This window comes from bacterium (assembly GCA_023230585.1).
GTDB lineage: Bacteria > Ratteibacteria > UBA8468 > B48-G9 > JAFGKM01 > JALNXB01.
Genome location: JALNXB010000010.1, coordinates 1 through 40,592, shown reverse-complemented (window position 1 = coordinate 40,592; position 40,592 = coordinate 1). Strand labels below are relative to the sequence as shown.

Sequence of the window (40,592 nt, the reverse complement as noted above, 5' to 3'; positions counted from 1 at the left end):
GTATGTGGTGTCTACTCACTCTGGTACTACGGCGCATACACCTTCTACTTAACAATCGGGCACTCTGAGAACTCACCCTTCTGCATAGCAAGCATCTCCGAAGGGTTTAACAGGCTCAGAGTAAGGGAACAAAAGGCTTGAACCTTTTGTTAACAGCCCCCCATTCCGTCTTTGCGAGCTGTTTTTTAGCGTGGCAATCTCGCCGAAGGCGAAAAGGAATACCTCTGCTTTTGCGCCTTACCTTTGGGATTATCCATCCTCACACTCATTGGGGGAGAGGATGTAAGGTGAGGGGGTCTTTTGCCTTTGCCTGTTCTCCCCTCCAATTATTGTTTTAAATATTTTTATGATGTAAAATATAAACATAAGGGGGAGTTTTTATGGATAGATATTTGTATCTGTCTTTGATAGAGGCGGTCATTGTTTCATCCGTCTTCTCTTCTTTATTCTTTTTCATCAGGTATGTGACTCCTAATACATTCATTGTTTTTATGATCTTCTCTCTTTTTACTCTCTTTCTCCATTTTTTCTGTAGTGTTAAGATATTTAGAAAAACGAAAACGTATCCTAAAAGATATCTACTTGTGGGAATACAAGGTTTGCTTGAAGGTATTCTGATAGGACTGATCTTGTTTCTTATTAGTTTTCTCTTCCTCTTTCCCGGTTTTACTTCTATGAAGTCAATAGAAATAATTCTGATTTCTCTTTTTTGTTTAGTATTCACCCCTACAGTTTTCATCTTTCTAACATTTCTTTCAACAGGTCTAAGATTTCTGTTAAAAAAAATATGTTATCCACCTTTTTGTAGTGAATTAATAATAGCAATAATATTATCCTTATTGTTTATACTTGCTTGGATAGTCAAGGGATACGAAGTGTTTTACAATAAAAGTATATAAGATAAGTTTTTGCCTTTTAACTTAGGGATAAGTGGCTGCAAAAAAGACGTCGCTTAGCCACGTTTGACAGAAGCAATCAAAAACACAGGAAAGGAATATGAAAAGAATTAAAGGATTGTTCAGTAGCACAGTTTTTATTTTCTTTTGTTTAGGGGCACATATTTTTTCTGAAGATTTGCTTTTGAAATATCAGCGGGAGACAGAAAAAATTACGACAGAAGAAAAAAGAATCTATGTGAAAAATTTAGGAGTGGAAAAGGCTCTTCTTTTGGCTAATCAAGTTTGGAGTATATGTTCAGAAAGCGCCTATTGGGTGGGATACTATGGAATAATTCCACGGTGGAGAGAAGACACTTATGAAATAGTAAAAAGTGTTCCCCTGATTTATTCAGAAGACAAGTTAAATCCGGGTTGGAGAGAAATGATGAAAAATTCCTTATGGGAATATATGAGAAAAAGCGAGTTTTCAATAGGCATTGATGTAATCAATAAATCACTTCAATTTGTCAGAAATCAAGATAATGCTTCAAAAGACAGGAGTTGTGTAGTGCTTTTTATTGAGGATAGTTGGTTTGATTATTTTGAAAACGCTAACAAATTTCCAAAAGAAAAGCGAACTGAAACATTTAATACATTAAATTTACAGGTGGAAAAGATTCTGAAAGGGATAGCAGAAATTCCTGCTACTTCTCCTGAAATAGAAGGAAGCAAAAACAACTTATTGAATAGGTTGCACGTTCTCTATAAGAAAAAATTATTGCCGTCTGAATTTACAGGAAACATAAACTTTGCAAGAATAAAAACTTTGGTTGAAAACACGCACCTTTCAGGGACAAAAACGAATTGAGAATATAATTTTTGCTGTTTTTTTATCTGTCTTGCTGGCTTATATTTTTGATAAAATTTTAAAATTTACCCAAGGGGAAGAATTCTCCCCATTCCGTCTTTGCGAGAAAAAATGAAGCAATCCCCCGAGATTTGCGGAGTAATCCGCGGAGGTTTGCAGAATGGTTAATGAGGATGTAGTTTACTCACAATAGTTTTAACGTTGGCGGAGGGGCTGTTAGCAGGCGACAAAAAGCGTCGGATTGCCGCCCTTGCATGTCATTCCGGACTTGTTCCGGAATCTCGCTTTTCACTACCCCCCATTCCGTCTTTGCGAGCCGTTTTTTGGCGTGGCAATCTCGCTGAAAGCGGAAAAGGAATGGTGGGGAAACCGTAAAACAAAAAGCCCCCCCCTCATCCTTAATCCTTCTCCCCCAAGGGTAGAAGGCAAAAAGCGGCAAGATAAAAGAGGAGATCCTGAAACAAGTTCAGGATGACAGATTGGGGGGGGCAGGATGGCAAAGTGGGCGGGCTTGTCCCTAGTACCCCCGAGGGATAGGAGGCAAAAAACTGTTACTACTCTTCTGGTACGGGGATAGCTCTTATTGTTACATCTTTTTCTTTTACCTTAACAATAAGGTAGTGGTAGAAGTTTCCCATAGGATAAAAATGGAAAGGGGCACCGCCTCCACCTGATGTTATAAGTTGTAGCCCGTCAAGATTTATGTTGTGGTATAAATGTTCGTGACCTGAAAAAACAGTTGTTACTTTATATTTTTTAAAGAGTTCTATAAGGTTATCTCTATCTTCTTTTGAGGCAAAATGGGTGTGGCGTCTATTAAAAAAGATAGCTGAGTAGAGGGGTCTATGCATAAAAACAAAAGTGTTTCTATAATCTTTTGATTTTTCAAGTTCTTCTTTCAACCATTCAAGTTGTTTGCCTTGTATGCTACCCTCTTCTTTAATTATTTCTGTATTTAAGATAATAAAAAAAGCGTTTTTTATTGAAAAAGAGTAGTATGTTTGCCCAAACAATTCAATATACAACTCTTCGTTATATTTTAATTTTTTTACATCGTGGTTTCCAACAGTATGATAAAGTTTCATTTTTAAAGGTTTTATTATATCTAAAAATTCAGCATACTGTTTTTTTACTATATCTTTGTTTCTATTACCTTGTATTTTATCTCCAAGATGTACCACAAATTGGGCGTCAGAGTTGTTAATCTCTGAGATTATTTTTTTGAATATTGGAGGTTGCCCAAAATTGCCTCGAGGTTGGTTATCACCAATAACAGCAAAAGTAAATGTTTCTTCTTGGGTGATGGTCTTTTTCTCTTCAATAACAGTTATAAGGTTTGGGGAAGAGTATAGAGTGTTTGTAATAAAAAAACAGAATATAGTTGATAATATAATCCTTTTAAAAGCTATTTTTGTATTCTTAATCATCTCTCTTATTGAGAACTTGTCTGCACAAATCTTTTGTGCAGGTGAAACCTTGTTTGTACTATACAAGCAAGGTTGGGGTTAACTCCCAATTTTTAGTAAGTATCAGTGAACCTTCTCCACACTTGCCTCTACCCGTGAGGAGAGGAATAAAAGGGGAGGGGTTTATCTTTACTATTGTTCTCCCATTCCTTTTCCGCCTTCGGCGAGATTGCCACGCCCAAAGACAGCTCGCAAAGACGGAATGGGGGTATAAGGCAAAAGTTACTCATTCCTGCAAAACCATAAAAGCAGGTCACACGTTCTGATCGGTGTTCACTGAAGACACACCAATTTCAAATAATTGAACTTCGTTTGCCCCAATATTTGTGGTTAATATATTTTCTTTAACTTTAATCTCGTTTTTATCAAAAACATTTAAACATTTTTTACAATCTTTTAGAGGGATTTCTAATAATATGCTCTCTGCACCAAAATTTACTATTTGAATATACTCTTTTTTGTTAGAACTTTCAACAATTATTGCTCTAACCTCTTCTTCTTTTAAATTAACCCTACTTGCTTTTCTTGTTTTTGAATAATCTGATGTTTTTTTTGAGTCAACTCCTGCAAGTATTATACAACAAATATCAAATAATATAGAGTTGGCATCAACAGAAAACGGTCCTTTTTTATAAGGAAAACAGATTTCGTCTATCCATAAACCAGTTGATATAGATTTCTTTTCGTATTGAGAAAGCAATAACCCTGCTTGTCTTTTCGATGGGCGGCAGATAGAGAAAGTGTCTGCCCCGTAAACCCCTACAAACCCAAGTGAATCATCAACATTAAGCCAAGAGGAATTGAGAGAAACAATCTCTTCTTTCCCTTTATCTCCTCCTTGTTTCTTTATTTCTCCTTGTCTAAATTTATAAGAACGTGTAGAGCCATTAAAAATATCGTTGGGCATATTATAAAAGAATCCTTTTAATTCATTAAGGTATATACGTCTTGGGGAAGATACACATTTTTGTATCACAATAGTTGTTGTATCGTCAGGTAGAGTAGTAAATACGATATGGTTGTAGCCAATAACTTCGTCTGATTGTCCTTCAAAAAAACCTAATGAAGATACCTCTGTCTTGCCTATGGTGGTAAACCCTCCTTCAAAAATATAATCTTTATTAAAAACTCTTGTCTGTCTGTTTATTCTTCCCTGTCCTATAAGTTGTCCTGAACAATTATATCTCCATTCTGCCATATCGCTTCTTTGAGTAGGTAGACATAGTCCTTGAGGAGGTTCTGCTGATACCCAACACCAAGAAGATATTCTGTTTTTGCCACGGGATAAACATACTCCGTGATAGTTGTTATACCAAGTTTTGGTGGTATAACTGTCAGCCAACTTGGACGGTTTATCATAAAAGGGGATTTTTAATAGTCTACGCCAATAAGTTGCCATAGCAAGAGTTGCCGCTCTGTCTGTTTCAAGTCTTGTAAAATAGAGGGGTGTTAGTTTTTCTAAATCGGAACACCGAGCGGATAAAAAAGAACCATCTTTATTGTAATCAACCTCTTTTTTGACAGTATCAAGCCATTTTTTCTCAAAACTTAAGCAGTCAGAATCCCCGTAAAAATCATACATCATAAGCCAGACAGGGAGAGCATAATCTTGGCAATATGAGTACCTAATCCTTGTATCTCCTCCTATCCTGCATATTCTGCCGTCTGGAAATGTACAAAGTTTTACCAATTCCCAGAGTTCTAAAATATGGCGCATAAGAACATCTGGCACAGGTAAGTTTCTTAGTCGGTATTCAAAGTATATTATTGCTATATTTGAAAGACAGATATACATATATCCTACATTTAGATATCCATGATGATTAAGTGCAAATGTATCAAAAAAATTATCTCCAACATACAAATCTGAGATATTTTTATTTCCAACTTTTTCTTTGCTTGTTGCATCAGATTCTATTGATATACCATTAACAAGAAATCTGGTTCCTTGTTCAATATACTGGTTGCATCTTTTAGCATTAGGAAACATCAGAGAAGTGCGATAAAGAAGGGAACCGTTCCAAATATTGCTTTCAGGCCTATTGTTGGTAGTTTTACCTGCTGTAATTTCTGTCTCAAGAAGGTTATCAGATTCAGCAATCATAACCTTTTGAATATTTGATATATCTTCTGCTTTTAAATTTTCCCATATTGCATTTATTCCGTGCATCATACGTTCTATACCAAGTGCGCTTATCCATGTTGTGCCCCATTTTGTTCCGTTGAGACAGTGGTAACTCCCTGTTTTATGGCTTTCAAGGTTAAAACGTAACAATTTTAGTGCGTAGTTTAAAAGTTCGTCGCTTGTTACGCCTGTATTTTTTTCTGATATGTTAGGGTCAGTTGCAAGAACTGCAAATGTCGAAAAAGCCTTCTGCTGTGTTTGAACGCCCCAACTGTCATACCCTGTGCCGTAGCATAATAGGTCTTTTCTGTCGGGAGGGGTATAAAGATATTTTTTTGATGGAGTTACCCATTTCTCAAGAATTTTTAGATAATCCTTAGAGGTTAGCATAAAAGTCCCTTTTTTAAATTTTTTCTGCTAAATGGTTCTATTTTATGAATATTCAGCAAACCCCGTCTCATTATTCGAGAACTTACCTGTATAAATCTTTTGTGCAGGTTAAAGCCTGTTTGCAATATATAAACAAGGTTGGGCTTCATTCCCAATTTTTAGCAAATCTCAGTGAATCATCCCCACGCTTGCCTCTCCCCGTGGGGGAGAGGAAGAAAAGGTGAGGGGGTCTTTTGCCTTTATCGTTACGTTTTCCGTTTTTCTTCGCCTGCTAACAGTCTCCCCACCTACGCTACAATGCAAGCTTCGGCGGACAAGCCTCATCCCATTAACCTCTCTGCAAACTCTTGGAGACTTATTGCCCCAAACATCCCTAAGGGTAGAAGGTAAAAAGAGAGAGTTGTATGCACCGTAGTCCCTGAGTAGTATATAACACCCCATACTTTTTTCCTCCTCGTTCCTGCAAACCTGGAGGCAGACTATCTGCTCTGAACGGTGTTTAGTGAGGACTCACCTATTTTATCTCATTAAAGGTGTTATCTCTATTATAACAAATTTGAGTTGGTTTGGTAAGTTTTGCAATATGAGTACTTGTAAGGTAAGTGGAAAAGTGGATTTCTTTCTCGCCTCATTCCTTTTTGCTTTTGGTGGGTCTTGTCCCGACAGTATTTCTGAGGGATAAAACTTGCAAGACTAACTACAAAAGACGGAATGGGAGGGGAAGCCGTTTTTTTGATTTATTTTGAAAATAGTTTATAATAAATAGATACTATTCAGTTTAATTCAATCGTTTTCTTATAACCAAATTACTGCAAAGGGGTCAAAATGTTAAATCAGTTTTTTAATCCATCAAGCGTGGCTTTAGTAGGAGCTTCAAGTAATACAAGCAAGTTAGGATATAGAATTTTAAAGAATCTTATAGACGGCGGATATAAAGGGGCAATATATCCTATCAACCCAAAAGGTGAGACCATACTCAACCTTAAAGGTTATAAAAGTATCAACGACCTACCTGAAGGTCCAGAACTGGTACTTATGGTTGTCCCAGCCAACATTGTTAATGATGTTGCAAAAAGATGCGGTGAGAGAGGAGTTAAAGGGCTTATTGTTATAAGTGCTGGATTTAAAGAGGCAGGCAAGGAAGGTAAAGAGAAGGAAGAAGAACTAAAAAAAATAGTTAAAGAGTATAATATGAGGTTGATAGGACCTAACTGTCTTGGGATTATAGATACTGTTCATAACCTAAACGCTTCTTTTGCTTTTGAGATGCCTCCTACTGGTACAATCTCTTTTATCACACAGTCAGGTGCTCTTGGCACATCAATTTTGGATTGGGCAGTAAAAGAGAATATTGGGTTGTCTAAATTTGTTAGTTTTGGGAATATGGCTGATGTATCTGAGACAGACCTAATAAGAGAGTTTGGGGATGATCCAAATACCAATGTAATACTTCTTTATTTAGAAGGACTTCAAGACGGGAAAAAATTTATAGAAGCAGCAAAAGAAGTATCTTTAAAGAAACCTATAGTTATGGTAAAGTCAGGACGTAGTGCTGCTGGAAGTAAAGCAGTTTCTTCTCATACAGGAAGTCTTGCTGGTTCTGATAAGGCGTATGATGCGGCTCTTCGACAGGGAGGCGTTATTAGAGCAAACTCTGTGCAAGAACTTTTTGATTGTGCTATTGCTTTTGCATATCAACCTCCAGTTAAAGGAAAAAATATAGCCATAGTAACAAATGCAGGAGGTCCGGGGGTAATGGCAGTAGATGCAATAGAAGATAACAAAATGTCTATATCTGAAATCTCCCCAGAAACAAAAAAAGAACTTCAATCTTTCTTATCTCTTGCTGCTAGCGTAAATAACCCTGTTGATGTGTTGGGTGATGCTCTTGCTGACACTTATGGTAAGGCGTTGGATATTGTTTTAAGAGAGAAAGACGTTGATTCTGTTTTAACTGTTCTAACTCCTCAGGTAGTAACCCAAATTTCTGAAACAGCCGAAGAGACGGTTAAAATATCTAAAAAATATCAGAAACCTGTTTTAGGGTGTTTTATGGGAGGTCATAGGATAGAGGAAGGAATACAGGTTCTTATGAAAAACGGTGTACCTAACTATCTTTTCCCTGAAAGGGCTATCTCCTCTCTAAAAAGTATGTATGACTATTACCGGTGGAAAGAGTCCGATAAAGGAAACACAGTAGATTTTAAGGTAGATAAACAAACTGTTTCACAGATTATAAATAAAGTGAAAGAAAAAGGTGAAACTACAATGGGAGATATAGAAGGTAGAGCAATTCTCGATGCCTACGGAATAAATACTGTAAAGTCGTTTGTGGTAAAAGATGTTGGCGAATGTAAGTCGGTTATTGCTAAAACTGGGTTACCTGTGGTTATGAAGTTGGTATCTCCTGATATTCTTCACAAGACAGAAGCGGGTGGAGTTAAGGTAGGCGTAAAAACAGAGGCAGAAGCTGAACAAGTGTTCCAGGAAATCATCACCTCGGCAAAGGCATATAAAAAAGACGCAAAGATAGAAGGGATTCAGATACAACCTATGATTACAGGTGGCGTTGAAGTTATTATTGGGGTTAACAAGGATGCTCAGTTTGGACATCTTTTAATGTTTGGGCTGGGTGGTATCTTTGTGGAACTATTAAAAGACGTATCTTTCAAGGTTGTCCCTGTAACTAATAACGATGTAAAAGATATGGTCAACGGTATAAAGACGTCCCAGATGTTAAAGGGTTTTAGAAATATGCCAGAAAGAGATATACAATCTATAGAAGATGTTCTTTTAAGAATTTCTCAGTTATGTATGGATTTTCCTGAAATATCAGAGATGGATATCAATCCACTAATGGTAATGGAAAAAGGTAAAGGGGCTGTTGCTGTTGATGCCCGGTTTGCTCTCTGATTATAAAGACAAGAAGGTATTAGATATTTGTTTAGGTGACTACTTGCTTTTATTCTGTGATTTTTAGAATCTCTACTTTGCTCTCTTTTACCATCGACTCAAAACTCTTGGCATCTTCAATAGTACCCACTACATCTCCAAAGTGGATAGGTATAACTACTTTCGGTTTGATAGTGTTTGTTGCTTCAGATGCCTGTTTTGGGTTCATTGTGTATGTTCCACCTACTGGAAGGATAGCTACATCTACCTTAATATCTTTCATTTCAGGGATAAAATCTGTATCTCCAGCTATATATATGGAAGATTCCTTGCATCTAAGAATAAAACCGAGCCAATCATTGTTTTTAGGATGAAACGCTTTATCTATATTATATGATGGAACACCTTCTATTGTTACCCAATTTAGGTTTATAGTTTGTCCCGGTAACAACACTTTCTTTTCTTTTTGAGCAATCTTTTCAATAACATCAGCCGGACCTATTATTATAGTATCTTTCTTGGTAAGTTTAGATATATCGTTAGGGCTAAAGTGGTCGTGATGGGAATGAGTGATAAGAATTAGGTCAGCTTTATTTGAATAGTTTTTAAGTTTCCAGGGGTCAATATAAACGTTTTTTCCTTCTGTTTCAACCTTTATACTGGCATGTCCAAGCCATTTTATATTTTTTACCATTTTGTTTCCTCCTCCGTGAAGAATAACTGAAAAGATTAAAGATATAGATGTTATATAGAAGAACCTTTTATAGAGCATTTCCCCCCCCTTGTTTATAATTACATTATACTTGACAATAGCATAAATTAAAAGTTTTACGGCTTACAAAAAATTACCATTTTATTAATGCTCACTATTTCGTTTGTGTGAACAAAATGGAATAATTATGGCTTTTTTGACTAAAATGCCTTATAGGTGTAAAATATATAAATTATGAAAGAAATAGAAAAACAGTTAAATATTATTAAAAGAAATACAGTTGAAGTCATAGAAGAGAATGAACTTAAGAACAAAATTGAAAAGTCTCTCCTTACCAATATTCCTCTACGTGTAAAATATGGTATTGACCCTACCTCTCCTGATATACATCTTGGGCATACAGTGCCTATAAAAAAATTAAGAGAACTACAAATATTAGGTCATAAAATCTTTTTTCTTATAGGGGATTTTACAGCAAAAATAGGCGACCCAACAGGACGAAACGAAACCAGACCTATCCTTTCGGATGAGGATATCAAACGAAACCTATTGAGATATAGGGAACAGGCAGGTAAAATACTTGATCTTGAGAAGACAGAGTTTGTATATAATTCCAGTTGGCTTGCATCTCTTACCCTTGAAAATATGATAAACCTAACCTCTATTTTTACAATAGCTCAGATTTTAGAAAGAGACGATTTTTCTAAGCGATATAAAGAGAATAAACCTATCTTTATGCAGGAATTTTTATATCCATTACTTCAGGGGTATGACTCTTTTGCTTTAAACGCAGATATAGAAGTTGGGGCGACTGAACAGAAGTTTAACCTTCTTGCTGGTAGAACCATACAGGAATCAATGGGGCAATCTAAACAGGTTGTTATAACTATGCCCATTCTTGTGGGAACAGATGGGAAGATGAAAATGAGTAAATCCTACTGTAACCATATACCTGTTGAAGCTGAGCCGAGTGAAATGTTTGGTAAAATAATGTCTATAACCGATGGTGTGATGGAAGAATATTATAGGCTTTTGACTAGTGTGAAAGAAGAAGAATTTAAGCCTATTATTTCTTGTGACCCAAGAAAGGCAAAAGCACAACTTGCCTGTGAGGTATTAAAAGAGTATTTCGGAGAAGAAAAAGCTAAGCAAGCTGAAAAAGAGTTTGATAGAATTTTTAAAGAAAAACAAGCGCCTTCAGTTATACCTGAATGTTGTGTTAAGAATGAAATTTGTGATGATGCTGGCACTATTTTGATTATAGACCTTATATGTTCTACTGGACTGGTATCTTCAAGGTCAGAAGCCAGAAGACTGGTTATACAGAAAGCTGTAAAGCTGGATGATGTTGTTATAAACGACCCGTTAGAAAGAGTAAAAGTAGAGGAAGGTCAGATTTTGAAGGTAGGCAAAAGAAAGTTTGCCAAAATTAAGTTAGGTTAATACTTGATACCAGAAGGATGTTATGGAAAAAAGTAGAAGAGAGTTGACTTTATACGGTAAAAAGATAGTTGAAAAAGGTCTTGTAGCTGGTCCAGGTGGCAATATTAGCGTAAGAGTGGGAGAGTATGTGCTTCTTTCACCGAGCGGATTTTTTCTTGACGAAGTAAAGGAAGACGAGTGGGTTAGAGTTCATCTTGAGTCTGGAGAGATTGATGGTACCCTTAGACCAACCTGCGAGATATCTATGCATTTGGGGGTATATATAACAAGAAAAGATGTTAATGCTATTGTTCATACCCATCCTTCTGTAACTGTTGGTTTAATATCTGCAGGTGTTGAGTTGAGACCACTTTTTCCAGATTATGTGGCTTTACTTGGTAAAGAAATTCCTATAATAGATTATGTTTTACCTGGGAGCGAAAAAATTAGAATAGAGGTATCAAAATCTTTAGAAACAAGTAATGTTGTGCTTTTAAAAAACCACGGAGCTGTCTGTGTTGGAGAAACTTTAAAAGAAGCGTTTACAAGAAGTTGGCTTGTTGAAGAAGTTGCAAAATCTGTGTTTGTTGGATGTTTAACTGGGAAACTCAGGTATCTAAATAAAGAAGAGATAGAAGAACTTGAAAATATGGAAGCAGAAGATTATAGAAAATCTCTATTGAAATTAAGAAAATAAATTATTATTAGGTTAATATATTTTTCCAAAACACCCAAATAAAGGGTGAAGGAGAAAAGGTACAATGAAGAGAATTAATGAAGTAGAATGGCAAGCTGCTCTTGATTCTTTAAAGCCAACTCAGAAAGAACTTGAGCACGGTTTAAAACTCCACTATGAATCTGTTGTTTTTGATTCGTACTCTCTGGGGGTATATGCAGAAGGTTCCGAAGAATGGAGATTGAAGCATAATGCAGCCGTACAGGCAAAAATAGATGAAGGAGCGTCTGCAGAAGAGATAGCCGATTTCAATGGAGATATGAGACAGATACAAAACATTGTTGACAAACAGGCATGGGAGGATTACCAAGCAATCTTTAATGCTTCAGGAGTTACTTGTATTTTTCAGAACGCTGCAGAAGAGAACCAGTTGCCACTTAGAACTCTTAGAAGAGTTACAAGACATACCCATATTACAGATTTTAGGAAAGATTTTGTTATAAAGGCTATCTCCCCGTCAGAAATAATAAAAGCTAAAAAAGAGAATAAACACGCTCTATATTTTTCTTCTAACGCAGTGCCTTTATTGCAAAGATGGAATTCAACTGAAGAAGAACTTGACCTAATACGTTTGTTTTTCCTGCTTGGTATAAGGATGATGCACCTAACCTATAACCGAAGAAATGAAATAGGTGATGGGTGTGCAGAGGCAGCAAACGGTGGATTGAGCGATTTTGGTAAGATTGTTGTGAAAGAACTAAATAGGACAGGGGTGATTGTGGATATAGCTCATTCAGGTTGGCAGACCAGCAAAGAGGCCGCATTAACATCAAGTAAACCTATGGTAGCAAGCCATTCAGGTTGTGTTGCGTTAAACAACCATTATAGATGTAAACCTGATGATGTAATAAAAGCGATTGCTGACACAGGGGGTTATATAGGTATATGTTGGGTAAGTTCGTTTCTTGGTGGAGACTGTGGTTTAAAAGCTGTTGTGGAACATATCGATTATGTTGCAAAAAAATTTGGACCTGAACATGTAGCCGTGGGCTCTGATGTAACAGGGACACTTAAAAGAGAACCGTCACCTAATTTTAAGTTACCTGAAATAAAAAATTATCCTAGAGGTAGACGAGGATGGCAATCTTTGTGGCCTCCTCCTGTTTCTGTTGTTGATAAAGATAAGATTGCTGCCGCTCAACCTACCTTTGCTTGGACCAATTGGCCTCTTATAACAGTAGGGCTTGTTCAGAAAGGATATAAAGACGAAGATATCCAAAAGATTATAGGAGGCAATGTGTTGCGTGTTGCAAAGGCAAATCTTGAAGGTAGCGCCTATGTTCCAGCTGAGCAAGAATTGTAAATTGTAAAACATAATGCTGAAAAATGTATGGAAGATTTCAGATAAGGTACAACTAAACACCTTGAGTTTTAAGGTTATGGGTGTTGTTAATATAACCGACGACTCTTTCTATAGTAAAAGCAGGTGTAAAGATATTGATACTGCCGTTAAGACTGCTTTGCGAATGGCGGAAGAAGGTGCCGATATTATAGATGTTGGTGGCGAATCTACACGCCCTGGTAGTTGTCGGACTTTGGTTGAAGAAGAGATTAAAAAGGTTGTTCCTCTAATAAAACTTCTTTCAGAAAATCTCGATATACCTATCTCCTGTGATACATATAAAGCACAAGTTGCAGAAAAAGCAATAGAAGCAGGGGCATCTATAATAAACGATATTTCTGCCTTTTCACTGGACCAAAACCTCCTATCTGTAGTAAAAAATACCAAGTGTGGGTATATTCTTATGCATATGCAAGGAACACCTGACAATATGCAAACCACCCCTTATTATAATGATGTTATCAAGGAAATATTAGAGTTTTTTGAAAAAAAACTTAACCTTATGCAAGATAAAGGTATTTCACCTGAAAAGGTAGTTATAGATCCAGGTATAGGGTTTGGAAAGAGATTAGAAGATAACCTTAAACTTATAAAACAACTTGATAGGTTTCAAAAGTTAGGTAGACCTATATGTGTTGGTACATCCAGAAAATCTTTTATTGGCAAAATTTTAAATGGAGTTGGTACTGAGGAAAGGCTCGAAGGTTCTCTTGCTTCAATGGTTGTGGCTTATATTGGTGGTGGGAGGATTTTTAGGACTCACGATGTTAAAGAGACAGTAAGAGTTTTGAGGGTGACAGAATCCATACTTTTTTAACGAAAGAAAAGACAAAAAAATAATAAGGATAAATACGAGGGTTGCCACGTCATTAGAAGGCATTCCTCGCAATGCCACAAAACGGCAGTTAAATACATAAAAGAAAGACGTATGTGTGTTTACTCACTCTGGTACTACGGTGCATACACCTTCCCCTTCTTTGCCTTCTCCCCTTGGAGTGTTTGTAGTAGTAAGTCCCCAAGGAGTTGCAGAGAGGTTAATGGGATGAGGCTTGTCCGCCGAAGCTTGTATTGTAGCGTAGGGGGAGGGGCTTTTGTCTTACGTTTTGCCTGAATCTGTTTTTGCGAGCCGTTTTTTAGCGTGGCAATCTCGCCGAAGGCGGAAAAGGAATGGGAATAAACAATAGTAGGGAAAAAGAGAGGTCGCAGGATAAGTAAAGTGCGTCAAATATAGTAAAGAGAATCTTAAAAAGGGTTGAATAATGAGAATATTAGGACTTGATATTGGAGATAAAAGAATAGGTGTAGCTGTTAGCGATGAAGATAAAACTTTAGCAAGAGGTATAGAGAATATTGTTCGAGATGGTAGTGAAGTAAAAAAAATTAGTCATCTTATAGAAAAATACAAGATTGAAAGTATCGTCTACGGTCTACCTTTAAGAATGGACGGGTCAATGAGTGGGCAGACAGAAAAATCTTTAGCTCTAATTTCTCTTTTACAAAAAACTATTAGTATCCCTTTTATTCCTTTTGATGAACGCCTCTCATCTAAACAGGCAGATTCCATACTATTGGAAGCAAACTTGAGTAGGAAAAAGAGAAAAAAGGTTATAGATAAACTAGCTGCTCAAATAATTTTACAAAACTACCTTGATTCTCAGAGAGAATTAAAAGAAGATGATTTTTAATTCTCTTCTAACCACGCTTTAGCAACTTTTTCTGCAACTTTTAAAGGCACCACTTTATCCAGGGCGGAAGGCATAATATAGTCAGCATTAAGTTTATTTTCTGGTACATATTCAGCTATCGCTTTACTTGCAGCTAACTTCATATTTTCAGTAATCTTTTTTGCTCTCGAATCGAAGACCCCTCTAAAAATACCTGGGAAAGCAAGCAGGTTATTTATCTGGTTAGGCATATCGCTTCTACCTGTACCTATAACTGTTGCTCCGGCTTTTGCAGCGTCTTCTGGCATAATCTCAGGGACAGGGTTTGATAAAGCTAATATAATAGAACCAGAAGCCATCTTCTTAACCATATCACCAGTTACAGTATCAGGACCTGATAACCCAATAAAAACATCTGCCTGCTCCATAGCATCAGAAAGTGTTCCTTCTTTTGATGGTATAAGATATTTTAAGGCATCTTCTTTAGCAAAATTCATATTCTCTTTTCTATCTTTACAGATAATCCCTCGGGTGTCGCACAACATAATTTTTCTGGCACCCGCAAAATGGATAAACTTTGAGACAGCGATACCAGCTGCACCAGCACCATTGATAACAATTTTGACTTCTGAAAGTTGTTTCTCAACTACCTTCAAAGCATTCAAAAGAGCAGAAAGAACAACAATTGCTGTGCCGTGTTGGTCATCGTGAAATATAGGAATATCAAGAGTATCTATGAGAGCTTGTTCTATCTGAAAACATCTTGGGGCTGATATATCTTCAAGGTTTATACCTCCAAACCCTGGAGAGATAAGGGTAACAGTTTGAATTATATCTTCTGTCTTCTGGCTTGAAATACATATAGGGAAAGCGTCTACTCCACCGAACTCTTTAAAAAGTATTGATTTACCTTCCATAACTGGCAAAGAAGCTTCAGCACCTATGTTGCCCAACCCTAAAACAGCGCTCCCGTCGCTAACAACAGCAACAGTATTCCATTTTGAGGTGTAATCGTAAACAAGAGATTTATCTGCATTGATTTTTCTACAAGGTTCAGCAACACCAGGTGTATATGCAAGCGATAAATCGTTTGAATCTTTAAGAGGTACTTTTGATTGTAACGCTATCTTCCCTTTTGTTTTCTTGTGCAACAGGAGAGACTGTTCGTATACATTGTTATTCATTTTTTTCTCCACATAGTAAGTTATCTGTTTAAACTATAATACTTATGGCATACAAATACTTGCTGTGATGCACTTTATAAAAAATTGGTAATACTAAAAACAGCAATTAGTTTTATTTAAACAAAGAGTTTTTAACGATAAAGTTGGCAAAAACTATTGCAACAATTGACATCAATTTTATAAGGATATTTAAAGATGGTCCTGCAGTATCTTTAAACGGGTCACCAACTGTGTCACCAGTTACTGCTGCTTTATGAGCATCTGTTCCTTTTCCACCAAAGTTACCTGCCTCAATATGTTTTTTAGCATTATCCCATGAGGCTCCAGCGTTTGCCATCATAATTGCTACAACAAAACCACTTGTAAGAGCGCCTACAAGCAATCCTAACAGAGCTTCTGTGCCTAATAGAAGACCTACTACTATAGGAAGCAATATTGTTATAGCTGATGGGACAAGAATTTCTCTTTGAGCTGAACGGGTGCATATATCAACTGCTTTTGCGTAATCTGGTTTTGCTTTACCTTCCATAATTCCTTTAATTTCTTTAAACTGTCTTCTTACCTCTTCAACAATATCTTGTGCTGTTCTTCCAACAGCTCTCATTGCCATAGAAGAGAAGTACATAGGATACATAGCACCTATAAAAATACCAGCAAGAAGCCGAACATTCATTACAGATAAATCCATATTTCCGCCGAACATTTCAACCTGCTGATTAAAAGCTGCAATAAGAGCAAGAGTGGTTAATGCAGCAGAACCTATGGCAAACCCTTTACCAGTTGCTGCTGTTGTGTTTCCGAGAGAATCAAGAGCATCTGTTCTCTGTCTTACAAATGGAGGCTGATGAGACATTTCAGCGTTACCGCCAGCGTTATCTGCAACTGGTCCATAGGAATCTGTAGCCAGAGATATACCTAAAGTGCTAAGTAGTCCAACCCCTGCCAAACCGATACCGTAAAGCCCTATCTCTGTATTGTTAAAACCTCCTGCAGAAAGGAAAGCACCTATTGTTGCTAAAACAATAATTATTACAGGGATAGCAGTAGAAGCCATACCAGTCGCCAACCCTTCTATAATAACTGTTGCGTGTCCTGTAAGAGAAGATTTTGCTACATTTTTTGTTGGTGGGTACTCGTCTGAAGTGTAATACTCGGTAAAAAATCCTATAAGTAACCCTGCTACAACTCCGCAAATCAAAGAACCAAACAGTCTTTTATAGTCAGGAAGTATTGTTGCTATTGCAAAGTATGAAGCAATAATAACTATTATTGAAGCCCCATAAAGCCCTTTTCTTAACGCCATAAGTAGGTTTGCTTGAGTGGCGTCTTCTTTAACTCGTACAAAGAAAGCACCTATCACAGAAGCCAAAATACCGAGGGCAGATATTGCAAGAGGTAATGAAATACCTTTCCATCCTAACCCTGCAGTAACAGCAAGAGCCATAGTTGCAAGAATAGAACCAACATAAGATTCATAAAGGTCTGCACCCATCCCAGCAATATCTCCAACGTTATCTCCAACGTTATCAGCTATAACTGCTGGATTTCTTGGGTCGTCTTCTGGTATGCCAGATTCTACTTTGCCAACAAGGTCAGCTCCAACATCTGCTCCTTTTGTGAAAATACCTCCACCTACCCTTGCAAAGAGGGCTTGTGCACTTGCGCCCATACCAAAACATACCATTATTGACGCAATTTGATTAATATCAGTCTGATAAGTCCATCTTACTAATGAATAACCAACTCCAATGAAAAGGAGAGCAAGTCCTACCACTATAAGACCCATAACCAGTCCTGAAGAAAACGCTACCTGTAGAGCTTCGTTTATAGAGTTTTTTGCAGCAGAAGTTGTTCGAGCGGAAGAGTTTGTTGCAATGGTCATTCCAATATATCCGCTTAGAGCTGAAAAAAATCCACCAACAATAAAAGCAAAAGGTACAAAAATACTCATATAGCCTAATGTTGTTAATATGAGAAGCAACACAAATACTATAGCAAAAAATATGCTAACACCTTTGTATTGCCTAACAAGATAGGCTTTTGCTCCAACTCTTATTGCTTGAGCTATTTCTATCATTTCTGGGGTTCCTTCTTTTCTTCTCATAATGCCTTTAGAAAGAAAAACAGTAACAATGATAGCAAAAAGGGCGCTAAGAATTGTAAATATCTGAATACCTATTCCTTCCATTCTTTTTCTCCTTTACCCCCTTCATCCCTATATTTTGAGGGAAACATATATTTGAGGGGTCATTAATTTTACTTATTTGTTGTAAATGGTCATTGCTTTTGCTGTGCTACTTCTAACCATTTCTTCGCAAGCCATAGTGGCAAGTTTGACAGCCTCTTCTATTAAAGGTTTTTCTTCTGTTTTAAACGAAGAAAGCACATAATTGATATAAGATGCTTCTTCTATATCTCTACCAATACCTACTCTTATTCTAAAAAAATCTTTGCTATTTAGTTCAGAAATAACAGAACTAATCCCGTTATGTCCTCCTGCTCCTTTATTGTTAACAATCTTTATTTTGCCAACTTCTATATCAAGGTCATCGTGTATAACAATATAGTCGTCAATAGAGCCACCAAAACGGTCATACAATTTTTTTACAGCTACACCGCTTTCATTTACAAACGTTTTTGGTTTGGCAATTACAGTTTCTTTCCCTGCTATTGATACTATCCACCCTTTACAATAATCTGTTTTAATAACATCTTTAGGAGAATATTTGTTCCTAATAGAGTTAATTACTTCAAAACCAATATTGTGTCTGGTGTCTTGGTATTTTAGCCCAGGGTTGCCAAGCCCTATAAAAATCTTCATTTTTTGTCCGGACTATCTTTATCTTTACGTCTTTCCTCTGCTTTTTGTTGGCTAATAACTTCTGGTTCAGTTGCGCCTTCCTGTTGTTCTGGTAAAGCCTCTTCGAGTTCTTCGTCAGTTTCTTCTTCTTCTTTTGCTACCCGTGGAGCCATTATAGAAATAATTGACCTGTCAAGAGAATCTATTATTTCAACATCATCTCCAAGTTGAATATCTTTCACCAGCACAGTATCTCCTATCTGCATTGAAGAAATATCTATTTCTATCAATTCAGGCATATTGCCAGGCAAGGCTTGTATTTCTATCTCTCTGAGTTCGTGCTCCATTATACCGCCAAGTTCTAGCCCTGGTGCTTCACCGTTTAATTGTATAGGAACCTGCATTCTTATAGGTTTATCCATCCTAATTCTGTAAAAATCAAGATGTAAAACATTCCCCTTTATGGGTTGTATCTGTACATCTTTAAGCATTGTCTTGATTTTTTCTTCGTTTCCGTTCTGCTCAATAACAAGAGAGGCAATAACGTTGTGAGAAGCAAGTTGCCTAATAATCCTCTCTGTTGTTTTTCTTTCAAGCTTTATTGAGCAAGGCGAATGGCCAGCACCATATAAAATACCAGGGATAAACCCTTCTAATCTTGTTTTTCTGGCAGCACCTGTGCCTTTGTTTTCTCTAAGTTGAGCGTGAAAAAGTAGTTCTTCCATAAAGTAACACCTCCTGAAATTTTAATTTTGTCAAAACAGTTAATAACTTTAACATAATAATAAAAATATATCAAATATTTTAATCTTATTTTTTATAAAAGAGAAGACCGTTGAATATTACGCTTCTGCTCTTTTGAGGAGCCTACCAGAATAGTTGCCAACAAGTTCACCTTCTTTAAGAATTAACACCCCGTTAACAATAACATAATTAATTCCTTCTGGGTACTGGTGTGGGTTTTCAAAGGTAGCTTTATCTATTATTGTTTTTGGGTTCCATACAACTATATCAGCCCAAACATCTTCTTGTATTATACCTCTATCTTTCAAAGAGAGTCTTTTTGCTGGTAGAGAAGTCATCCTTTTAACACCATCTTCAAAAGAGATAACCTGTTTTTCTCTGCTATAATAACCTAAAACTCGAGGGAATGTTCCGTACGACCTTGGATGAGGATGTCCAACATTCATAGTTATACTGGAACCATCAGAGCCGACACAAGTTTCAGGGTATTTTAGTATATAAACCACATCTTCCTCAGAAATTTTATGGTATACCATCCTTGTTGCCCCGTGTGAAGGGTTAGCAGAAATAATATCAAGAACAGTGTCTGCTGCACCTTCTGGGGAAATTTCCCTATTGAACTTTCTTGTTGCATCAGCAAGGTTTTTACCTGTCAACTCTGGTATAGAGGAACAACAGTTAAAAACAATTTGTGTAAGGTCGTTATCATAAAGGTTATTCAATTTTTTTATAATATCTTCTTTTATCTCTTTTCTTTTACTGGCAATTCTGTTTATTATATCTTCTGGGGTTCCCTCTCCTGCATAGGTAGGCATAAGAAGTTGTATGGTTCCAGCACTTGCAGTATACGGATATTGGTCAAGGGTTATATCAACCCCTTCATTACGAGTGTTTTTTATTAGGGCGATAGTTTCTCTGCTTTTTCCCCAATTTTTAACTCCACATACTTTATGGTGAGAAATATGTATAGGCACACCTGTCTCTCTTTGTATCTCAAGAGCCTCTTTCATTGAATCTATAACTTGCGCATCTTCGTTTCTTATATGAGAAGCGTAATAACATTTGGTGCCCTGTAACATTTTGGTAAGTTCAATAAGTTCATCAGTATTAGAATATGCTCCGGGAACATAAGCCAACCCAGTAGATAGACCAAACGCTCCTTTATCAACATTTTCTTTGATAATTGATTTCATTTTATTTAGTTCAAGTTCTGTCGGTGGTCGGTTATTTCTATTCATTGCTTGAGCTCTTACTGTATTGTGTCCGATAAGAAAAGCAAAGTTAGGTCCTAAATCTACGCCTGTATTTGATACCTGAAGACCAAAACCGCAGTTTCCTCCTACCACAGTTGTTACTCCTTGTTGGAGATAATTCATAGTTGGACCTAACTTACAATGGGTGTGTAGATCTATGAACCCCGGGGAAAGAAAATTTCCTTCGGCATCTATCTCTATTTTAGCGTCACCTTCAACTGAACTTGCTACCTTTTTTATATATCCATCTTTAATACCTACTTCTCCTTCGAAGGCTTTTTTCCCTGTACCATCTATAATCTGTGCGTTTACAATTCTTATATCGTATTTCATTTTATTGTCCTATATATTTGAATGCCGTACTTGTTATAATTACTGTTCTGATTTTTTGAGAAGCCTACCAGAATAGTTGCCAACCAGTTTACCTTCTTTAAGAATGACAACCCCGTTAACAATAACATAATTAATTCCTTCTGGGTATTGGTGTGGGTTTTCAAAGGTAGCTTTATCTATTATTGTTTTTGGGTTCCATATAACTATATCAGCCCAAACATCTTCTTGTATTGTGCCTCTATCTTTCAAAGAGAGTCTTTTTGCTGGTAAAGAAGTCATCCTTTTAACGCCATCTTCAAAAGAGATAACCTGTTTTTCTCTGCCATAATAACCTAAAACTCGAGGAAATGTTCCGTATGACCGTGGGTGAGGATGCCCTACATTCATAACCATATTCCAACCATCAGAACCTACACAGGTTTCAGGGTATTGGAGTATATATACCACCTCTTCTCCTGACATACTGTGAGAAACCATCATAGTTGCGCCGTGCGAAGGGTTAGCAGAAACAATATCAAGGACAGTGTCTGCCGCACCTTCTGGAGAGGTTTCTCTATTAAACCTTTTTGTTGCATCAGCAAGGTTTTTACCTGCCAACTCTGGTATTGGAGTGCAGTTAACAAAAAATACTCTTGAAAGGTCATTATCGTAATAATTACTCAACTTATTTATTATTGCCTCTTTTATCTCGTTTCTCTCTTTTGTAATTCTATTTTTTATATCCTCAGGGGTCCCCTCTCCTGCGTAGGTAGGCATAAGAAGTTGTATAGTTCCACAACTTGCAGTATACGGGTATTGGTCAAGAGTTACATCTATACCTTTATTACGAGCTTGTTTTATTAGGGCGATAGTTTCTCTGCTTTTACCCCAATTTTTAACTCCACACACTTTATGGTGAGAAATATGTACAGGCACATCTGCCTCTTTTTGTATTTCAAGAACCTCTTTTACTGAATCCACAACTTTGATTCCTTCGTTTCTTATATGAGAAGCGTAAAAAGAGTTGGTACCTTGCAAAACTTTTGATAGTTCAATAATTTCATCAGTTTTAGAATATGCTCCGGGAACATAAGCCAATCCAGTAGAGAACCCAAATGCCCCTTTATCTATATTTTCTTTGATAATTGATTTCATTTTACTTAGTTCAAGATCTGTAGGTGGTCGGTTATCTCTATTCATTGCCTGCATTCTTACTGTATTGTGTCCGATAAGAAAAGCAAAATTAGGTCCTAAGTCAGATACTTCATTCTGTTCCTTGTTAACTATTTCTGTACCACTTCTACCAAACCCGAAACCACAGTTTCCTGTTACCACAGTAGTTACTCCCTGTTGAAGATAGTTCATAGTTGGGCTTGGTGTACAATGGGTGTGTAGGTCTATAAACCCCGGAGAAAGAAAATTACCTTCGGCATCTATCTCTGTTTTAGCGTCACCTTCAACAGAGCTTGCTACCTTTTTTATGTATCCATCTTTAATACCAACTTCTCCTTTGAAGGCTTCTTTCCCTGTACCATCTATAATCTGTGCGTTTACTATTCTTATATCGTATTTCATTTTGTTCTCCTATATATTTTCCCCCACGATTTTCTCCTACCCGCCCCCTTTGTTATCCTGAACTTGTTTCAGGATCTTATCCTTTATACCTACTATTCTTTTTTCTTCTTAAATTCAAACAGTTTCATCATTATTTCTGTTATATCTTTCTGTTTAGCGTCTTCAGGAAACTTAACCATAAAAATATCATCAGAAACTTTCGCAGAATCTAATTTTATTATATCAACTACAAGACAGGAAGTTTCTGGTTTATCAGAATATATCTCTATTTTTGAATATAAAAATGTATCAGCATCTACCCAACATACCATCTCTTTAAATAGTTTGGTTGGGTTTAACTGTCCCATTATTGGGGGAGCTCCGCCAATTTTTTCCATATCCTTCAATGTAAGAACATAGTATGTCTTCCCATCTTTCTTTTTCATTAGAATTTCTATCTCATCTTTTATTTTGTTTAAAGCAGAAAAGTTTTCTTTTCCTCCCAACATAGATATATGGTTTCTGCTTATCGCTTCTCGTATTTTGTCGGGCATTTTTGTTAAATCTGCTGTCATTACTGTATTGAACATACTATGGTATTGTACCAACCGGTTTTCATCTATTAGCATAGTCTGTTCCATAGGAAACGGCATTCCAGCCATTGCTATTTTAAAGTCCATACGTACTTTTTTATCTTTCTGCCAAAAATTTACAGGTATTACCATATCTGTTCCAAAGAGTTTCATAGTTATTTCAAATTGACCGTTTATTTCGTTGAACTCGCTATGTTTCTCTTCCAGTTTTGTAAAAAAAGCATCTTTATCAACCACTTGTGCCTGCACAAAAGTTGTTGCAATCAGTCCAATAAAAAGCAAAGTTAATACTTTCTTTCTCATATTACCTCCCTTTATTGTTTTGTTTTTTCTTTCGTTAAAAAAGTATGTGTTTATGAACGCCCCGTTTTGTTATCCTGAACTTGTTTTAGGATCTCTAACCTAGCCCCCGTAAATAGAGTAGTAAAAACGAGATTCCGGATCAAGTCCGGAATGACAAATAAGGGGGCAACCTCATCCTTTATCGTTACGACTTTCGTTTTTGGTTAAGTTGCCAACTGCCCCTCCACCTACGCTACAATACAAGCTTCGGCGGATAAACCTCATCCCATTAACCTCTCTGCAACCCCTTGGGGACTTACTACCCCAAACATCCCCATTGGGTAGAAGGTGTATGCACCGTAGTACCAGAGTGAGTAGACACCACATACTTTTTTGTCCCCTTTACCAATTCCCTATATCATCTTCCGTTTGGAGTTTTCTATCAATACCTGCTGATATAATTAGGTACGGTACGTTTGTTTTGTCATCTTGCGGGTATTTGTAATATAGAGGAGTACTCCAAGCGTCTAGTATATTCCCGTTCTCATCAAGGTCTTTCTCTTTGAACCTCATATAGGGTCCTTTCCATAGGTTACTATCAACAGGTCCTTGGAGTAACCCTACTAAAAGTTTGGTCTCTGTTCCATCAAAAGCAGGGTAATCCCCAAAATCTGTTGTGTACATAGACAAAGCCGCTTCTATGGCATTTATTGTTGTTTTTGTTCTAACAATCAATGCTCTTACTCGTGCTTTATTATATACAGGTATAGCGGCAGCGGTAATCAAAGCAATAATAGCAATAACAACAAGTATCTCAACCATTGTTATACCTGTTTTATCAATCTTCCTATTTACCAATTCTCCACCTTGTTCCATAAGGGGTATCTTCAAGAAAGATTCCTTTTTGCAACAGAGCATCCCTTATGTTATCAGCTTTGTTAAAATCTTTTTCTTTTCTTGCGACTTCTCTTTGTTGTATCAAGAGAGCCTCTTCTTCGGATATATCAATCTCTTCTTTTTCAAGAATTGCAAGCACACTATCAATCTCTTCAAGAAACCTTTTTGTTTCTTCTGCGTCTTCTTTACCCATTTCTCCAGCAGATATAGATATATTGGAGTTTTTTATAAAGAAAAATATTGCTCCCATTGCAGCTGAAATATTAAGGTCATCATTAAGAGCCTTTTTGAACTCTTCTCTTGCTTTCTGTATATCTTGTTTTATGGTTTTATTGCTCAACTCTCCTTTACAAAAACTTAAGGATTGGTAAAACGCATTATAATTTCTAACTGTATTTTCAGATTGTTTTAAAGATGTTTCCGTAAAATTGAGAGGGTCTCTATAATGGGAAGAAAGCAGTAGGTACCTAATAGCAACAGGGTTAAAATTTTTAGAGATAAGGTCCCTGATGGTGTAAAAATTGCCTTTTGATTTAGACATTTTTTCGTTGTTTACCAACAGATGAGCGCAATGCATCCAGTAGTTGACAAACTTTTTTCCAGTTGTAGCTTCACTTTGAGCTATCTCGTTTTCATGGTGGGGAAAAATATTATCCTCTCCACCTGTATGTATATCAAAACTTTCGCCAAGATATTTCATACTCATAGCAGAACATTCAAGGTGCCAACCTGGGCGTCCTCTTCCAAGTGAAGTGTCCCAGAACACCCCTTCATCTTCTTTTTTCCATAAAGCAAAATCTCTTGCATCATCTTTTGAATACTCATCTGCCGACACCCTTGCTCCTGAACGTACTTCGTCAAGGTTTACACCTGCAAGTTGCCCGTATGTAGGAAACTTCTTTATACTAAAATATATATCTCCATCTTTTTCATAGGCGTACCCTTTGGTCAGAAGAGTTTTAACAATCTCTTCCATCTCTTTTATATGTTCTGTTGCCCTTGGTAGATAATCTGGGCTTTTAAGTCTAAGAATCTCCATATCCTCAACAAAAGCTTTAAGGTACCTGTTGGTATATTGTTTTAGGTCTATACCTTCTTTCAGAGAGCCAGCAATAGTTTTATCGTCAACATCTGTAATATTCATAACCCGAACAACCTTAAATCCAACATATTCCAGGTACCTGTGTAGTAGGTCTTCAAAGACGTACGCTCTAAAATTTCCAATATGAGCCAAATCATATACTGTTGGCCCGCAGGTATAAAGTCCAACTTTACCTTCTACTAAAGGTTTGAACTCTTCTTTTTTCTTGTTTAGTGTATTATAAAATCTTAACATATATCTCTCCATAACAATTGTTTCTTTTTAATGTAATGATACCATAAAACTAATAAGAATACATAACATATTTCAAAAAAAAGCCTATTTAAGTGTATAATCTTAATATGGACAAAAATATTTATGATGTAATTGTTGTTGGGGGAGGGCACGCAGGAATAGAAGCATCTTCTGCGGTAGCAAAAATGGGGATGTCGGTTCTTCTGATAACATTTAAAAAAGATAAGATAGGTCAACTTTCTTGTAATCCTGCAGTAGGTGGGGTAGGGAAGGGACAACTTGTAAAAGAACTTGATGCACTCGGTGGGGAGATGGGGAAAGCAACTGACGCTTGTGCAGTTCAATTTAGAACACTTAACAGGTCAAAAGGGTATGCTGTCTGGTCATCGAGAGCTCAGGTTGATAACGTAAAATACCCTTTATATATGCAACAGGTTTTAAGTAACCAATCAGGCATAAATATTTTAGAAGGTGAAGTAACATCAATTATTATAGAGAACAGGGTAGTTAAAGGAGTAGAGGTTGAGGGTAGCGTGGTATATACTGGAAAAACTGTTGTTCTTGCTTCTGGAACTTTTTTGAATGGGATTATATATATTGGTTTAGAGAGGTTTAAGGCAGGCAGACTTGAAGATGAACAGTCAAGCCAAAAATTGTCGGAGCAACTAAAAAACATTGGGTTTAATATGTTAAGGTTCAAAACAGCTACCTGTGCTCGTCTTGAAGGTAAAACAATAGATTTCAAAAAACTTATTCCTCAGTATGGCGATGAGTTTCCAACAACTTTTTCTCTTACAAAACTTCCACCTAATTTTGAACAGATGCCTTGTTTTATTACTTATACCAACGAAAACACACATAAGATTATAAAAGACAATATTGATAGTTCACCATTGTTTTCTGATGTTTCACAAGGTGCTGGTGCAAGATATTGCCCAACACTTGAAGACAAAATATTGAAATTCCCTCACCATAACCGGCACCATATTTTTCTTGAACCAGAAAGCAGAGAAAATTCCTTTTATTACCCTAACGGATTATTTACAGGGCTTCCCAGAGATATACAAGACCAATTTATAAGAACCATAGAAGGACTTGAGAATGTTACAATTACAAAGTATGGTTATGGTATTGAGTACGATATTATTGAGCCGACCCAAATCTGGCCTACAACTGAAACAAAAAGAATTTCAAACCTATTTCTTGCAGGGCAGATAAACGGAACTACAGGGTATGAAGAAGCGGGAGTGCAAGGGCTTTTGGCAGGTATAAACGCTTCTTTGAAAGTTAAAGGTGAACCACCATTTGTGCTTGATAGAACCACCGGATATATAGGGGTTCTACTTGATGATCTTACCACCAGAGGTACTTTAGAACCTTACCGTATGTTTACCTCGAGAGTGGAGTATCGGCTTATGCTTAGAGAGGACAACGCAGAGTTTCGGTTAAGAGAAAAAGGGTATAAACTTGGGTTGGTAAGTAAAGAAAAATGGGAAAAAACAGAGGATAAGAGAGAGAAAATATCTTCTTTGATAAATGAACTTAAAGAAAAAAAAATAATTGAGAACGATAAAACAATAACTGCTTTTGAATGGCTACGTAAACCAGATACATATATAAAAGATGTTTTACCTGAAACCAAATATTCAGAAGAAGTGCTTTTAAAAGCAGAAATAGAAGCAAGGTATGCGCCATACATAGAAAGAATGTTGCAGGAAATGAAAGAGTTTAAGAATCTTGAAAAAATCAAAATACCAGAGACCACCGATTTTACTAAAATATCTGGGTTATCTCTTGAAATACAAGAAAAACTGTCTCAATTCAAACCTATGACTCTTGGGCAGGCAAGTAGAATTTCTGGTGTTACGCCAGCAGCTATTACAAGATTAATAATATACTTTGGGAAGAAAGGTTCTGCTTAACAAAGCATTCTCCTTGAGGTTGATTATCTTTCTAAAAAATTGACAAAAGACTATTTGAAGGTATACTGGTATTACAAACCTATTACCAAAGGAGAAGAAGAATGTCAAGAAATAGAATGGTTATAAGTATGTCGATATCTCCCGAACTTTATTCACTGATAAACAACCTTGCCAAAGAAAATAAAATTACTCGTAGTGAGTTACTAAAGCGTTCTTTGAAACAGTATATTGCTTCAGAAAGAAGATGGAAAGAGTTGAGAAGATGGAGTAAGGAGTCGGCAGAACGTATGAATATAAAAGAAGAACAAGATATTGAGAGAATTGTAGATGAATGTAGGATTGAGCAAAATAGATGACACTTTCTCAATATCCGCGAGTAGTTGTTGATACTAATGTCTATATTTCAGCAATTCTTTTTGGTGGAAAACCTGAAGAAGTGAGATATTTAGCAAAAGTAGGGATGATAGAAATAATGGTTTCTGAACATATAATTGCAGAAGTCGCAGATGTATTGAAGAAAAAAATTTAATTGGCAGAATTGGCAAATTTTATATGCTACAAATGATATTAGAGAAAATGGTACAATAGTTACTCCCCGAAAAGTTGTTAACATAATAAAAGAAAATAATAAGGACAATTTGATATTGGAATGTGCGTTAGAAAGTAGAGCGGAATACATTGTTTCTGGAGAAAGAAACATTTGCTACCTTTGAAAAAATTTCGCAATAGTTTGATATTAACCCCTTCTGAATTCATACAAATTCTTAGTAAGTAATCAAAAAAGTATGTGGTGTCTATTCACTCTGGTACTACGGTGCATACACCTTCTACACAACAATCGGGCACTCTGAGAACTTACCCTTCTGCATAGAAGACATCTCCGAAGGGTTTAACAGGCTCAGAGTATAAGAACAAAAGGGCTGAACCTTTTGTTAACAGCCCGATTCTTGCTTGAGGTTAGTAGCACCTCGTAATTCGTTCCTAAACACATACTTTTTTAACGAAAAGAAAGCAAAAAACATAAAAGACCCCCTCACCTTGCATCCTCTCCCCCAAGAGGAGAGGCAAATAAGGAAAGATTGTCATTCCGGACTTGATCCGGAATCTCGTTTTTTACGTTGTGCCCATTACTGGCGCGGATCACATTATAGATCCTGAAAACAGTTCAGGATAACAAAATAAGATTAAACAAGGAGGTAAGAATGGCTCAAAATAGTATTAAATCGTGGAAGATGTATAACAAAAGTCTTGAATATCTTGCTTCAGGTAGTTCAACAGGTTCAAAAAGACCTTCCTTTGAAAACATTGAACCTGGGTTGATAGTTAAAGGAAAAGGGTGTAAAGTATGGGATGTTGATGGTAACCAATATATAGATTACCGTAGCGGTATAGGACCTGTTTCTCTTGGTTATGCAAATTCTTGTGTAGATAACGCTATATCAAAACAGTTGAAAGACGGTATTGTATTTGGGCATCCCCACCCTCTCGAAGGTGAAGTTGCAAAAATACTTACAGAAAACATACCTTCTGCTGAAAAGGTCAGGTTCCTTAAAACTGGCGGGGAGGCTGTGGCAGCTTGCATAAAAATATCAAGAGCTGCAACCGGCAGAAACAAGATTATACAGTGTGGTTATAACGGTTGGCTTAACACTCTTTCTACTGGCGGTTTTATGCCTATTGGTATAGCCAATACCCAACCTCTCAAAGGAGTTCCCGTACAGACAGCTTCTTTACATTCTTATTCACCTTGGGGGGATATCGCTCCATGGGAAAAAGCCTTTGAGACATTTGGAAAAGATATTGCAGCTGTTGTTATAGCTTCAAACTATTCGGAAATGGAAAAAGGGAAAAAGTTTCTACCAGCGTTAAGAAAACTCACTAAAAAATACGGTATTTTAATGGTTATGGACGAGATAGTTACCGGATTTAGATTGGCTATAGGCGGGGCGCACCAGTATTTTGGATTTATACCTGATTTAGCAGTCTTTGGTAAAGGTATGGCGAACGGAATGCCAATAACAGCTTTTCTGGGAAGAAAAGATTTGATGGATATGGCTCGCGAGGTGAGTGTGTCATCTACTTTTGGAGGAGAAACCCTTTCTTTGGCTGCAGTTAAAGCTACTATAAAATTTTATAAAAAAAATAGAGTAATTGACCATTTATGGGAGGTAGGTACACTCTTTCAGGAAGGTGTCAACAGATTGTTTAAAAAATATGGTATATCTGCTGAACTACAAGGTTTTCCCGTATGCCCTGTTTTTAGTTTTGAAGATAACGATGTTAGAGCAGATTTTTTTAAAAACTGTTATGCTAACGGCGTTTCTTTATATAATGTACCTTATGTAACTTACGCACATAAGAAGAAAGATATTGAAGAAACACTTAAAAGGATAGAAAAAATTTTGCAAGCACTTGCTGGTCGCAAGTTTTAAGAACTTGTGTTTGAAGTTTCAAGGTTAACTGGCATATCAGAGTTGGTAAGTTTGCTACCGCCAGAAAACCTATCTCTAAGATTTCTTGATAGGAGCCAAACAGGTAAACGTAAAAATTGTATTGCAGCAAGGTAAAATTGTTTTGGGTCTAACCCTAATAGGGTTCCATTATATTGTACTAATTTACTGTAAGCGAAACCACCTAAAAAACCTCCTGCAGCACCACCTATTGCTTCAAAATAGAAAGCCATTGCAAAACCTTCTGCTTGAGAATCGGCTGGGACTGCTTGCACCATAGCCCTTGTTTTGGCAAGCGCAAGCCCTCCGTTAAGGAATCCGTGCACTATGTAGAGAAAGAAAGCCCACGCAAACAGGGAGTTACCTCCAGAAGGAACAAAAAGCCATAATAAGCCCAACCCTGTCAAAGGTAACATCGCAACGGTTATAACCCATTTACTACCTCTTTTGTCTGATTCGTAGCCCCATCTACCTATTCCAAATATACTACCAAGCGCACTAACTGTGCCTAACCAAACTATTTGGCTTGCAGGCATTTTACAACTTTTCAAAAAAACTACCCATAAAGGTATAGAAGCGTTTGACACAAAAAGATGTGAAGCTGTGTACAACCCGTATCTTTGTAATGGTTTTCTTCGTAAAACACTAATAATTCTATTAAATAATGGTTTGCCGTCATTTTTTAAGGGAGTTTCTACTAAACAAGCAAAAAAGTAAGAGCCAGTGAGAGCAACAATGGCAGCAAGACAAAACATAGGCGTAAAACGTAATATAGAAGGGTTTTTCCCAAGGAATAAGCCTAAAGCTATTGGGAAAACCACATCAACCAATCTCAATTTTATACGCATACGAGCAAGGAAAACACCTGTATCTTTTTCTAATATGCTATCTTGTACAAGCGGTTGCCAACTGGTATTTCCGCAAGTAACAAAAAAACCTCTTAAAGCATAAAAGAATATTCCAAGAAAGACCATCTGAACACTTGGGGTGTTGTTGGCAGCAATAAAGGCAAGCCCAAGTAATGGAAAGACAGCAAGAAGTCGTCCCCATGAACATAGGCGTGCTCTACCCATTAAGGGCAGGAGTCTTAACCCCAGCAGTTTCACAAAAGGGAAAGACTGGTTTAATGTAGCCATAACCCCTATATGAAAAGGGGTAGCACCCAAGGTAAGAAGAAAAAGTGAAGATACGTTGCCTGTAATAGAGATAGAGTTATTGATAGAATTTGTAATAGCCGCTTTGATGAGTTTGTCTTGGTTATTTTTACGGTGAAACTCGTTCATCTCTTCAACTATTCTTGGAGAGCGTGTCAAAAAGCATCTTGTTTTGTTTATGCGGTATCTCAGGTCCATATTTGTTTTTTTTAAAAGAAGAAAAAAAGCCGGAGGTTAAAATATACAAAGTAATAGATAGGTTACCATATTTTAGAGGTTATCTCAAATTATAAAAAAATAAAGGCGGAATGAGGGGATAGCAGAGAAAGTAAATAACACCAAATACTTTTTTGTCCCCACTTCCTTTTCCGCCTTCGGCGAGATTGCCACGTTACGAAACACTCGCAAAGACGGAATGGGGGGTATTTCTTTGCACTACACTTGACTAAGACGAAGGTCAGACCCCCGCAGAAAACACCGAGGACCGACCTTCATCACTAGCCCCCGTAATTGGAGTAGTAAAAACGAGATTCTGGATCAAGTCCGGAATGACAATCTTTCCTTATTTGCCTCTCCTCTTGGGGGAGAGGATGTAAGGTGAGGGGGTCTTTTATGTTTTTTGCTTTTACGCTTTTGCTTGCCATTGCGAAGGAACGCTTTCTAATGACGTGGTAAGTCCCTCGAAGGTACTCGGGACAAGACTCCAAGGGTAGAAGGCAAAATAAGGGAGTGAATAGACACCCCATCCTTTTTAAATCCAGTTTCTCAATCTTTGTATTGTCTTATCCTTACCAAGGTGCTCAAGCAACTCAAACAATCCAGGTCCTGTTGTTTTACCGCTTAAAGATACCCTTAACGGATGAAAAACTATCCCTGCCTTATAGTTTTTTGATTCACAAAATTCTCTAACTATCGATTCAAGATACGTTACAGTCCACTCTTTGGAATCTTCAAATAAGGGCAACAGTTCTTTTAACACTTTTTTCCCTTCTTCTGTTAAGTATTTGTTGACGGCTTTTTCTTCATATTCTGGTTCTTGTACAAAAAAACCTATATGGTACGGGACATCCTTTAAAACCTTTATTTTTTCTTGTTCAAAAGATATTGCTTTTATAAGATAGTTCGCCTCTTCTTCTGTTACGGTATCTTTTAAAATTCCTACCTCTTTTAAATACGGTATAGATAAGTTAAAAATCCTTTCAGGGGTGGTTTTTCGCATATACAGACCATTCATCCATAGCAGTTTTTCAGGGTCAAAAACAGCGTTTGACTTGTTACACCTATCAAGACTAAATTTTTGTATTAGTTCTTCTTTTGAAAAAACATCCTGGCTGTCAGATGTTCCCCAACCTAAAAGTGCCATATAATTCGCAAAAGCTTCTGGTAGGTATCCGGCTTCTTTATATTCCCTAACAAAAGCTGCGCCACTTCTTTTACTTAACTTTGCTTTATCTAAACCTAATGTCATAGTCATATGAGCAAACTGAGGTATATCATAACCGAGAGCATCAAACAACATAATATGTTTTGGGGTATTGGAAAGGTGGTCTTCTCCTCTAATTATATGGCTAATTTTCATAAGACAATCGTCAATAACCACCGCAAAATGAAACAATGGTAACCCGTCGGACTTCATAATAACAAAGTCAGGTATATTTTGGGATTCAAAAACAACTTCCCCTTTTATCAGGTCGTGAACCGTAATATTTTTGTTAGGAACTTTTAACCTTAAAACAGGTTTTCTCCCTTCTTTTTCGTATTTTTCTACTGTTTCAGGGGATATAGACCTACAAAAGTTGTCATATCCAGCAGACCTATGCTTACCAGTTTTACTATTCCTCTCCTCTATCTCTTCTTTTGTGCAATAACATTTGTATGCCTTACCTTCATTTAGAAGTTTTTGAGCCGACTTTTTATAAAGAGATAACCTTTCAGTCTGTTTATAAGGACCAAATTCTCCACCTATATCAGGTCCTTCGTTCCATTCTATACCAATCCATTTAAGGTCCTCCATAATAGCGGTCACAAACTCTTCTTTAGAACGTTCAGAATCGGTATCTTCTATCCTTAAAACCAGGGTACCGTTACTGTTCTTTGCGAACAGATAATTAAACAACGCCATTCGTGCGTTACCAATATGTAAAAACCCTGTTGGGCTCGGCGCAAACCTTACTCTAACCATTTTATTTTTTCCTTTCTGTTGTTATTTGTAATATAATAATTATACATTTTTGCTTTAAATAATCAAAATAAGAAAGGAGGGGGATATGAAGAGATTAAAATATGTATTGATTTTGTTTATATTGATTGTTGTAAGCGTTAAGGCAGAAAATAATGCTTATACCCAATGGCAGAAAAGAAGAGAACTATTAAAGCAAGATAAAAGCGTAGCAAGGTATTACACTTTTGAAGATGTAAAAGATAGCAAAAGTGTAGTAGTTGACCTTGGCAAAGATGGAAAAAACCTCTTATATACTACCTACCAAGACCTTGTAACCAAAGAAGTTTTTGATGACCTTCAAGTGATAGAAGGTAGGTTCCCCGGGAAAAAAGCGGTAAGGTTGGATAAAGGTTCTTATCGGGGAGAAACATTTAATATAAAGGATGACCAGTTTAGCGCAGAAATATGGTTTCGCCGTCAAGGTCCCGGCAGTGTAATACCTGCAAGCAAATTTAAAGTTGGTACCATTCTTGCAGTTTCAGGTTACCGTGAAGGTTGGCGACTCATCTCGTCTTATGAGTCTTCTAACACTCTAAGTTTTGAGATAGGGCAACCCAATGGTTCAACTATAAATTATGCGAAAGTTCCTTTAGCAGACAATGTTTGGCACCATCTTGTAGTGACGTTTGATGGCACAAGAATGAATTTATATATTAACGGGCAACTGGCTGAAAAAAGTATGACAATGAGAGATGAAGATAAAAAAACAGTCAAGACAGACTCTTTTAAAGGTAAATATGTTCCAGCGAAAGCCCCTTTTGTGGTAGGTTTCTCAGGATACGGGGTTGGGTCATCAAAACTTGATATAGACGAAATAGTTATATACAACAGAGTTCTTAAACAAGAAGAAATCTCTTTTTCGCATCAAGACATCTTTTTGAAAGCAGATACCTATATTAAGCAAGGTAACTACAAAAAAGCTCGAGAAGAATATGGCAAAATGAAAGGGCAAGCCGGTTTTGGTACTGAGTTTGCGTTATTTAATATTGCTGAAAGTTACAGGTTAGAAAAGGATTATGTTAACTCACATAAAACTTTTGAAGAGATACAAAAACTGAGCAACCTGTCTGATTATTACCGGATATATGCTTTTTTTCAGCAAGCAGAAGTTTATCTTGAACAGAAAAACAACATTAAAGCCAGAGAAGTCTATCAGAAAATTTTGCAGGTCCCGGGAGCATTAGAACACCATATTTTTAACTCAAAATTAAAAGTAGCCGATACATACAAGGATGAGAAAAAATATTCTGTTGCAAGACAAATATATGAAAAACTTCTTATAGAAGAAGAATCAAAAAAGTTACCTCATGATGGTTATCGGCTTGACCTTAGGGATAGGCTTGAAACAATAGATGGGTTGGCTGATGGTGCAACTTTAAAAACTCGTCACGAAAAACTTGTTGAGTGGGTCAATAGCCCCAAAAAATCTATATATGTGTCTATAAAAGGTAATGATAAAAATATAGGAACAAAAGCAAAACCCTTTGCAAGCATACGAAGAGCTCAAGAAGAAGTGAAAAAAATAAAAAAAGAAGGTATGCCAGCAGGGGGGATCAATGTTTATCTTAGAGAAGGTAAATACCTTATTGATGAGAGCATTTCTTTTGGGATAGAAGATTCTGGTACAGCAGACGCTCCAGTAATATATAGAAATTACCCAAACGAAGAAGTAAGAATTATGGGTGGGAAACAGGTAACCAATTTCAAACCGCTTTCTGACCCTGAAATAATCAGACGTTTACCAGATGAATCAAAAAACAAGGTATGGGTGTCCGATCTTAAAGAGTTAGGCATAATAGATTATGGGCAGTTACTAAACAGAGGTAGCCACGCTAAATCGAACCTTTCTGCCCTTGAACTTTTTTTTGATAACAACCCTATGACGCTTGCACGTTGGCCTAACCAAGGGTACGAGAGAGTATCGAAACTTGTTACACCAGAGGGCGACGGAGTGTTAGGTGGGCAATCTCCACGGACAGGTACTTACCAATATGGCAGATTCTGTTATTCTGGCGATAGACCTTTAAAATGGAAAGAAGATAAAAATATATGGATATACGGTTATTTTGCTTACGAGTATGAGAAGAGCCATACCAATATAACTTCAATAGATACAGAAAACCGTATAATCAACATTGGCCCTGACACACGGTACCATAGAAGTGGAATAGAACGCCATTTTATTAGGGTTAAACAGAATGCTCCTTACGTTGTCTATAACCTATTAAGCGAACTTGACGCACCGGGGGAATGGTATCTTGATAGAGAAACAGGGAAACTATATTTTTACCCGCCATCAGACATTAAAAAAAGCGAAATATTTGTTTCAACCTTGAGTGTACCTTTTTTAGTGATGAACGACGCATCTCACATTGGGTTTTACGGGTTGACATTTGAAGTTAACCGTAGCAACGGGCTTGAGATAAAGAAAGGGCAGAACAATTTGATAGCCGGTTGCACAATAAGGAATACAGGACAATGGGCAGTAGATATACCGAGCGGATGGAACCATAAAGTATTTGGTTGTGATATGTATAATATGGGCGAAGGAGGGGTGATTCTTGACGGGGGCGATAGAAAAAAACTTATCCCGGCAGGTCATCTTGTTGAAAACAACCATATTTACAGTTTCAATAAATTTGAAGGGGGATACAGGCACACCGTTCGTATTCAAGGTATAGGGCAAAGGGTTTCCCATAATGTTACAAACGACACGCCTATGCAAGCAATACATTTTATTGCAAACGACCATATTATAGAGTTTAATGAACTGCACGACATTGTTTATGAAGGTAGAGAACTCGGAGCAATGTACGTCTATTCTAACAATTGGGCTATGATGAACAGAGGCAACATTATACGTAACAATTTTTTTCATCATATAAGTTATCACTCTTCGCCTAACCTAACACAAGGTTTAAACGCAATACATATAGACGCACTTAATGGTGGGCTTGTAATAGAGAAGAACTTTTTTTACAGGTTTCCCAGTGGAGTATCAAATCCTCAACCTGAAAACCGTATCGAAAACAACATATTTGTTGATGCAGGCAACAGAAGTATAGGGCAAGGGAACCGAACAGGTATTTTTTATACCCCAGACGGAGAACCTAAAGTATGGCTAATCAACTCTTGTCTTGTTAGGGACCTAATTTTTGCAAGATATAAACAACCACCTTGGAGTAATAGATACCCGCAGTTGTTTGATGTTCTATATAGAGATAAACCAATAGCCTGGCCACAAAATAATTTTATAGAACGGAATATCAACACAGGTGGTCCCTTTTTATCTATATCAGCGGGTATTAAAGACGACAACATCATAAGAAACAACTGGGACGGAGACGACCCGTTTTTTATTGATAGAAACAATGCTGATTTTCATTTAAGACCTGGTTCACCTGTTTACGGGTTGACAGGTTGCGAACCTTTAACTATGAAAAATATAGGGGTCTACAAAAGCCCTCTAAGAGCCAGTTGGCCTATAAACAGAACAAAAGAAGATATAGGTAGATACTATAAATCTGATTGGAGTGGCGCTGGGGCATTATTAAAAACAGATTTGATGCGTCCTTTAAAAAGGATAAGCCCCACTAAATATCACACAGTGCCATTAAAGAAAAGTTCTGTTGATATAGATGGTAACCTAAATACAGCAGAATGGGGTCAACTTGATAAGAGTAACTCTTTATCAATAGAAGAGTTTTATACAGGAGAAAAACAGGTAGGCGCAAAAAGTTATGCGTGGTTTCAGTACGACAATGAAAACCTATATATTGCAGTCAAACACGAACCTGACCCTTTTAAAGTAGGGATGTTACCGAGATTGAAAGAACATTTACCGCAGTTTGAAGTAGCGATAGAAAGTCAGCACGGTCCAAAGAGCTTAGGTTGGTGGATAGATGATATGGTAACAGGTCCTGTATATTCTTTATGTTTTAATTATAACGGTGAGTTTAAAGTGAACAATATTTTTGGGATGCCACATAAAAATGTTGTTGAAATAGAAAAAGCGGTAGAGTATAAAAGAGCAATACAGAACGATGAAAATAGAGTCTGGACCCAAGAGATTAAGATACCATTTAAATCTCTCGGTATAACTCCAAAAGACGTAGAACAACTTGCCTTTAACCTTGGAGTTTATAATAAAGCAGGCTGGTTTGCTTGGGTATCCACAGGCTGTTCAATCTGGCGTGTAGAGAACGCAGGGTTTATTAAATTTGCTAAATAAGAAAAAACTCTCTGGTATGTTCTGTTTAAAATATGGTGCGGGTAGTAAACCATATCAGTTATGATAATCACTTTAACTTTTAGTGGTATGAACTGTTTTAAAATGGAGATATAAAATGGAAAAGAATAAAGATGTTGTTCTACTTGAAAAATTTAGAAGATATTTGTCTGCAACAAATAAGGTAGAAAAACAAACTCTGTTAGAGGACCTTAAAAGTTACCAAGGCGATTATACTGAATTGTTTAAACAATTAGCGCCTATACCTGCTGATACCAATAAAGGAATAATTAAGAACCGACCTTTCACGCTAAAAAAATTTTATGAAAAATACCCTGATGAACTAATATCAATGTATATCCCAGACGACTATAAACAAGGCGAGAAACGACCAATGGTGCTTTTTTTACACGGTGGTGGGCAGGCGATGTCAAGAGATACAAGCAAAAAACTTTTTGAGCAGAGGATAACCGATATAGTTGAAGAGAGCGGATTTATCTTTTGTGCTGCTTGTGCCCCTTACAGCGAAACATCTTTTAACGGCTGGAACCTTCCCGGTACAGACGATTTTATTATGGATGTAATAGAAGAGATGGAATCTTGTTATTCTATCGACCCTGATAGAATTTTTCTTGCTGGGACATCAATGGGCGGTATTGGGACAATACATTTAGCCCATAGATTAAGCGATAGGTTTGCGGGCGTGTTTGTATCTTCCAGTTCTTGGGATATAGCCTACTGGCCTTGCCTTATAGGTACTTCGGTTTGGATATCTCAAGGGCTAAACGATGCTGTTATGTTTCGTAGAAGACATGGGACAGATATAGAGTTTGCAAGGCTTATGAAAAGAAGGCTTGAAGAGTCAGGGGTAGAATGTTTCTATCGTGAAAACTCTGGCGGTCATCCTATCGCTAATGGAAGAGTTGCTCTCAGAGAATGGCTTGCTTGGGCAAAACATAAGACCAGAGACCCGTTTTTTCCACGTGTTGTAGCCCTTACACCGAGAGGACTTACTCCTTGGATAGATTGGCGAAGACATCCTGTGCCTGTATCTGCTTATCAAACAAGCATAGATTTTCACGATATACCTCATTCACCTCATTGTAGGTGGGTAACAGTAGAAGGTATCGGCAACAACAGTATAATGTATGATATGGCAGAGATAACGCCTTGTAAAGACGATGTGGAAGAAGATTGGAACAATTTTCAGGTTATGCTGAAAAGAAAACATATCAAGGCAGGTTTGGTTGAAACTTTTCTTGATAAATCAGGTGTAATAGAAGTGAACGCTCAGAACGTTAAAGGGTTTACTTTATGGTTACATCCAGATATGCTTAACCTTGATAAAGTAAGAATCTTTGTTAACGGAATAGAAAAGTTTAATGGTCCAATTATCTCTAACGCTGGTGTTTTGGCAGAATCGTTTGATAGAAGAAGGGATTGGGGTTTGCTTTACCCTGCAAGTATTACTCTTAAAGAAACAGAAGAAGATTTTTGGGTTTGGAAAACAACAGCAGACCAGATAAAACTTGGTCGTTGATAATGGGTTAGGAACATATTATTATGGAAAATATCTATCTCGCTTTGTACAATTCAATCCTACTATTTATATTAGTGATAGCGTTTCCTTTTGTATGGAGAAGAATAAAACCTGATAAGAAGTTTCCGGGTGATTGGAAGGAACGTTTTGGGGTATATAATAGAGAGGTTTGTGTTAGAATGAAACAGAGCAAGAATGTATGGATACATACAGTTTCAATAGGGGAATTTCTTTCAGTGAACCCTCTAATCAAAGAATTGCAGAAAGAAAACAATGTGGTGGTAACCCTTGCAACCAAAACAGGTAGAGGGGTTGCTGAAGAAAAATTTCCTGATACAACTCATCTTTTCTTCCCAGCTGACTTTTATCCTATAATGATGAAAGCGGTTAACAGGATAAACCCCAAACTTATTATTATAGTAGAAACAGAGATATGGCCAAGTTTATTAAAAATTGCTTACGATAAAAAAATACCTGTAGCGCTTATCAATGGGCGTATCTCCCCCTCTTCTTACCCAAAATATAAAAAGATGAGATTTTTTGTAGGCAAGTTCTTAAGGTTCTTCTCAGTTATAACTATGAGGAACCAAGAAGAAGCTGTCAGAATTATGGATATGGGCGCTCTCAAAGAAAAAATCAAGGTTGTTGGTAGTATGAAATTTGACCTGGCTTATGATATGAGTAAACAGATAAACCCTTCTAAAATAAGAGAACAATATAAGATTTCCAGTAACAAAAAAGTGGTAGTTTTTGGTTCTCTACATCCAGCGGAAGAAGAAGGGGTTGTTGAGGTGGTGGAAAAGTTGCTTAATAGATTTAAAGATATACTTATAATTATTGTTCCAAGATACCTTGATAAGACAGATATATACAAACTTCTTTCAAATAAAAAAATAAAATATATGAGAAAAAGTTCTTTTATGGCTGATGAAGAGTTTTCGGTTCTTATTGTTGATACTTATGGGGAGCTGAACAATTTTTATAGTGTATGCGATATGGCTTTTGTTGGGGCAAGCCTTAATCCTTGGGGAGGGCAGAACCCAATAGAACCTATTTCTTTTAAAAAACCAGTTGTATACGGTAAGTATAACTGGCATTTTCTTGAAGAATGGAGACTAATAAAAGAAGGTGGCGGAGGTATAGAGGTAGATTCGTTTGTATCTTTATATGACCAACTGGTAAAACTTATTGAAAACCCTTCGTTAGCATCAGAAATTGGAGAGAAAGGGTATAACACTCTTCTTGAAAATATGGGAGCTACAGAACGAAACCTTAAGGTTCTTTCACGTTTTCTGTAAGTCTTTATGTTTTGCCTTTGAATCTATAAACGCCCAATTTTACCATCCTGAACTTGTTTCAGGATCTCTCATTTAATCCACTTTGGTAGTAAGTAAAGTGTAAAAACGAGATTCCGGATCAAGTTCGGAATGATATACAAGGGGCAATCTCATACTTTATCATTACGTCTTTAGTTTTTTCTTAGCCTGCTAACTGCACCCCTCACCCTTAATCCCTCTCCCTCAAGGGTAGAGGGCAAAAAAGGGGAGTGAATAGACACCACATACGTCTTTCTTTTATGTTTTTATCTGCCGTTTTATGGCATTGCGAGGAATGCCTTCTAATGACG

At 36.9% G+C, this 40,592-nt stretch carries 29 protein-coding genes; 14 read left to right on the top strand and 15 right to left on the bottom strand.

Annotated features, from left to right (window positions below; translation table 11 throughout):
- Positions 1 to 334: 334 nt before the first annotated feature.
- The gene (locus M0P98_03635; protein ID MCK9265962.1) at positions 335 to 739 is read right to left on the bottom strand and encodes a hypothetical protein; all 405 of its coding nucleotides are present in this window, start codon (positions 737 to 739) and stop codon (positions 335 to 337) included.
- A gap of 257 nt (positions 740 to 996) precedes the next feature.
- On the opposite strand from M0P98_03635, the gene M0P98_03630 reads away from it, so the two are divergent.
- Positions 997 to 1,746 carry a hypothetical protein gene (locus M0P98_03630; protein ID MCK9265961.1) on the top strand — a complete coding sequence of 250 codons (750 nt, stop codon included), beginning with the start codon at positions 997 to 999 and terminating at the stop codon, positions 1,744 to 1,746.
- Positions 1,747 to 2,300: 554 nt separating this feature from the next.
- Here M0P98_03630 and M0P98_03625 read toward each other — a convergent pair.
- Together M0P98_03625 and M0P98_03620 are read right to left on the bottom strand one after the other, a co-directional pair.
- On the bottom strand, positions 2,301 to 3,173 hold the full coding sequence (locus M0P98_03625) for a metallophosphoesterase (GenBank protein MCK9265960.1): 873 nt from the start codon (positions 3,171 to 3,173) through the stop codon (positions 2,301 to 2,303).
- Between the two features lie 292 nt (positions 3,174 to 3,465).
- Positions 3,466 to 5,727 (bottom strand): hypothetical protein, encoded by a 2,262-nt coding sequence (locus tag M0P98_03620; protein ID MCK9265959.1) that lies wholly within the window; start codon positions 5,725 to 5,727, stop codon positions 3,466 to 3,468.
- 825 nt (positions 5,728 to 6,552) lie between these two features.
- Between M0P98_03620 and M0P98_03615 the strand changes: the two genes are divergently transcribed.
- Positions 6,553 to 8,640, top strand: coding sequence for an acetate--CoA ligase family protein (locus tag M0P98_03615; protein MCK9265958.1), 2,088 nt, complete (start codon positions 6,553 to 6,555; stop codon positions 8,638 to 8,640).
- A gap of 49 nt (positions 8,641 to 8,689) precedes the next feature.
- On the opposite strand, the gene M0P98_03610 is transcribed toward M0P98_03615, so the two are convergent.
- Positions 8,690 to 9,313 (bottom strand): MBL fold metallo-hydrolase, encoded by a 624-nt coding sequence (locus M0P98_03610; GenBank protein MCK9265957.1) that lies wholly within the window; start codon positions 9,311 to 9,313, stop codon positions 8,690 to 8,692.
- Between the two features lie 252 nt (positions 9,314 to 9,565).
- On the opposite strand from M0P98_03610, the gene tyrS reads away from it, so the two are divergent.
- From tyrS to ruvX, 5 genes are all read left to right on the top strand, one after another.
- Entirely contained in the window at positions 9,566 to 10,774 is a 1,209-nt protein-coding gene (gene tyrS, locus M0P98_03605; protein MCK9265956.1) for a tyrosine--tRNA ligase, read from the top strand.
- A 22-nt stretch (positions 10,775 to 10,796) separates the two neighbouring features.
- Positions 10,797 to 11,450 carry a class II aldolase/adducin family protein gene (locus tag M0P98_03600; protein MCK9265955.1) on the top strand — a complete coding sequence of 218 codons (654 nt, stop codon included), beginning with the start codon at positions 10,797 to 10,799 and terminating at the stop codon, positions 11,448 to 11,450.
- A 64-nt stretch (positions 11,451 to 11,514) separates the two neighbouring features.
- The gene (locus M0P98_03595) at positions 11,515 to 12,792 is read left to right on the top strand and encodes a dipeptidase (GenBank protein MCK9265954.1); all 1,278 of its coding nucleotides are present in this window, start codon (positions 11,515 to 11,517) and stop codon (positions 12,790 to 12,792) included.
- A gap of 13 nt (positions 12,793 to 12,805) precedes the next feature.
- The gene (gene folP, locus M0P98_03590; protein MCK9265953.1) at positions 12,806 to 13,648 is read left to right on the top strand and encodes a dihydropteroate synthase; all 843 of its coding nucleotides are present in this window, start codon (positions 12,806 to 12,808) and stop codon (positions 13,646 to 13,648) included.
- Between the two features lie 442 nt (positions 13,649 to 14,090).
- Entirely contained in the window at positions 14,091 to 14,516 is a 426-nt protein-coding gene (gene ruvX / locus M0P98_03585; protein ID MCK9265952.1) for a Holliday junction resolvase RuvX, read from the top strand.
- Here ruvX and M0P98_03580 read toward each other — a convergent pair.
- The 9 genes from M0P98_03580 to cysS form a co-directional block, all read right to left on the bottom strand.
- Positions 14,513 to 15,679, bottom strand: a complete 1,167-nt coding sequence (locus tag M0P98_03580) for an NADP-dependent malic enzyme (GenBank protein ID MCK9265951.1) — start codon at positions 15,677 to 15,679, stop codon at positions 14,513 to 14,515. The genes ruvX and M0P98_03580 overlap by 4 nt on opposite strands.
- Positions 15,680 to 15,791: 112 nt before the next feature.
- Positions 15,792 to 17,867: a sodium-translocating pyrophosphatase gene (locus M0P98_03575; GenBank protein MCK9265950.1), complete on the bottom strand. Its 2,076-nt coding sequence runs from the start codon at positions 17,865 to 17,867 to the stop codon at positions 15,792 to 15,794.
- A gap of 72 nt (positions 17,868 to 17,939) precedes the next feature.
- Positions 17,940 to 18,500: an aminoacyl-tRNA hydrolase gene (gene pth / locus M0P98_03570; protein MCK9265949.1), complete on the bottom strand. Its 561-nt coding sequence runs from the start codon at positions 18,498 to 18,500 to the stop codon at positions 17,940 to 17,942.
- Positions 18,497 to 19,204: a 50S ribosomal protein L25 gene (locus M0P98_03565; protein ID MCK9265948.1), complete on the bottom strand. Its 708-nt coding sequence runs from the start codon at positions 19,202 to 19,204 to the stop codon at positions 18,497 to 18,499. Before M0P98_03565 ends, pth begins: the two co-directional genes overlap by 4 nt.
- A 117-nt stretch (positions 19,205 to 19,321) precedes the next feature.
- Positions 19,322 to 20,809: a D-aminoacylase gene (locus M0P98_03560; protein MCK9265947.1), complete on the bottom strand. Its 1,488-nt coding sequence runs from the start codon at positions 20,807 to 20,809 to the stop codon at positions 19,322 to 19,324.
- Between the two features lie 39 nt (positions 20,810 to 20,848).
- Complete coding sequence (locus M0P98_03555; protein MCK9265946.1) at positions 20,849 to 22,363, bottom strand: D-aminoacylase; 1,515 nt, start codon at positions 22,361 to 22,363, stop codon at positions 20,849 to 20,851.
- Positions 22,364 to 22,455: 92 nt separating this feature from the next.
- Entirely contained in the window at positions 22,456 to 23,238 is a 783-nt protein-coding gene (locus M0P98_03550; GenBank protein MCK9265945.1) for a hypothetical protein, read from the bottom strand.
- 381 nt (positions 23,239 to 23,619) lie between these two features.
- A complete protein-coding gene (locus M0P98_03545) occupies positions 23,620 to 24,093 on the bottom strand; it encodes a type II secretion system protein GspG (GenBank protein MCK9265944.1) in 474 nt (157 codons plus the stop codon).
- The gene (gene cysS, locus M0P98_03540; GenBank protein MCK9265943.1) at positions 24,065 to 25,450 is read right to left on the bottom strand and encodes a cysteine--tRNA ligase; all 1,386 of its coding nucleotides are present in this window, start codon (positions 25,448 to 25,450) and stop codon (positions 24,065 to 24,067) included. Before cysS ends, M0P98_03545 begins: the two co-directional genes overlap by 29 nt.
- Before the next feature lie 107 nt (positions 25,451 to 25,557).
- Between cysS and mnmG the strand changes: the two genes are divergently transcribed.
- The 4 genes from mnmG (at position 25,558) to M0P98_03520 (ending at position 29,804) form a co-directional block, all read left to right on the top strand.
- Complete coding sequence (gene mnmG, locus M0P98_03535; GenBank protein MCK9265942.1) at positions 25,558 to 27,372, top strand: tRNA uridine-5-carboxymethylaminomethyl(34) synthesis enzyme MnmG; 1,815 nt, start codon at positions 25,558 to 25,560, stop codon at positions 27,370 to 27,372.
- Positions 27,373 to 27,473: 101 nt separating this feature from the next.
- Positions 27,474 to 27,728: a ribbon-helix-helix protein, CopG family gene (locus M0P98_03530; protein ID MCK9265941.1), complete on the top strand. Its 255-nt coding sequence runs from the start codon at positions 27,474 to 27,476 to the stop codon at positions 27,726 to 27,728.
- Entirely contained in the window at positions 27,725 to 27,901 is a 177-nt protein-coding gene (locus M0P98_03525) for a PIN domain-containing protein (protein ID MCK9265940.1), read from the top strand. The genes M0P98_03530 and M0P98_03525 overlap by 4 nt, the downstream gene beginning before the upstream one ends.
- Positions 27,902 to 28,574: 673 nt before the next feature.
- Positions 28,575 to 29,804, top strand: a complete 1,230-nt coding sequence (locus M0P98_03520; protein ID MCK9265939.1) for an aminotransferase class III-fold pyridoxal phosphate-dependent enzyme — start codon at positions 28,575 to 28,577, stop codon at positions 29,802 to 29,804.
- Here M0P98_03520 and M0P98_03515 read toward each other — a convergent pair.
- Both M0P98_03515 and gltX read right to left on the bottom strand, forming a co-directional pair.
- Positions 29,801 to 31,174 carry an MFS transporter gene (locus tag M0P98_03515; GenBank protein MCK9265938.1) on the bottom strand — a complete coding sequence of 458 codons (1,374 nt, stop codon included), beginning with the start codon at positions 31,172 to 31,174 and terminating at the stop codon, positions 29,801 to 29,803. The genes M0P98_03520 and M0P98_03515 overlap by 4 nt on opposite strands.
- Before the next feature lie 553 nt (positions 31,175 to 31,727).
- The gene (gltX, locus tag M0P98_03510; GenBank protein ID MCK9265937.1) at positions 31,728 to 33,158 is read right to left on the bottom strand and encodes a glutamate--tRNA ligase; all 1,431 of its coding nucleotides are present in this window, start codon (positions 33,156 to 33,158) and stop codon (positions 31,728 to 31,730) included.
- 85 nt (positions 33,159 to 33,243) lie between these two features.
- On the opposite strand from gltX, the gene M0P98_03505 reads away from it, so the two are divergent.
- The 3 genes from M0P98_03505 (at position 33,244) to M0P98_03495 (ending at position 40,263) form a co-directional block, all read left to right on the top strand.
- Positions 33,244 to 37,428, top strand: coding sequence for a tetratricopeptide repeat protein (locus tag M0P98_03505; protein ID MCK9265936.1), 4,185 nt, complete (start codon positions 33,244 to 33,246; stop codon positions 37,426 to 37,428).
- Between the two features lie 115 nt (positions 37,429 to 37,543).
- On the top strand, positions 37,544 to 38,965 hold the full coding sequence (locus tag M0P98_03500) for an alpha/beta hydrolase-fold protein (protein ID MCK9265935.1): 1,422 nt from the start codon (positions 37,544 to 37,546) through the stop codon (positions 38,963 to 38,965).
- A 23-nt stretch (positions 38,966 to 38,988) separates the two neighbouring features.
- The gene (locus M0P98_03495) at positions 38,989 to 40,263 is read left to right on the top strand and encodes a hypothetical protein (GenBank protein ID MCK9265934.1); all 1,275 of its coding nucleotides are present in this window, start codon (positions 38,989 to 38,991) and stop codon (positions 40,261 to 40,263) included.
- The last annotated feature ends 329 nt before the right edge of the window (positions 40,264 to 40,592 follow it).

Bases quoted from the DNA above. Each gene is read 5' to 3' on its own strand.
- M0P98_03505 (MCK9265936.1), top strand. From the start codon at position 33,244: ATGAAGAGATTAAAATATGTATTGATTTTGTTTATATTGATTGTTGTA.
- folP (MCK9265953.1), top strand. From the start codon at position 12,806: ATGCTGAAAAATGTATGGAAGATTTCAGATAAGGTACAACTAAACACC.
- M0P98_03580 (MCK9265951.1), bottom strand. From the start codon at position 15,679: ATGAATAACAATGTATACGAACAGTCTCTCCTGTTGCACAAGAAAACA.
- M0P98_03560 (MCK9265947.1), bottom strand. From the start codon at position 20,809: ATGAAATACGATATAAGAATTGTAAACGCACAGATTATAGATGGTACA.
- M0P98_03635 (MCK9265962.1), bottom strand. From the start codon at position 739: ATGAAAACTGTAGGGGTGAATACTAAACAAAAAAGAGAAATCAGAATT.
- cysS (MCK9265943.1), bottom strand. From the start codon at position 25,450: ATGTTAAGATTTTATAATACACTAAACAAGAAAAAAGAAGAGTTCAAA.
- M0P98_03615 (MCK9265958.1), top strand. From the start codon at position 6,553: ATGTTAAATCAGTTTTTTAATCCATCAAGCGTGGCTTTAGTAGGAGCT.
- M0P98_03595 (MCK9265954.1), top strand. From the start codon at position 11,515: ATGAAGAGAATTAATGAAGTAGAATGGCAAGCTGCTCTTGATTCTTTA.
- M0P98_03630 (MCK9265961.1), top strand. From the start codon at position 997: ATGAAAAGAATTAAAGGATTGTTCAGTAGCACAGTTTTTATTTTCTTT.
- M0P98_03550 (MCK9265945.1), bottom strand. From the start codon at position 23,238: ATGAGAAAGAAAGTATTAACTTTGCTTTTTATTGGACTGATTGCAACA.
- M0P98_03610 (MCK9265957.1), bottom strand. From the start codon at position 9,313: ATGGTAAAAAATATAAAATGGCTTGGACATGCCAGTATAAAGGTTGAA.
- M0P98_03625 (MCK9265960.1), bottom strand. From the start codon at position 3,173: ATGATTAAGAATACAAAAATAGCTTTTAAAAGGATTATATTATCAACT.
- M0P98_03565 (MCK9265948.1), bottom strand. From the start codon at position 19,204: ATGGAAGAACTACTTTTTCACGCTCAACTTAGAGAAAACAAAGGCACA.
- M0P98_03530 (MCK9265941.1), top strand. From the start codon at position 27,474: ATGTCAAGAAATAGAATGGTTATAAGTATGTCGATATCTCCCGAACTT.
- mnmG (MCK9265942.1), top strand. From the start codon at position 25,558: ATGGACAAAAATATTTATGATGTAATTGTTGTTGGGGGAGGGCACGCA.
- M0P98_03520 (MCK9265939.1), top strand. From the start codon at position 28,575: ATGGCTCAAAATAGTATTAAATCGTGGAAGATGTATAACAAAAGTCTT.
- M0P98_03600 (MCK9265955.1), top strand. From the start codon at position 10,797: ATGGAAAAAAGTAGAAGAGAGTTGACTTTATACGGTAAAAAGATAGTT.
- pth (MCK9265949.1), bottom strand. From the start codon at position 18,500: ATGAAGATTTTTATAGGGCTTGGCAACCCTGGGCTAAAATACCAAGAC.
- M0P98_03495 (MCK9265934.1), top strand. From the start codon at position 38,989: ATGGAAAATATCTATCTCGCTTTGTACAATTCAATCCTACTATTTATA.
- M0P98_03575 (MCK9265950.1), bottom strand. From the start codon at position 17,867: ATGGAAGGAATAGGTATTCAGATATTTACAATTCTTAGCGCCCTTTTT.
- M0P98_03500 (MCK9265935.1), top strand. From the start codon at position 37,544: ATGGAAAAGAATAAAGATGTTGTTCTACTTGAAAAATTTAGAAGATAT.
- M0P98_03515 (MCK9265938.1), bottom strand. From the start codon at position 31,174: ATGGACCTGAGATACCGCATAAACAAAACAAGATGCTTTTTGACACGC.
- M0P98_03620 (MCK9265959.1), bottom strand. From the start codon at position 5,727: ATGCTAACCTCTAAGGATTATCTAAAAATTCTTGAGAAATGGGTAACT.
- M0P98_03555 (MCK9265946.1), bottom strand. From the start codon at position 22,363: ATGAAATACGATATAAGAATAGTAAACGCACAGATTATAGATGGTACA.
- M0P98_03545 (MCK9265944.1), bottom strand. From the start codon at position 24,093: ATGGAACAAGGTGGAGAATTGGTAAATAGGAAGATTGATAAAACAGGT.
- ruvX (MCK9265952.1), top strand. From the start codon at position 14,091: ATGAGAATATTAGGACTTGATATTGGAGATAAAAGAATAGGTGTAGCT.
- M0P98_03525 (MCK9265940.1), top strand. From the start codon at position 27,725: ATGACACTTTCTCAATATCCGCGAGTAGTTGTTGATACTAATGTCTAT.
- gltX (MCK9265937.1), bottom strand. From the start codon at position 33,158: ATGGTTAGAGTAAGGTTTGCGCCGAGCCCAACAGGGTTTTTACATATT.
- tyrS (MCK9265956.1), top strand. From the start codon at position 9,566: ATGAAAGAAATAGAAAAACAGTTAAATATTATTAAAAGAAATACAGTT.